This window comes from Streptomyces sp. NPDC059247 (genome assembly GCF_042754005.1).
Lineage (GTDB): Bacteria > Actinomycetota > Actinomycetes > Streptomycetales > Streptomycetaceae > Streptomyces.
Map to the genome: position 1 here is coordinate 276,337 of NZ_JBHYZW010000001.1, position 55,316 is coordinate 331,652.

General features: G+C 73.4%; 57 protein-coding genes and 2 tRNA genes (2 of these 59 only partly in view). 33 read left to right on the top strand and 26 right to left on the bottom strand.

What is annotated here, in order from left to right; all coding sequences use genetic code 11:
• Positions 1 to 885: the 3' portion of an MBL fold metallo-hydrolase gene (locus ACFXGN_RS01165; protein ID WP_384851722.1), read on the top strand. Its footprint begins 150 nt before the window's first position; 885 of the gene's 1,035 nt are visible here — the last part of the coding sequence; the start codon falls outside the window, past its left edge; its stop codon occupies positions 883 to 885.
• Here ACFXGN_RS01165 and ACFXGN_RS01170 read toward each other — a convergent pair.
• Together ACFXGN_RS01170 and ACFXGN_RS01175 are read right to left on the bottom strand one after the other, a co-directional pair.
• Positions 865 to 1,566: a DedA family protein gene (locus ACFXGN_RS01170; RefSeq protein WP_384851724.1), complete on the bottom strand. Its 702-nt coding sequence runs from the start codon at positions 1,564 to 1,566 to the stop codon at positions 865 to 867. The two genes, ACFXGN_RS01165 and ACFXGN_RS01170, sit on opposite strands and share 21 nt — an antisense overlap.
• Entirely contained in the window at positions 1,563 to 2,336 is a 774-nt protein-coding gene (locus tag ACFXGN_RS01175; RefSeq protein WP_384851726.1) for an MBL fold metallo-hydrolase, read from the bottom strand. The genes ACFXGN_RS01170 and ACFXGN_RS01175 overlap by 4 nt, the downstream gene beginning before the upstream one ends.
• Before the next feature lie 141 nt (positions 2,337 to 2,477).
• Here ACFXGN_RS01175 and ACFXGN_RS01180 point away from each other — a divergent pair, with 141 nt between their 5' ends.
• From ACFXGN_RS01180 to ACFXGN_RS01210, 7 genes are all read left to right on the top strand, one after another.
• The gene (locus ACFXGN_RS01180; RefSeq protein WP_384851727.1) at positions 2,478 to 2,882 is read left to right on the top strand and encodes a hypothetical protein; all 405 of its coding nucleotides are present in this window, start codon (positions 2,478 to 2,480) and stop codon (positions 2,880 to 2,882) included.
• A 109-nt stretch (positions 2,883 to 2,991) separates the two neighbouring features.
• Positions 2,992 to 5,133: a phage holin family protein gene (locus tag ACFXGN_RS01185; RefSeq protein WP_384851728.1), complete on the top strand. Its 2,142-nt coding sequence runs from the start codon at positions 2,992 to 2,994 to the stop codon at positions 5,131 to 5,133.
• Between the two features lie 65 nt (positions 5,134 to 5,198).
• On the top strand, positions 5,199 to 6,611 hold the full coding sequence (locus tag ACFXGN_RS01190) for an amino acid permease (protein ID WP_384851730.1): 1,413 nt from the start codon (positions 5,199 to 5,201) through the stop codon (positions 6,609 to 6,611).
• A 284-nt stretch (positions 6,612 to 6,895) separates the two neighbouring features.
• Positions 6,896 to 7,282: a hypothetical protein gene (locus tag ACFXGN_RS01195; RefSeq protein WP_384851732.1), complete on the top strand. Its 387-nt coding sequence runs from the start codon at positions 6,896 to 6,898 to the stop codon at positions 7,280 to 7,282.
• A 59-nt stretch (positions 7,283 to 7,341) separates the two neighbouring features.
• The gene (locus ACFXGN_RS01200) at positions 7,342 to 7,500 is read left to right on the top strand and encodes a hypothetical protein (protein ID WP_384851734.1); all 159 of its coding nucleotides are present in this window, start codon (positions 7,342 to 7,344) and stop codon (positions 7,498 to 7,500) included.
• A 131-nt stretch (positions 7,501 to 7,631) separates the two neighbouring features.
• Positions 7,632 to 9,458 carry an alpha/beta hydrolase gene (locus tag ACFXGN_RS01205; RefSeq protein ID WP_384851736.1) on the top strand — a complete coding sequence of 609 codons (1,827 nt, stop codon included), beginning with the start codon at positions 7,632 to 7,634 and terminating at the stop codon, positions 9,456 to 9,458.
• A 151-nt stretch (positions 9,459 to 9,609) separates the two neighbouring features.
• Entirely contained in the window at positions 9,610 to 10,032 is a 423-nt protein-coding gene (locus tag ACFXGN_RS01210) for a hypothetical protein (RefSeq protein ID WP_384851738.1), read from the top strand.
• Here ACFXGN_RS01210 and ACFXGN_RS01215 read toward each other — a convergent pair.
• A complete protein-coding gene (locus tag ACFXGN_RS01215; protein WP_384851740.1) occupies positions 10,029 to 10,892 on the bottom strand; it encodes a helix-turn-helix domain-containing protein in 864 nt (287 codons plus the stop codon). The genes ACFXGN_RS01210 and ACFXGN_RS01215 overlap by 4 nt on opposite strands.
• A gap of 91 nt (positions 10,893 to 10,983) precedes the next feature.
• On the opposite strand from ACFXGN_RS01215, the gene ACFXGN_RS01220 reads away from it, so the two are divergent.
• A complete protein-coding gene (locus ACFXGN_RS01220; RefSeq protein WP_384851742.1) occupies positions 10,984 to 11,289 on the top strand; it encodes a 4a-hydroxytetrahydrobiopterin dehydratase in 306 nt (101 codons plus the stop codon).
• Between the two features lie 541 nt (positions 11,290 to 11,830).
• On the opposite strand, the gene ACFXGN_RS01225 is transcribed toward ACFXGN_RS01220, so the two are convergent.
• Entirely contained in the window at positions 11,831 to 12,640 is an 810-nt protein-coding gene (locus tag ACFXGN_RS01225; RefSeq protein ID WP_384851743.1) for an NmrA family transcriptional regulator, read from the bottom strand.
• Positions 12,641 to 12,886: 246 nt separating this feature from the next.
• Here ACFXGN_RS01225 and ACFXGN_RS01230 point away from each other — a divergent pair, with 246 nt between their 5' ends.
• Together ACFXGN_RS01230 and ACFXGN_RS01235 are read left to right on the top strand one after the other, a co-directional pair.
• Positions 12,887 to 13,819: an AraC family transcriptional regulator gene (locus ACFXGN_RS01230; RefSeq protein ID WP_384851745.1), complete on the top strand. Its 933-nt coding sequence runs from the start codon at positions 12,887 to 12,889 to the stop codon at positions 13,817 to 13,819.
• A gap of 79 nt (positions 13,820 to 13,898) precedes the next feature.
• Complete coding sequence (locus tag ACFXGN_RS01235; protein ID WP_384851747.1) at positions 13,899 to 14,855, top strand: class I SAM-dependent methyltransferase; 957 nt, start codon at positions 13,899 to 13,901, stop codon at positions 14,853 to 14,855.
• 25 nt (positions 14,856 to 14,880) lie between these two features.
• Here the strand turns inward: ACFXGN_RS01235 and ACFXGN_RS01240 are convergent, their stop codons facing one another.
• The 4 genes from ACFXGN_RS01240 to ACFXGN_RS01255 form a co-directional block, all read right to left on the bottom strand.
• Positions 14,881 to 15,345, bottom strand: coding sequence for an RICIN domain-containing protein (locus ACFXGN_RS01240; RefSeq protein ID WP_384851749.1), 465 nt, complete (start codon positions 15,343 to 15,345; stop codon positions 14,881 to 14,883).
• A 144-nt stretch (positions 15,346 to 15,489) separates the two neighbouring features.
• Positions 15,490 to 16,284 (bottom strand): aldo/keto reductase, encoded by a 795-nt coding sequence (locus ACFXGN_RS01245; protein WP_384853079.1) that lies wholly within the window; start codon positions 16,282 to 16,284, stop codon positions 15,490 to 15,492.
• A 189-nt stretch (positions 16,285 to 16,473) separates the two neighbouring features.
• Positions 16,474 to 18,297, bottom strand: coding sequence for an AMP-dependent synthetase/ligase (locus ACFXGN_RS01250; protein WP_384851751.1), 1,824 nt, complete (start codon positions 18,295 to 18,297; stop codon positions 16,474 to 16,476).
• Between the two features lie 627 nt (positions 18,298 to 18,924).
• The gene (locus tag ACFXGN_RS01255; protein ID WP_384851752.1) at positions 18,925 to 19,791 is read right to left on the bottom strand and encodes a LysR substrate-binding domain-containing protein; all 867 of its coding nucleotides are present in this window, start codon (positions 19,789 to 19,791) and stop codon (positions 18,925 to 18,927) included.
• A gap of 446 nt (positions 19,792 to 20,237) precedes the next feature.
• Here ACFXGN_RS01255 and ACFXGN_RS01260 point away from each other — a divergent pair, with 446 nt between their 5' ends.
• From ACFXGN_RS01260 to ACFXGN_RS01295, 8 genes are all read left to right on the top strand, one after another.
• On the top strand, positions 20,238 to 21,371 hold the full coding sequence (locus ACFXGN_RS01260; protein ID WP_384851754.1) for a bile acid:sodium symporter family protein: 1,134 nt from the start codon (positions 20,238 to 20,240) through the stop codon (positions 21,369 to 21,371).
• A gap of 607 nt (positions 21,372 to 21,978) precedes the next feature.
• The gene (locus tag ACFXGN_RS01265; RefSeq protein WP_384851756.1) at positions 21,979 to 22,506 is read left to right on the top strand and encodes an isochorismatase family protein; all 528 of its coding nucleotides are present in this window, start codon (positions 21,979 to 21,981) and stop codon (positions 22,504 to 22,506) included.
• A complete protein-coding gene (locus ACFXGN_RS01270) occupies positions 22,503 to 22,886 on the top strand; it encodes a (2Fe-2S) ferredoxin domain-containing protein (protein ID WP_384851758.1) in 384 nt (127 codons plus the stop codon). Before ACFXGN_RS01265 ends, ACFXGN_RS01270 begins: the two co-directional genes overlap by 4 nt.
• A 164-nt stretch (positions 22,887 to 23,050) precedes the next feature.
• Positions 23,051 to 24,013 carry a beta-ketoacyl-ACP synthase III gene (locus ACFXGN_RS01275; protein WP_384851759.1) on the top strand — a complete coding sequence of 321 codons (963 nt, stop codon included), beginning with the start codon at positions 23,051 to 23,053 and terminating at the stop codon, positions 24,011 to 24,013.
• A 241-nt stretch (positions 24,014 to 24,254) separates the two neighbouring features.
• Entirely contained in the window at positions 24,255 to 24,881 is a 627-nt protein-coding gene (locus tag ACFXGN_RS01280) for a hypothetical protein (protein WP_384851761.1), read from the top strand.
• 207 nt (positions 24,882 to 25,088) lie between these two features.
• On the top strand, positions 25,089 to 25,763 hold the full coding sequence (locus ACFXGN_RS01285; RefSeq protein ID WP_384853081.1) for a class F sortase: 675 nt from the start codon (positions 25,089 to 25,091) through the stop codon (positions 25,761 to 25,763).
• A gap of 220 nt (positions 25,764 to 25,983) precedes the next feature.
• Positions 25,984 to 26,068 (top strand) — tRNA-Leu (locus ACFXGN_RS01290).
• Positions 26,069 to 26,215: 147 nt separating this feature from the next.
• Positions 26,216 to 26,303, top strand: a tRNA-Leu gene (locus tag ACFXGN_RS01295).
• A 99-nt stretch (positions 26,304 to 26,402) separates the two neighbouring features.
• Here ACFXGN_RS01295 and ACFXGN_RS01300 read toward each other — a convergent pair.
• From ACFXGN_RS01300 to ACFXGN_RS01345, 10 genes are all read right to left on the bottom strand, one after another.
• On the bottom strand, positions 26,403 to 27,257 hold the full coding sequence (locus ACFXGN_RS01300) for a hypothetical protein (RefSeq protein WP_384851762.1): 855 nt from the start codon (positions 27,255 to 27,257) through the stop codon (positions 26,403 to 26,405).
• Positions 27,238 to 28,143, bottom strand: coding sequence for an aldo/keto reductase (locus ACFXGN_RS01305; protein ID WP_384851764.1), 906 nt, complete (start codon positions 28,141 to 28,143; stop codon positions 27,238 to 27,240). The genes ACFXGN_RS01300 and ACFXGN_RS01305 overlap by 20 nt, the downstream gene beginning before the upstream one ends.
• Positions 28,140 to 29,327, bottom strand: coding sequence for a cupin domain-containing protein (locus tag ACFXGN_RS01310; protein ID WP_384851766.1), 1,188 nt, complete (start codon positions 29,325 to 29,327; stop codon positions 28,140 to 28,142). The genes ACFXGN_RS01305 and ACFXGN_RS01310 overlap by 4 nt, the downstream gene beginning before the upstream one ends.
• A gap of 14 nt (positions 29,328 to 29,341) precedes the next feature.
• A complete protein-coding gene (locus tag ACFXGN_RS01315) occupies positions 29,342 to 29,479 on the bottom strand; it encodes a hypothetical protein (RefSeq protein ID WP_384851768.1) in 138 nt (45 codons plus the stop codon).
• Between the two features lie 463 nt (positions 29,480 to 29,942).
• Positions 29,943 to 30,776, bottom strand: coding sequence for a helix-turn-helix domain-containing protein (locus tag ACFXGN_RS01320; RefSeq protein ID WP_384851770.1), 834 nt, complete (start codon positions 30,774 to 30,776; stop codon positions 29,943 to 29,945).
• Positions 30,773 to 31,285: a DUF6879 family protein gene (locus tag ACFXGN_RS01325; RefSeq protein ID WP_384851772.1), complete on the bottom strand. Its 513-nt coding sequence runs from the start codon at positions 31,283 to 31,285 to the stop codon at positions 30,773 to 30,775. Before ACFXGN_RS01325 ends, ACFXGN_RS01320 begins: the two co-directional genes overlap by 4 nt.
• Positions 31,269 to 31,478, bottom strand: a complete 210-nt coding sequence (locus tag ACFXGN_RS01330; protein ID WP_384851774.1) for a hypothetical protein — start codon at positions 31,476 to 31,478, stop codon at positions 31,269 to 31,271. Before ACFXGN_RS01330 ends, ACFXGN_RS01325 begins: the two co-directional genes overlap by 17 nt.
• A 219-nt stretch (positions 31,479 to 31,697) precedes the next feature.
• A complete protein-coding gene (locus ACFXGN_RS01335) occupies positions 31,698 to 32,408 on the bottom strand; it encodes a class I SAM-dependent methyltransferase (RefSeq protein WP_384851775.1) in 711 nt (236 codons plus the stop codon).
• Between the two features lie 34 nt (positions 32,409 to 32,442).
• Positions 32,443 to 32,931 (bottom strand): hypothetical protein, encoded by a 489-nt coding sequence (locus ACFXGN_RS01340; RefSeq protein ID WP_384851776.1) that lies wholly within the window; start codon positions 32,929 to 32,931, stop codon positions 32,443 to 32,445.
• A gap of 5 nt (positions 32,932 to 32,936) precedes the next feature.
• A complete protein-coding gene (locus ACFXGN_RS01345; protein WP_384853084.1) occupies positions 32,937 to 33,368 on the bottom strand; it encodes an ATP-binding protein in 432 nt (143 codons plus the stop codon).
• A 263-nt stretch (positions 33,369 to 33,631) separates the two neighbouring features.
• Here ACFXGN_RS01345 and ACFXGN_RS01350 point away from each other — a divergent pair, with 263 nt between their 5' ends.
• From ACFXGN_RS01350 to ACFXGN_RS01360, 3 genes are all read left to right on the top strand, one after another.
• Complete coding sequence (locus ACFXGN_RS01350) at positions 33,632 to 34,507, top strand: helix-turn-helix domain-containing protein (RefSeq protein ID WP_384851778.1); 876 nt, start codon at positions 33,632 to 33,634, stop codon at positions 34,505 to 34,507.
• Positions 34,508 to 34,744 (top strand): DUF397 domain-containing protein, encoded by a 237-nt coding sequence (locus tag ACFXGN_RS01355; protein ID WP_317875019.1) that lies wholly within the window; start codon positions 34,508 to 34,510, stop codon positions 34,742 to 34,744.
• A 74-nt stretch (positions 34,745 to 34,818) separates the two neighbouring features.
• Positions 34,819 to 35,625, top strand: coding sequence for an SAM-dependent methyltransferase (locus ACFXGN_RS01360; protein ID WP_384851779.1), 807 nt, complete (start codon positions 34,819 to 34,821; stop codon positions 35,623 to 35,625).
• A 155-nt stretch (positions 35,626 to 35,780) separates the two neighbouring features.
• Here ACFXGN_RS01360 and ACFXGN_RS01365 read toward each other — a convergent pair whose 3' ends face one another.
• Both ACFXGN_RS01365 and ACFXGN_RS01370 read right to left on the bottom strand, forming a co-directional pair.
• Positions 35,781 to 37,673, bottom strand: a complete 1,893-nt coding sequence (locus ACFXGN_RS01365) for a M64 family metallopeptidase (RefSeq protein ID WP_384851781.1) — start codon at positions 37,671 to 37,673, stop codon at positions 35,781 to 35,783.
• 109 nt (positions 37,674 to 37,782) lie between these two features.
• Positions 37,783 to 39,126: a 6-phospho-beta-glucosidase gene (locus tag ACFXGN_RS01370; RefSeq protein ID WP_384851783.1), complete on the bottom strand. Its 1,344-nt coding sequence runs from the start codon at positions 39,124 to 39,126 to the stop codon at positions 37,783 to 37,785.
• A 113-nt stretch (positions 39,127 to 39,239) separates the two neighbouring features.
• Between ACFXGN_RS01370 and ACFXGN_RS01375 the strand changes: the two genes are divergently transcribed.
• A complete protein-coding gene (locus ACFXGN_RS01375) occupies positions 39,240 to 39,698 on the top strand; it encodes a YchJ family protein (RefSeq protein WP_384851785.1) in 459 nt (152 codons plus the stop codon).
• An 83-nt stretch (positions 39,699 to 39,781) separates the two neighbouring features.
• Here ACFXGN_RS01375 and ACFXGN_RS01380 read toward each other — a convergent pair whose 3' ends face one another.
• From ACFXGN_RS01380 to ACFXGN_RS01390, 3 genes are all read right to left on the bottom strand, one after another.
• Positions 39,782 to 41,875 carry an MDR family MFS transporter gene (locus tag ACFXGN_RS01380; RefSeq protein ID WP_384851787.1) on the bottom strand — a complete coding sequence of 698 codons (2,094 nt, stop codon included), beginning with the start codon at positions 41,873 to 41,875 and terminating at the stop codon, positions 39,782 to 39,784.
• 72 nt (positions 41,876 to 41,947) lie between these two features.
• Entirely contained in the window at positions 41,948 to 42,199 is a 252-nt protein-coding gene (locus ACFXGN_RS01385; RefSeq protein ID WP_384851788.1) for a hypothetical protein, read from the bottom strand.
• A 464-nt stretch (positions 42,200 to 42,663) separates the two neighbouring features.
• Complete coding sequence (locus ACFXGN_RS01390) at positions 42,664 to 43,749, bottom strand: ATP-dependent DNA ligase (protein ID WP_384851790.1); 1,086 nt, start codon at positions 43,747 to 43,749, stop codon at positions 42,664 to 42,666.
• Between the two features lie 52 nt (positions 43,750 to 43,801).
• Between ACFXGN_RS01390 and ligD the strand changes: the two genes are divergently transcribed.
• A complete protein-coding gene (gene ligD / locus ACFXGN_RS01395) occupies positions 43,802 to 44,833 on the top strand; it encodes a non-homologous end-joining DNA ligase (RefSeq protein WP_384851792.1) in 1,032 nt (343 codons plus the stop codon).
• A gap of 139 nt (positions 44,834 to 44,972) precedes the next feature.
• Positions 44,973 to 45,860, top strand: a complete 888-nt coding sequence (locus tag ACFXGN_RS01400) for an alpha/beta fold hydrolase (protein ID WP_384851793.1) — start codon at positions 44,973 to 44,975, stop codon at positions 45,858 to 45,860.
• Between the two features lie 101 nt (positions 45,861 to 45,961).
• Here the strand turns inward: ACFXGN_RS01400 and ACFXGN_RS01405 are convergent, their stop codons facing one another.
• Both ACFXGN_RS01405 and ACFXGN_RS01410 read right to left on the bottom strand, forming a co-directional pair.
• Complete coding sequence (locus tag ACFXGN_RS01405; protein ID WP_384851795.1) at positions 45,962 to 46,648, bottom strand: TetR/AcrR family transcriptional regulator; 687 nt, start codon at positions 46,646 to 46,648, stop codon at positions 45,962 to 45,964.
• A gap of 59 nt (positions 46,649 to 46,707) precedes the next feature.
• The gene (locus ACFXGN_RS01410; protein ID WP_384851797.1) at positions 46,708 to 47,502 is read right to left on the bottom strand and encodes an IclR family transcriptional regulator; all 795 of its coding nucleotides are present in this window, start codon (positions 47,500 to 47,502) and stop codon (positions 46,708 to 46,710) included.
• 199 nt (positions 47,503 to 47,701) lie between these two features.
• Here ACFXGN_RS01410 and ACFXGN_RS01415 point away from each other — a divergent pair, with 199 nt between their 5' ends.
• The 8 genes from ACFXGN_RS01415 to ACFXGN_RS01450 all read left to right on the top strand — a co-directional run bounded on the left by ACFXGN_RS01415 (position 47,702) and on the right by ACFXGN_RS01450 (position 54,882).
• Positions 47,702 to 47,815, top strand: coding sequence for a putative leader peptide (locus ACFXGN_RS01415; protein ID WP_366442853.1), 114 nt, complete (start codon positions 47,702 to 47,704; stop codon positions 47,813 to 47,815).
• 541 nt (positions 47,816 to 48,356) lie between these two features.
• On the top strand, positions 48,357 to 49,385 hold the full coding sequence (locus ACFXGN_RS01420) for an ABC transporter substrate-binding protein (protein WP_384851799.1): 1,029 nt from the start codon (positions 48,357 to 48,359) through the stop codon (positions 49,383 to 49,385).
• A 159-nt stretch (positions 49,386 to 49,544) separates the two neighbouring features.
• On the top strand, positions 49,545 to 50,570 hold the full coding sequence (locus tag ACFXGN_RS01425) for an ABC transporter substrate-binding protein (protein WP_384851801.1): 1,026 nt from the start codon (positions 49,545 to 49,547) through the stop codon (positions 50,568 to 50,570).
• A gap of 428 nt (positions 50,571 to 50,998) precedes the next feature.
• Positions 50,999 to 51,805, top strand: coding sequence for an ABC transporter permease (locus ACFXGN_RS01430; RefSeq protein ID WP_384853087.1), 807 nt, complete (start codon positions 50,999 to 51,001; stop codon positions 51,803 to 51,805).
• Positions 51,802 to 52,632 (top strand): ABC transporter ATP-binding protein, encoded by an 831-nt coding sequence (locus tag ACFXGN_RS01435; RefSeq protein WP_384851803.1) that lies wholly within the window; start codon positions 51,802 to 51,804, stop codon positions 52,630 to 52,632. The genes ACFXGN_RS01430 and ACFXGN_RS01435 overlap by 4 nt, the downstream gene beginning before the upstream one ends.
• The gene (locus ACFXGN_RS01440; RefSeq protein ID WP_384851805.1) at positions 52,629 to 53,492 is read left to right on the top strand and encodes an ABC transporter substrate-binding protein; all 864 of its coding nucleotides are present in this window, start codon (positions 52,629 to 52,631) and stop codon (positions 53,490 to 53,492) included. Before ACFXGN_RS01435 ends, ACFXGN_RS01440 begins: the two co-directional genes overlap by 4 nt.
• Positions 53,493 to 53,495: 3 nt before the next feature.
• Positions 53,496 to 54,578 (top strand): LLM class flavin-dependent oxidoreductase, encoded by a 1,083-nt coding sequence (locus tag ACFXGN_RS01445; RefSeq protein WP_384851807.1) that lies wholly within the window; start codon positions 53,496 to 53,498, stop codon positions 54,576 to 54,578.
• A gap of 46 nt (positions 54,579 to 54,624) precedes the next feature.
• Positions 54,625 to 54,882, top strand: a complete 258-nt coding sequence (locus tag ACFXGN_RS01450; RefSeq protein ID WP_384851810.1) for a WhiB family transcriptional regulator — start codon at positions 54,625 to 54,627, stop codon at positions 54,880 to 54,882.
• 31 nt (positions 54,883 to 54,913) lie between these two features.
• Here the strand turns inward: ACFXGN_RS01450 and ACFXGN_RS01455 are convergent, their stop codons facing one another.
• Positions 54,914 to 55,316: the 3' end of an acyl-ACP desaturase gene (locus ACFXGN_RS01455; RefSeq protein WP_384851813.1), read on the bottom strand. It continues 572 nt past the right edge of the window; the window shows 403 of its 975 coding nt (coding positions 573-975); its start codon lies off the right edge, out of view; the stop codon is at positions 54,914 to 54,916.

A 55,316-nucleotide genomic window follows, 5' to 3' on the forward strand; every position in this document is an offset into this window, starting at 1 on the left:
GTCCGGGCCCTGGCCCGGCTGGCCAGGGAGGGCGCCGTGCGGCCCCGCGCGGAAGGGCTCAGGGACATCCCCCTGCTCCCCTTCGAACCGGGCCCGCTGCCGCCCGCCGGTCCCGACACCCTCGCCGTCACCTGGGCGGGCCACGCGAGCTGGGTGCTGCGCGTCGGCGGACTCACCGTCCTCACCGACCCCGTCTGGTCCCGCCGCATCTTCGGCACCCCCGCCCGGCTCACCCCGGTCGGCGTCCGCTGGGAGGACCTGCCGCCCGTCGACGCCGTGGTCATCAGCCACAACCACTTCGACCACCTCGATGCGCCGACCCTGAAACGGCTGCCCCGCGACACCCCGCTGTTCGTCCCCGCCGGGCTCGGCCGCTGGTTCGTCCGCCGCCGGTTCACCCGGGTCACCGAACTCGACTGGTGGGAGGCGGCCGAACTCGACGGCGTCCGCTTCGACTTCGTCCCCGCCCACCACTGGTCCAAGCGCACCCTCCTGGACACCTGCCGCTCCCTGTGGGGCGGCTGGGTGCTCACCGACGGGGCGGGCCGCCGGGTCCACTTCGCCGGGGACACCGGCTACGGCCACTGGTTCACCGAGATCGGCGGGCGCTACCCCGGCATCGAGCTGGCGCTGCTCCCGATCGGGGCCTACGACCCCCGCTGGTGGCTCAGCGACGTCCACACCGACCCCGAGGAGGCGGTCCGCGCCCATCAGGACCTGGGCGCCCGCCGGATGGCCCCGATGCACTGGGCCACCTTCGTGCTGTCGTCCGAACCCGTCCTCGAACCGCTCGCCCGGGTCAGGGCCGCCTGGGAGAGGGCCGGGCTGCCCCGCGAGGACCTGTGGGACCTGCCGGTCGGCGGCTCACGGGTGCTCGCCCCCTGAAGCCCCCGCCCCCGCCCCGGGCGCCCCGCCCGCGTCCCCGCCCGCCCCGCCCTTCGGCCGCCGCACCCGCCGCCACAGCGCGGGCCCGGTGCTGATCAGCAGCGTCAGGCCCACCGCCGCGACGACCCCCTGCCACGGCTCGGGGAAGAGCGAACCGCCCAGGACGCCGATCAGCTGGTACGTCGCCGCCCACGCCAGGCACGCGGCCACGTCCCCGCGCACGAAGCGCCGCAGCGGCATCTCCGACAGCAGACAGGCCAGCATGACGGGGATGCGCCCGGCCGGTACGAGCCGGGACAGGACCAGGACGGACACCTGACGGGTTTCGAGCCGCTCCCGCGCGTGGGCGAGCCGCTCGGGCGTCACCCGGCCGCGCAGGGCCTCCAGCCAGCGCGAGCCGTTGCGGGAGCGGACCCCGCGCTGCCCGAGCCAGTACAGGGCCGTGTCGCCGAGGCAGGCGGCGACCGCGGACACGAGGAAGACGAAGAGCAGGGAGAACGGCGAACTCTGGTGGAAGGCCACCACCGCCGCCGAACTGACCAGGGCGCCCGTCGGCACGACCGGGACCAGCGCGCCGAGCGCCACCAGCAGGAACAGCGAGGGGTACCCCACCGCCTGCTGGGTCGACTCCGGCGGCAGCTCCCGTACGACCGCCGCGATCCGGGTGAACCCGTCGATCACCGGGCGACCTCCGGCCGTACCCGCTCGCCGTGGCCGAGCAGATGGACCGCCACCCCGGGCGCGAGCCGCGCCGCGTGCCGGACGAACTCGTCGCCCGGCGAGTGGAACTCGTGCGGCCGCACCCCTTCCAGACCGATCGGCCAGTACGTGCCGTAGTGCACCGGCACCGCCGCCGCCGGGGACAGCGCCGCCAGCGCCTGCGCGGCACGGCCCGCGTCCAGGTGCCCGTGACCCAGGTACGGGCCCCAGCCGCCGACCGGAAGCAGGGCCACGTCCACCGGTCCGACCGCCTCGGCCATGCCGTCGAAGAGCCCGGTGTCCCCGGCGAAGTACGTCCGCGCCTCGCCCTCGACGACGTATCCGAGCGCGGGCGTGCGGTGCGGTCCCACCGGCAGCCGCCGTCCGTCGTGGCGCGCGGGCACCGCCCGTACCGTCACCCCCTCCACCGTCACGGTGTCGCCCGGCCCCACCTCGGCGAGCCGCAGCCCGTGCCCGTCGAGCCTGCGCAGTCCCGGCACGGCGTCCGGGGCGCCGCGCGGCACGATCAGCAGGGTGCCGGGCGCGAGCCGCGCTAGCGACGGCAGGTGCAGGTGGTCGGCGTGCAGGTGCGAGACGAGGACGGCCTCGGCGCGGACCGCCTCGGGCGGTGGCGCGGCCCCGCGCCGCCGCCGCAGATGGGCGAGCCGCCGCGCGAACAGCGGATCGGTGAGGAAACGGACCCCGGAGTCCTCGACCGTGCAGGTCGCGTGACCCCACCAGGTGACCTCCACCGGCGTGCCGCCTTCCGTCCTCGGGGGCCGGGTCGCCGTTCACGATGTCCGGCGCCGTTCCGTACCTCCGTAACGAGGGTAAATGTCCGGGGAGGGCGCCGGAGGATGTTCGACGGTCCCGGACCGCAGTAGGGTCGGGCCATGGACGACGTTCGGGTGGCGGCGATCGCCAGTCTCACCCCGCTCGAAGAACTGGACAGCGAGCCCTTCCTTGTCGACACGCGCGGCCAGCACGCGGTGTGTGCCCGCTGGGCGCGCGACAAGGGGTACGTGGTCGCCCGCCAGTTGCTGTTCTACGGCATCCGGCCCGACCACGCGGAGCTGTGGGCGGACGTGGAGGCGGGGGCGGTCGACCTCTTCGTCGCCGCCAGCGAGCGGGTCCTCGCCCGCGCGGTGACCTCCGTGCCCGGATTCCGTGCCGAGTGCGCGCGCAGGGGCGTACGCGTGGAGACCGTCTCGCTCGACGAACCGGCCTACGACGCGGCGGCGAAGGCCGGGGTGCACCGGCGGCTCTCCATGCCGACGGCCGGGTACGACGGCGTCTGACCGGGCCCGACCTGACACACCAGACGCCCCGCCCGCGCTCTCTTTCCGCCGCCGCCCGTGGGCGTTGTGCCACGCTTGGGGCAGGTAACGGGCGAAAGGCGAGGCCGGCGTGGGTGACGGGCGATGGGGCGGCGCCGACCGCTGGCGGACCGCGGGCCGCGCGCTGGTACGGGTGGTCGTCGTCTGGGCGGTGTCCACGCTCACGATGCTCGTGCTCGCCGGGGTCCTCCCGGACTTCCAGCTCCAGTCCGCCGACGGCGACAGCCTCACCCGGACGGCGCTCACCGCCGCCGCGGCGGCCGGCGCGTTCGGTCTGCTGGGCGCGCTCGTGTGGCCGCTGCTCGTCCGGGCGCTGCTGCTCGTCCCGGCGCTCGTCCTCGGCCTCCTCGTCTTCTTCCTGAACGGTTCGCTGCTACTCGTCGCGCTCTGGCTGATCCCCGACGGGCGCGGTGCCGCCAACCCGGAGACGGCCGTCGTGGTCGCCGCCGCCATGTCCGCCGTGGCCTCCGCCACCTCCACCGCCCTCGCCGTCCGGGACGACGACGCCTACCGCCGCCGCCTCTACCGGCTGACCGGCCGCACCCGGCCCCGCGCGCCGGGGGACGTGCCGGAACACACCCCCGGCACGGTCTTCCTCCAGCTCGACGGCGTCGGCCACCGCGTCCTGCGCCGGGCCGTCGCCGACGGCCTGATGCCGACCGTCGCGGGCCTCCTCGACACCGGACACCGGCTCACCCCCTGGCGCACCGACTGGTCGAGCCAGACCGGTGCAAGCCAGCTCGGCATCCTGCACGGCTCCAACGAGGACGTGCCCGCCTTCCGCTGGTACGAGAAGGACACAGGCCGCCTGATGGTGTCGAACCGGCCCTCCTCCGCCGTCGAGCTCCAGCGCCGGGCCGTGCGCCGCACCGGGGACGGCGGGCTCCTCACCTTCGACGGGGCGTCCCGGGGCAACCTGTTCAGCGGCGGGGCCGACCAGCTCGCGCTCGTCCTGTCGATGGCGGGGCGGCGCGGGCCCCGCAACCGTTCGCGCGCGGGCTACTTCGCGTACTTCTCCGACCCCGCGAACGCCGTCCGCACGGCCGGGTCGTTCGTCACCGAATGCCTGCGCGAGACGGTCCAGTCGACCCGGGCGCTGCTGCGCCGCGACACCCCGAGGGTCTCGCGCGGCGGCACGTACCCCTTCGTGCGCGCCTTCGCGACGGTCCTGGAACGGGACGTGGTGGTCTCCGCGGTGATGGGGGACATGCTCGCCGGGCGGACCGCCGTCTACGCGGACCTGGTGGCCTACGACGAGGTGGCGCACCACTCGGGTCCGCACGGCCGGGACACCGACCAGGTGCTCCGGCGCCTCGACCGCTCGGTCGGGCTGATCGTCACGGTCGCCGAGCACGCCCCGCGCCCGTACCGGATCGTGCTCCTCTCCGACCACGGGCAGAGCCCGGGGGAGACCTTCGAGGGGGCGTACGGGCTGACGCTGAAGGACCTGGTGCGCGCCGGGTGCGGGCTGCCCGTGCCGCGCCGGGTGCGCCGGACCCGCAGCGGCTCGGAGGCGCGGGACGCGGCCAGGGACGCGCTGCGGCTCGCGCTGCACCGGCCGGTGGACGAGACGGGGGAGTCGGCGCGGGAGCTGCCCGCCCGGTCCTCGGAGCCGGTGGTCCTGGCCTCGGGGAACCTCGGGCTGATCTCCTTCCCCGACGTGCCGCACCGGATGACCCGGGAGGAGATCGAGCGGCGCCACCCGGCGCTGCTGCGGACCCTCGCGCACCATCCGGGCATCGGTTTCGTGCTGGTGGCGAGCGCCGAGCACGGTTCGGTGGTGCTGGCGGGGGACGGCACGGAGGTGCCGGTCGCGGAGCTCGACGACACCGGGCCGCTGGCCGTCTTCGGGCCGGGCGCGGCGGACGCGGTGCGGCGCACCGACGGCTTCCCGCACGTCGCGGACGTGATGGTGAACTCGATGTACGACCCGGTGACGGGGGCGGTGCACGCCTTCGAGGAGCAGATCGGTTCGCACGGCGGGCTCGGCGGCGAGCAGACGCGGCCGTTCCTCCTGTCGCCGCCGGAGCTGTCGGCGCCGGTCGGCCCGGGGGAGGAGCTGGCCGGTGCCGAGCAGGTGCACCGGGTGCTGCGGCGCTGGCTGAGGGAGTGCGAGGGCCCGCAGGTGCCGGTGGAGGATCCGCCGTCCACGGACGGATCGGAATCACTTCTTCCGGTCGAGGGGCCGGTCGTACAGGACAAAAAGCATTGATTTGGATGCCTGTTCGCCGCTACCGGACGATGGTCCGGAATGTACGACGGAAGGCGCACCACCCGATGAGCACGGCCACCACGCCACCCCGGAGCGGACCGGCGGACCCCACGGCAGCCGGGGCCCCCGGCACCGACGAAGGCGACTCCCGGCACGCCCGGCGCTTCGGACTCCCCGTCGCCACCGCCCTGGTCATGGGCAACATCATCGGCGGCGGCATCTTCCTGCTGCCCGCCTCCGTCGCCCGCTACGGCACGATCAGCCTCGTCGCCTTCGGCGTCCTCACCCTCGGCGCCATCGCCCTCGCCCTGGTCTTCGGCCGCCTCGCCCACCGCCACCCGAAGACCGGCGGACCCTACGTGTACGCCCGCGAGGCCTTCGGCGACTTCGCCGGATTCCTCACCGCCTGGTCGTACTGGATCACCACCTGGGTCTCCAACGCGGCCCTCGCCGTCGCCGCCGTCGGCTACCTCGACGTGCTGCTGCCCGTGCACGGCTCGACCACCGCCACCATCGCCGCCGCGCTGCTCATCCAGTGGCTCCCCGCCCTCGCCAACCTGGCGGGCACCCGCTACGTCGGCGCCGTGCAGGTCGTCGCCACGGTCCTCAAGTTCGTCCCGCTGCTCCTCGTCGCCGTCGGCGGCCTCTTCGCCTTCGACAGCGCCAACCTCGGCCCCTTCCACGCGGAGGGCGGCAGCGCCCTCGGTGCGGTCTCTGCCTCCGCCGCGATCCTGCTCTTCAGCTACCTCGGCGTGGAGTCCGCCGCCGTCAGCGCGGGCGAGGTCCGCGACCCGCGCCGGAACGTCGGCCGCGCCACCGTCCTCGGCACGCTCGCCGCCGCGCTGCTCTACCTCCTCACCACCCTGTCCGTCTTCGGCACCGTCCCGCACGAGCGGCTCGTCTCCTCCACCGCCCCCTTCACGGACTCGGTCAACCTGATGTTCGGCGGCTCCTGGGGTGGTACGGCCGTCGCCTGCATGGCCCTGGTCTCCATGCTCGGCGCGCTCAACGGCTGGACCCTGCTCAGCGCCCAGACCCCCTACGCGGCGGCCCGCGACGGACTCTTCCCGAAGGCCTTCACCCGCAAGCGGCGCGGAGTGCCCACGGTCGGCGTCGCCGTCACCGTCGTCCTCGCCTCGCTGCTGACCGTCTACAACTACACCTCGGGCAACCCGCGCGTCTTCGAGACCCTCGTCCTCGTCACCACCTTCACCGCGACCGTCCCGTATCTGCTCTCCGCCGCCGCGCAGCTCTACTTCCTGCTCTCCGGCCGCCCCGACCGGGTCAACCGCGCCCGCCTCGTCCGCGACACCCTCCTCGCCCTCACCGCCTTCGGCTTCTCCCTCTGGCTGGTCGCGGGCTCCGGCCACGCCGCCGTCTACCAGGGCGTCCTGTTCCTCTTCGCGGGCGTGCCGGTGTACGCCTGGATGTCGGCCCGCAGGCACCGGGCGGCGGCGTCCTCGGCGGACCGCGACTGAGACCGGGGACACGGCCCCGGCGGAGGCGTCCGACCGGCGTCACCCGGCCCCGGCGGTGCGGCCTCCGGTCGGGGAGGGGAGGTGCTGGACGGACTCGGCGGTGCGGCCCCCGGTCCGGGAGGGGAGGCGCTGGACGGGCATCCGACCGGCGTCGCCCGGCCACACGGGTTGGACCCCTCGGATCACTGGATCGGGTGAATTTGACGCCCCTGGTGTAGCCCGACCGGGCGGATCTGCGGTCCCGGACGTCGGCCCGCCGCCGCCACGGGGCAATACGCATCTCCATGAGCCCCACGTCCGGACCGCCCGCCGCGCCCGCCACCCCGGCGGGCCTCCGGACACGTCCGGCGCACCGCGGCGGGCACCGCTGGATCGCCCTGCTCCTCGTCCTCGCCGCGCTCCTCGGCGCCGGAGCCGCCACGTCCACCGGCGGCGCCGAGGCCCGCTCCGCGACCGCCGCACCGGCGCCCGACCCGGGGACCGAGACCTACGAGCCCACCGCCCCGGTGACCGGGCTGCCCCCGCGCCCCCGACGGCACGCCACCGGCCTGTACTCCGGCCGGCCCCCGCTCCCGCACCACGGCGGACGGCGGCCCCCGCGGACCCCGGCCCCCGCCCCCGTACCCGGCCCGCGCGGCGAAGCGCCCCGGTGCGTGGTGATGCGCTGCTGAGAGACCCGGTCTCCAGCGGCAACCCCATCACCCCCCCCCGCACCACGAGGAGCCCCGTCATGCCCGTCGACCCCTTCGCCGTCCTCCAGGCCCTGCTCCGCGCCGAGGCCTCCCGCTCCCAGCGCGCCGACCGCCTGGCGTCCGAGCCCGCCACCCCGGCCCCGGAGCCCGCCCCCGCGCCCGAGCCGTCCACACACCGGGACGATCCCACCCGCTGACCCGCTGACCCGCTGACCCGCTGACCCGCTGACCCGCTGACCCGCGGGCACCTGACCGCCCCCGCACCGACCGACGCGGGCCCGGTGAATCCGATTTGCGTACCGGTGGACGGACGTACGAGGCTGTTCCGATGACCTCGACCGACCGGAACACCAGCCCCGATCGGTCCGCCGGACCCGCCTCCGGCCCGCCCGGCACCCCACCGGACGGGCCCCGCCCCGCGCTCCCGCGCCGCGCCGCCGACCGGCTCCTCGCCTTCGCCCGCCACCCCTACCTGGACCGCCCCGACCCCTCGTACCGCGTCCGCCGCTGGCCCGACCTGATCGCGCTCTGCTTCGCCACGGTCTTCCTCTGGTCGAGCCTCACCCCCTCCCTGGTGCCCCGCCCCTGGTACCTCCAGGGCCTCGTCGGCGGCATCACCGCCACCATCGGATACGCCCTGGGCTCCGCCCTCGCCTGGCTCGTCCGGGCCCTGGTGTCCCGACGGCCGCCCGAACGGTTCCGCGCCCGCTGCTGGCAGGCGTACTGGCTGCTCACCCCCCTGCTCACGGTCTGGCTCATCTCCGAGAGCGCCCGGATGCAGCGCCAGCTCCGGGCCCTCCAGGGCCTTCCGCCCGCCCTCACCTGGCACACCCCGATGATCGCGCTCATCGCGCTCGGCCTGCTGCTCCTCGGGCTCCTCGTCGCCCGCTCCGTCCGGCTCGCCGCCGCCACCCTCATACGGCAGCTCGGCAGGCTCCTGCCCCGGCCCGTGGCCTTCGGCGTCGGCGCGGTCCTCTCCACCCTCCTGGTCCTCGTCGGCGTCCGCGACGTCGTCTTCGACCGGGGGGTCGTCGACATCGCCGACCGCGTCTCCGCCGCCGCCAACGGCGACACCAAGGACGGCATCCACCACCCCCGCTCCCGCCACGTGTCCGGCGGGCCGGGCTCCCTCCTCCGCTGGGCGGACCTCGGCTACCAGGGCCGCAACTTCACCGGCTCCGCCCCCACCCGGGACGATCTCACCGCCTGGACCGGACGGCCCGCCCGCGACCCGGTCCGGGTCTACGTGCCCTCCGCGCTGCCCGCCGCCTTCGAGGACGACCGCCCGTTCGCGGCGCAGGCACGCCTCGCCGTCCGGGAACTCGAACGCACCGGAGCCTTCGACCGCGCGGTCCTCGCCGTCGCGGGCACCACCGGCACCGGCTGGGTCGACCCGAACGTCGCCGAATCCCTGGAGTACATGTACGGCGGCGACACCGCGATCGTCGCCGTCCAGTACTCGTACCTGCCCAGCTGGGTCTCCTTCCTCGTCGACAAGGAGAAGGCGGGCCAGGCCACCCGCGCCCTCCTCGACGCCGTGCGCGCCCGGCTCGACACGCTCCCCGCCGACCACCGGCCCCGCCTCGTCGTCACCGGCGAGAGCCTCGGCGCCTACGCCGTCGAAGCCTCCTTCGACAGCGCCGACGACCTCCTCGCCTCCACCGACGGAGCCCTCCTCCTGGGCACCCCGAACTTCTCCCCGATCTCCCGGGAGATCCGCCGCGACCGCGACCCGGGCAGCCCCGTCTGGCGCCCCCAGTACCGGGACGGGCGCCACATCCGCTTCGCGCAGTTCCCCGAGACCGACCTCGCCCGCCCCGACGCCCGCTGGGAACAGCCCCGGGCCGTCTACCTCCAGAACGCCTCCGACCCCGTCGTCTGGTGGTCGCCCGACCTCCTCCTGAGCCGCCCCGACTGGCTCCGGCGGCCCCTCGGCCCCGACATCACCCCCGAGATCCGCTGGTTCCCCTTCGTCACCTTCTGGCAGACCTCCGTCGACATGGCCGTCTCGTACGGCGTCGACGCCCCGCACGGACACCGCTACGGCGCGGGCTCCGTCGACGGCTGGGCCGCCGTCCTCCCGCCCCCCGGCTGGACCGCCGCCGACACCGCCCGGCTCCGCACCCACATCGGCCACCGCCCGGCCGCGTACTGAACGACCCCGGCCACCCCGCATTACCTCGCGCGTAATCGACCCGCCCCGCGCCGCCCGGCATCCTCAGGGACACCGGAACCCGGGCGGCGCACTCCGCTCGGGCTCCGGGACCACCACCAGCACGAACGTCCCCCATGGAGGGTGATCCGCCATGTCCCAGGCCCTGCTCGCCGGTCTCGCCCGCACCGACCGCCCCCAGACCGCGGTGCGCCGTTTCCTCGCCCTCGACGCCGTCGTCACCGGCGCCAACGGCATCGCCTACGCCGTCGCCTCCGGCCCCCTCGGGGAACTGCTCGGGGTCGACCCGGGGCTCCTCCTCGGGCTCGGGCTCTTCCTCACCGCGTTCGCCGCCGTGGTCGCCCTGCTCGCCACCCGCCCGGAGCCCCCGGCGACAGCCGTGAAGCTGGTCGTCGACGCCAACGCCCTCTGGGCCGTCCTGAGCGTCGTCGCCCTCTTCGCCTGGCTGGAGCCGACCACCGCCGGCCTCTTCTGGACCCCCGTGCAGGCGCTCACCGTCGCCGGATTCGCCGCACTCCAGTGGACCGCCCTGCGAGCCGTCGCCGCCGGACGCTAGGCCGTCCCCTCCCGGACTCCGTCGACGTCCTCGAACGGAGGCAGCGACCGCAGATACGCGACCGTCGCCGGGTCGGCCGGGAGGAACGTCTCGATGGCCAGCTCGGCGACCGTCACGTCCAGCGGGGTGTTGAACGTCGAGATCGACGACACGAACGACAGCACCCGCCCGTCGTGCTCGACGCGCAACGGCAGCGCGAAGTACGGATACGCGTCCCCGTCCGCCGCGCCCCCGTCCCCCGCCGCGCCGTCGTCCGCACCCGAGGGCACGGGATACGCCGCCACCTCCGCGTACAGCGCGCGCAGCGACTCCGAACGCGCCAGCCCGATCTGACGCTCCATCTGGGCCAGCAGATGACCCCGCCACTCCGGCAGGTTCCTGATCCGGGGCGCCAGCCCCTCCGGGTGCAGGGTGATCCGCATCGCGTTCAGCGGCGGGGTGAGGAGATGCTCCGGCAGCCCGTCGAGCAGCATCCCGATGCCCCGGTTGGCCGCCACCACCGTGTACGAACCGTCCACCACCAGCGCCGGATACGGCTCGTACCCCCGCAGCAGCCGCTCGATGCCCTCCCGGAGCGTCTCCAGACGCGGGGCGTCGAGCGGCGACTGCGTGTACCGGGGCGCGTAACCGGCGGCGAGCAGCAGCGCGTTCCGGTCCCGCACCGGCACCTCCAGGTGCTCGGCGAGCCGCAGCACCATCTCCTCGCTCGGCCGCGACCTGCCCGTCTCCACGAACGAGATGTGCCGCGCCGAGGAGTCCGCGCGCAGCGCCAGCTCCAGCTGGCTCAGCCGCCGCTGCTCCCGCCACCCCCGCAGGAGCGGTCCCACCCCCGCCACCGTGTCGCTCACGACCGTCGTCATGGCCAGACGGTATCCCAGAGGCACGCCCGGGTACGTTCCCCCGGGGACCCCCGTCCTTCACCCGTACCGCCCGACCGGAGGGAGCACCGCCGTGCCCACACAGCCGCTGTCGCAGAAGGAGATCGAGGACCGTCTGCGCGAGCTCCCCGGCTGGTCCGCCGGAGACGACCGCCTCACCCGCTCCTACCGTCTCGCCGACCACTTCGCGGCCACCGCGCTGGTCGTCCACGTGGCCCAGATCCAGCAGGAACTGGGCCACCACTCCGACCTGACCCTCGGCTACGACACCGTCCTCCTCTCCGTGAGCACCCACTCCGCGGGCGGCCTCGTCACCGAGAAGGACTTCGCCCTCGCCGAACGCGTCGAACGGATCGCCCCCGGCCACGGCGCCCACTGACCCGGCGGCCCGCCCCGGCCGCGCCAGGACGGCCGCACGGGAAGACCGCGCCCGGCCACGAGGCCGGACCGCGCACGACGACCGGACCCGGGGCGGGGAGCCCCGGACCGCCGCGACCCCGCACCGTCCCCCGGCCCGTACCGGCCCCGGCGCCCGCACCCTGACCGGCCCGGCCCGCACCCTGACCGGCCCGGCCCGCACCCTGACCGGCCCGGCCCGCACCCTGACCGGCCCGGCCCGCACCCTGCGGCCCTGACCGGCCCCCGGCACCGGGCGACCCGCCACGACCGGACCGCGCGTGTACGGGGCCGACCCCGACCGCGCCACGGCGTCGTCCGCCCCCGGACGGCGTGCTCCGGCCGTCGCCCCCGGACGGGACGGCCGACCCGTGGGGGAGCGCCGCGCGTCTCCGGCGGCCGAACGGCCCCGGCGGCGCCAGCCGCTCCGGACGTCGAGCCGTCCACCACGCCCGGACCTGACGTTCCCCCGCGCCCCGGTGGCCCCGACCGCCTCCTGGGCCCCGGGGCTCCCCTCCCGACGCTCAGGCGCCGCTCCCGCCCCACACCCCGTCCGCGTACCGCGTGAACGAGCGCGGCTCGCGGCCGAGGACCCGCTTCACCCCGTCCGTCACCGAGGCGTTGTGGCCGTCGAGCAGCGACGCGAACAGGGCGGCCACCCACTCCGCCTCCGGCGCGGGAAGCCCGAAGCCCGTCAGCAGCTCCGCGTACGCCTCCCCGGACACCGGCTCGTAGACCACCGGACGGCCCGAGGCGCGGGAGATCTCCGCCGCCACCTCGGTGAAGTCCACCGCCCGGGGCCCCGTCAGGTCATGCGCCCGCCCCGCGTGGGCGTCGTCCGTCAGGGTCTCCACGACGACGTCCGCGAGGTCGTCCGCGTCGATGAACGGCTCGCCCGTGTCCCCCGCGGGGAAGACGAGCGTGCCCGCCGCCACCCCCTCCGCGAGCAGCCCCTCGGAGAAGTTCTGCGCGAAGAACGCGGCCCGTACGACGGCCAGTTCCACCCCCTCGGTGGCGTTCCGCAGGGCCTCCTCGGCCACCGCCGCCTCCGGCTCCCCGCGCCCGGACAGCAGGGTGATCCGCCGGACCCCGCCCTCCACGGCCAGCCGCCCGAAGGTCTCCATGGCCTCCGCCGCGCCCGGCGCGGCCAGATCCGGGTAGTAGGCCACGTACGCGGAGTCCGCGCCCCGCAGCGCCGCCGCCCAGGTCTCCGGGTCCTCCCAGTCGAAGGGGGTGGGACCGCGCCGGGCCCCGGCCCGGACGGTGAGCCCGCGCGCCGCGAGCCGCTCGGCGACCCGCCGCCCCGTCTTGCCGGTGGCGCTCGTCACGAGCACGGTCTGAGTGCCCTGAGTGCCCTGAGTGCCCTGCGGGTCTTGAGAGTCCTGAGAGTCCTGGGACGCACCCGCGCTCTGTGCGTGAAGCGTGCCCTCCGTGTCCTGTGTGCCCTGCGTGTTCCGCGTGTCGTCCGTCTGCTTCGTCATGGTTCAAGACTCCCGCCCACGGCCCGTACCGCCCATGCTCCGCCGTCTCTCCCCCCTGCGTCTGCGTCTCACCGGTCCGCCCGCCTACCCTTGCGACCCATGGACGCACTCGCCGGACTCCTCGACGGACCCCGTGCCAGGGGCGCCTTCCTGCTCCGCATGGTCATGGAGCCGCCGTGGTCCGTGCGCGTCGAGGACGGCGCGCCGATCTGTCTGATGTGCGTCACCGAGGGCGAGGCGTGGATCGTCCCCCGCACCGGCGCCCCCGTCCTGCTGCGGCCCGGCGACCTCGCCGTCGTCCGGGGACCGGAGCCGTACACCGTCGCCGACGCCCCGGACGCGACGCCCCGCGCCCTCATCGGCCCCGACGGGGCCTGCACCACCCTCACCGGGGAGCCGCTCGCCGAGTCCATGCGGCTCGGCGTCCGGACCTGGGGCAACGCCCCCGACGGGCGGACCACCGTCCTCGTCGGCACCTACCGGATGGACGGCGAGGTCGGCCGTCGTCTCCTCGACGCCCTGCCGGACCTCGCGCACCTGCCCGCCGAAGGGTGGCGGTGCCCCCTGATGCCCTTCCTCGACGAGGAGATCGCCCGCGACGAACCCGGCCAGAGCGTCGTCCTCGACCGGGTCCTCGACCTGCTGCTCATCGCCGGGGTCAGGGCCTGGTTCTCCCGGCCCGGCGCCGAGGCGCCCGCCTGGTACCGGGCGATGGGCGACCCGCTGGTCGGCCGGGCGCTGCGGCTGCTCCAGGACGACCCGGCCCACCCGTGGACCGTGGCCTCGCTCGCCGCGAAGGCGGGCGTGTCCCGGGCGGCGCTCGCCCGTCGCTTCACGGCCCTCGTCGGCGAGCCCCCGATGGCGTACCTCACCGGCTGGCGGCTCGCGCTCGCCGCCGATCTGCTGCGCGAGACGGACGCGACCGTCGAGTCCGTGGCCCGGCAGGTCGGCTACAGCGGCGCCTTCGCCCTCAGCGCCGCCTTCAAACGGGTCCGGGGGATCAGCCCCCAGGAGCACCGCACCGGCCCGTGACCTCCCGGAACCCCGGGAACGATTTGCCGTACCGGCAACATTTCTCGCGGATACGGCCGGTCCGGCGCACCCTGGTCCCATGAGTCAGCAGAGCGCGTCCCATCACGACCACCAGCCCGGCCAGGGACATCACCAGGACCACCAGCCCGGCCAGGGACACCAGCACGGTCACGGGCACGGCCCCCACGACAGCACCCACCTGGACTGGAACGAACTGGCGCCCACCCTGGAGCGCCAGGCCGAGCTCGCGGGCCCCGCCTACACGGAGGCCGCCGCCTGGCTGGGCACTCTCGCCCCGGTGTCCGGCGTCCGCCGCGTCCTCGACGTCGGCAGCGGCCCCGGCGTCGTCACCGCCCTGCTCGCGGAGGCCTTCCCGCTGGCCGAGACGGTCGCCGTCGACGGAGCCCCGGAACTCCTCGCCCGCGCCCTGCGGCACGCCGGGGCGCGCGGTCTCGGCGGCCGGGTCTCCACCCTGCACGCCGAACTCCCCGAGGGCATCGCCGGTCTCGGGCGGGCCGACCTGATCTGGGCCGGCAACTCCCTGCACCACCTCGGCGACCAGCGGGCCGCGCTCGCCGAGTTCGCCGGGCTGCTCAACCCGGGCGGTCTGATGGTCCTCGTCGAGGGCGGTCTGCCGACCCGTCACCTGCCCTGGCACATCGGCATCGGCCGCCCCGGTCTCGAAGCGCGTCTCGACGCCGTCCACGCCGACTGGTTCGGCGAGATGCGCGCCGGACTCCCCGACAGCAAGGACGAGCCGGACGACTGGCGCGCCCTCCTCGCCGGCGCCGGGCTCACCCCTTCGGGCACCCGTACGTTCCTCACCGACGTCCCGGCGCCGGTCGCCCCGGTCGTACGGGACCTGGCCGTCATGCACTACGAGCGGCTCAGGGAAGGGGTCGGCACCCGTCTCGACGCCGACGACCTCGCGACCCTGGACCGGCTCCTCGACCCCGCCGACGCGCTCTCCCTCCACCGGCGCCCGGACCTCTTCCACCTGACGGCCCGTACGGTCCACACGGCACGCAAGGGCTGACGGACCGGCCCTCCGGCCCCACGGGTCAGGACACCGGCTCCAGCCGCCACCACTGGAACGGGGAGTCGGTGTCCTCCCACTGGCGCACATCGCCGCCCGGCTCCGTGGAACCGTCGGCGACCTCCAGGAACAGCCCGCTGACGAAACTCACCAGGGCCACCGTGCCGGGCGACTGGAGGTCCTGCTCGATGATCCACTCCTGGGCGCCGAAGTTGTTCGCCCGCCACTGCTGTACGCGGGCGCCGTTCTCCGTGGACGCGTTCGCCACGTCGAGGCGCTTGCCGCCCGCCGCGTTGACCAGATGGTGGAGCCCGCCTCCGCCCGGCACCGGCAGGATGTGCCACCGCTGCCCGGCCGTCCCGTCGTCGGCGGCCTGCCGCACCCTGGCCCCGCTGCGCGTCGAGCCCTCGAACACCTCCAGGAGCAGACCACTGCCCACGTTCCGCACCCGGTAGAGACCCTCCGCCACGGGCTCCGGCGTACCGCTCACCGTTCCGACTCCTCACGCTCTCTGTTCCGTACGCCGTCAGCGGGCGGCGGCGCGATCGTCGCCCGGCGCGTACGGCTACCGGCCCCGGACGCGCCGCAGGCGCCGCACCACGGAGACGGCGCGGCGCCGCAGGGGGCGACTCCTTCAGGCGCCGACGTTGAACTCGGCCGGGTCCGGGCCCAGCCGACGGGCCTCGTCGAGCGCGGAGATCGCGGCCAGGTCCTCGGCGTCCAGCTCGAAGCCGAAGACGTCGATGTTCTCCCGGATGCGCGCAGGGGTGACCGACTTCGGGATCACCACGTTCCCCAGCTGGAGGTGCCAGCGCAGCACCACCTGCGCCGGGGAACGGCCGTGCTTGCGGCCGATCGCGACGATCGCCGGAACCTCCAGGAGGCCCTTGCCCGAGCCGAGCGGCGACCACGCCTCGGTCGCGATGCCGTGCCGGGCGTGCGCCTCGCGCGACGCGGCCTGCGGAAGCTGCGGGTGCAGCTCGATCTGGTTGACGGCGGGCACCACCGACGTCTCGCCGATCAGCCGCTCCAGGTGCTCGGGGAGGAAGTTCGAGACGCCGATCGCCCGGGCGCGCCCGTCCGCGTAGATCTTCTCGAACGCGCGGTACGTGTCGACGTACGCGTCCTTCGCGGGCGTCGGCCAGTGGATCAGGTACAGGTCGACGTGGTCGAGCCCGAGCTTGTCCAGGGAGGCGTCGAAGGCCTTCAGGGTCGCGTCGTAGCCCTGGTCGCTGTTCCACACCTTCGTGGTGACGAACAGGTCCTCGCGGGCGATCCCGGAGGCGGCGACGGCCCGGCCGGTGCCCTCCTCGTTCCCGTAGACGGCGGCGGTGTCGATCGAACGGTAACCGGCCTCCAGGGCGGTCGCGACGGCCGTCTCGGCCTCGTCGTCCGGCACCTGCCAGACACCGAAGCCCAGCTGCGGCATCCGGACGCCGTTGTTCAGGGTGACCGGGGGAACCTTGCTGTCCGTGCTCACGTGGGAGGGGTCCTTACGTTGTCGCTGGCCGTGGCGGGCGTACGTCCGCCACGGCGGGTACGGGTACTCCCCACGACAACGATCACGGGCCGCCCCGCATTCCGGACCCGCCGGAAACCGTCTCCGCCGGGCGGGGGCTCAGCCGTACAGCGCCTCGACCTCGGCCGCGTACGCCCGCTCGATCGCCTTCCGCCTCAGCTTCAGGGACGGGGTGAGCAGCCCGTGCTCCTCGCTGAACGGGTGAGCGAGGATGCGGAAGGTGCGGATCGACTCCGCCCGCGGGACCAGTGCGTTCGCGGCCACCACCCCCCGCCGGATCTCGCTCTCCAGGGACGGGTCGCGGACCAGCTCGGCCGGTCCGAGGGAGGCCCGTCCCCGCATCGCCAGCCAGTGCTCCACCGCTTCCCGGTCGAGCGTCACCAGGGCGGCGACATAGGGCCGGTCGTCGCCGACCACGAGGCACTGGGCGATCAGCGGATGGGCCCGCACCCGCTCTTCGAGCCCTGCCGGGGCGACGCTCCTGCCGTCGGACGTCACCAGGACCTCCTTCTTCCGCCCGGTGAGCGTCAGATACCCCTCCTCGTCGAGGGAGCCCAGATCGCCGGTGGCCAGCCAGCCGTCGCTGAGGACGGCGGCCGTCTCCTCCGGGGCGTTCAGATAGCCGGAGAAGACCTGCCCGCCGTGCACCCACACCTCACCGTCCTCCGCGATGTGCACCGTCGTCCCCGGCACCGGCGGCCCGACCGTGCCGTACCTGACGCGCCCCGGCGGGTTCGCGGTGGAGGCGGCCGACGACTCGGTCAGCCCGTACCCCTCGTACACCGTGATCCCCGCCCCCGCGAAGAAGAGCCCCTGACCCCGGTCCATCGCGGAACCGCCCGACAGGGCGTGCCGGAGCCGCCCGCCGAACGCCGCGCGGACCTTCCCGTACACCGTCCTCTCGAAGAACTGGTGCTGTACGCGCAACGCCGCCGAAGGGCCGGGGCCGGTCCCGAAGGCCCGCTGCTCCAGCGCCTCCGCGTAGCCGACCGCCACCTCGACGGCCTTGTCGAACGGGCCCAGCCTGCCCTCCCGCTCCGCCTTGCGCCGCGCCGCGTGGAAGACCCTCTCGAAGACGTACGGCACGGCGAGGACGAAACTCGGCCGGAACGCCGCCAGGTCCGGCAGCAGCGCGTCCGCCGTCATCACCGGCTGGTGCCCCAGCTTCACCCCGCCCCGGACCGCCGCCACCTCCACCGTCCGCCCGAAGACGTGCGCGAGCGGCAGGAACAGCAGCGTCGACGCGGGCTCGCCCGGCCGGGACCGGAACACCGGCTCCCACCGGCCCACCAGCATGTCCGTCTCGAACATGAGGTTGGCGTGGGTGAGGACACAGCCCTTGGGGCGGCCGGTCGTCCCCGAGGTGTAGACGACCGTGGCCACCGTCTCCGGGGTCACCGCCCGCCGGTGCCGGTGCACCACGTCCTCGTCGATGTCCGCGCCCGCCGCCGTCAGCTCGCCCACCGCGTCCGCGTCCAACTGCCACAGCCGCCGGAGCAGGGGCAGCCGGTCGATCACCGAACCGACCGTCATCGCGTGGTCCTCGTGCTCCACCACGCACGCCGTGGCCCCGGAGTCGTACAGCGTCCAGAGGACCTGCTCGGCGGAGGACGTCGGGTACACCGGCACGGGCTGCGCGCCCACGGTCCACAGCGCGAAGTCGAACAGCGTCCACTCGTAGCGGGTACGGGCCATCACCCCGACCCGGTCGCCGAACCGCACGCCCTCCGCGAGCAGCCCCTTCGCCAGCCCCAGGACCTCGTCCCGGAACCGCGCGGCCGTCACGTCGTACCAGGCACCGTCCGGGCCCTTCCGGCCCAGCACGACCCGGCCGGGTTCGTCGTCGCCCCGCGCGAACACGGGGTCCGCCAGACCACCGGCCCGGGGCGCCGCCTCGACGGGCGGCACGGTGAACTCGCGCACTGCTCCTCCTCGACGGCTCCATGGCTGGCTCGGTGGCTGGAAACGGCCTGTTGACGCGCTCCGTACGGCGGGGTGACCGTATCCCACCCGACTGCCCGGCGGGAGGGCCTTCACCAAGCCGGGACATTCCATGTTCGTACAGGTCAGAATGGGTGGGGGAGGGAAACCGCAAGGATGGAGGGGCCGTCGCGTACCGGACGGTACGGGCCCCGGCCGGGAATCTCCACGGAATCTGTACGGACCGCGCACGCGACCCGGTGCAGGCCGATGATCGCCCCTCCGGGGGGAGCGGCGCGGCCCACGACCCGCGCACCGGTCGCGGGTCCCGGCCGATCCGGCGCCGGGCCCGGTCCGGCAGATCGGCGTCACCCCCTCCGGGCGGGCCGCCGGGCCCCACGGGCTCCGGCATCGCGCCCGCCTCACGTGATCCGCCGCCTCCGCCTCACGGGGTACGACATCGGCCACGACGTACGGGGTACGGCACACGGGGGCGCGACCTGGCCGACCGCTCACTCGGGCCCACCCGTCCCGGCCCTGGCCCGCCCCGGCCCCGGCTGCCCGCCCGGCCCCATCGGCCCCCGGCCCCGGCTGCCCGCCCGGTCCTCCCGTTCGCCACCGGCCGCCCGTTCACCCCGGTCGGTGCAGTCGGTCGCCGCCCGCCAGGATCGCTTCCGCCAGGGCGTCCGCCGCCTCCCGTCCCGGCCCGTCCCGGCCGCCCCCGCGCAGTACGAAGCCCACCTCGCCGAGGTCCGGCAGCCCCGCGCGGGCCGGGACCGGCACCAGACCCGGCGGCACCATGCCCCGCGTGTGCACCATCACGCCGAGCCCCGCGCGGGCCGCCGCCACGTTCGCGCTCAGGCTGGAACTCGTACACGCGATCCGCCACGCCCGGCCCCCCGCCTCCAGCGCCTCCAGAGCCCGCGCCCGGGTGATCCCCGGCGGCGGATACAGGATCAGCGGCACCGGGCGGTCCGGGTCGAGCCGCAGCCCCGGCGCCCCGATCCAGATCAGCGCGTCCTCCCACACCAGCAGCCCGCCGCTCTCCGCACCGCGCCGCTTCGCCAGGATGAGATCGAGCCGCCCCGCCGCGAGCCGCGCCTGGAGCGTCCCGGACAGCTCGACCGTCAGCTCCAGGTCGACCTCGGGGTGCTCGCGCCGGAACGACTCCAGGATCTCCGGCAGCCGGGTCGTCACGAAGTCCTCGGAGGCCCCGAACCGCAGCCGCCCGCGCAGCCGGGTCCCGCCGAAGAACGCCGCCGCCCGCTCGTGCGCCTGGAGGATCGTCCGCGCGAAGCCGAGCATCGCCTCGCCGTCCTCGGTCAGCGCCACCCGGTGCGTGTCCCGGACGAACAGGGGCCGCCCGGTCGCCGCTTCGAGGCGCCGCACGTGCTGGCTGACGGTCGACTGGCGCAGCCCGAGACGGCCCGCGGCCCGGGTGAAGCTCAGCGTCTGGGCCACGGCGAGGAAGGTGCGCAGCTGAGTGGGCTCGTACACGGGGATGACCGTACCGCGCTCATCGCGCACCATGATGACAGTCAGAGTGCTGTACGGGATTCCCGATCACCGCCGGATGGAGCAGGATGGGGGGCCTGCCCCCGTCCCCGGAGGCCGGGGGCACGCGCGGGTCCCCGGAGGCGAGGCGCGGGGCCCTTCGCACCGGGCACGCGCGCGTCCCGTGGGACGAGGGCGGCCATGAGCACCTGCCGGAGCCGGGGCACGTACCACCCCGGCCGTGGCGCGAGGGCGGGAGTCCGCCCCGCAAGGACCACGGGCGCCGCACCGCCCGCCCCGTGGAACAGGGACACCGGTCCCGCCGCAGCACGACGCACCACCGCGCAGCACAGGACATGACGCACCACCGCGCAGCACAAGGCACGATGCACTACCGCGCAGCACAAGAACACGACGCACCACCGCGCAGCACAAGAGCAGAGGAGCCCATGACCGACCGCACGCCCGGCCCGACCTCCCGCCGTGTCCCGTCGCTCCGGCTGCCGTCCTGGCTGCCCGTCGACGGATACGTCCTCGCGCTGCTCGGCACGGTCGGCCTCGCCGCGCTCCTGCCCGCCTCGGGCACCACCGCCGATGTCGTCGGGGGCACCGCGACCGGTGCGGTGGCCCTCCTGTTCTTCCTGTACGGCGCCCGGCTCTCCACCCGCGAGGCCCTCGACGGACTGCGGCACTGGCGGCTCCACCTCACCGTCCTCGGCGCCACCTTCGTCCTCTTCCCGCTGCTCGGACTCGCCGCGCGGGGCCTCGTCCCCGGCGTCCTCACGCCCCAGCTCTACGGGGGTTTCCTCTTCCTCTGCCTGGTGCCGTCCACCATCCAGTCCTCCATCGCCTTCACGTCGATCGCCCGGGGCAACGTGCCCGCCGCGATCTGCGCGGGCTCCTTCTCCTCCCTCGCGGGCATCGCCCTGACCCCGCTGCTCGCGGCGGCGCTCCTCGGCGGCGGCATGGGCGGCCTCTCCGCCGACGGGCTGCTGAGGATCGTGCTCCAGCTGCTCGTCCCCTTCCTGGCGGGCCAGGTCCTGCGCCGCTGGGTCGGCGGCTTCCTCGTCCGGAACAAGAAGGTCCTGGGGCTGGTGGACCGGGGCTCGATACTGCTCGTCGTCTACACCGCGTTCAGCCAGGGCATGGTCGCCGGGATCTGGCACCTGGTGACCCCGGCGCGGCTCGGTCTGCTGCTCGTCGCCGAGGCCGTCCTGCTGGCGGTGATGCTGACGGTGACCTGGTACGGGTCCGGCCGCCTCGGTTTCGGCCGGGCCGACCGGATCGCGATCCAGTTCGCGGGCTCGAAGAAGAGCCTGGCGGCCGGGCTGCCGATGGCCAGCGTCCTCTTCGGCGCGCAGGCGTCGCTCGCGGTGCTTCCGCTGATGCTCTTCCACCAGATGCAGCTGATGGTCTGCGCGGTCATCGCCCGCCGCCGCTCCGGAGACCCGGACGAGGCGGGAACGGGGTCGCCGGACACCGACGCCACGGACACCGGAACAGCCGTCTCCGCCGCCGCGAGCGCGGACACCTCGACAGACATGGACACGGACGCGCCCGCGACGGGGGCACCGGCACGGTGAGCGCGGTTCGCGGGGACGACGGCGGACGTCCCCGCGAACACGGCGCGGGCACCCGGAGCCCCTCCCACGGGCTCCGGGTGGCCGCACCCCCTCGCGTACGAGCCCCAGGAAGCTCGCCCGCGCGCACGAGGCCCCGGCGCGTGACGTCCCCGAGGTATCCCGGGCTCGCGGCAGGACATCCCCCGAGAGACCTCGGGGAACCCCGCGAGAGACGGACCCGGAGCCACCCGCGCCGACGCCCCGGGGCCTGACGACCCGGGGACCCGGCCCCGCCGCGAGACGGCCCCGGACGCCCCCGGCCCCTCCGCCCGGAAAGACGGCCCGGCGGCCCGTTCGGAAGACGTCATGGAAGGCTCCTGCCCCTTCCCTCAGGCAAGACGGCCCAGGAAGCCCCCAACCCCCTCCCTCCGGCAAGACGCCCCGGACGCCCCGGCCCCCTTCCCCGGAAGACGTCCCGGAACGCCCCACCCGCCCGACCGAGTCCCACCCGCCCGCCTGAGCCCCGCCCGCCCGAGCGCGACCCGCTCTCCCTCCTCCGCCGCCGCCGTAGGCCGGATCACACCCACGACCGCCCCGGAACGATCAACACGGCCGCTACGGTGCTCCCATGCCCGCACTCGATCCCGCCCGTACCGCGCTCGTCCTGGTCGACCTGATGGAGCGCATCGTCGCGCTGCCGCTGGCCCCCCGCCCCGGCACCGACGTCCTCGCCGCCGCCACCCGGCTCGCCGACGCCTTCCGCGCGGCGGGCGCCCCCGTCGTCCACATCCGGGTCGAGCGCCCGAACGCGGACGCCGCCGCCCAGCCGCCCGGCAGCGAACTGGTCCCCGATCTCGTCCACGACGGCGAGCCCGTCGTCGTCAAGCGCACCCTCGGCGGCTTCCACGCCACCGGACTCCACGAACTGCTCACCGGACTCGGGTCCACCACCCTCGTCCTCGGCGGCATCGCCACCAACCTGGGCGTCGAGTCCACCGCCCGCGCCGCCGCCGACCTCGGCTACGACCTGGTCTTCGCCGAGGACGCCATGTCCGCGCTCACCGCCGACGAGCACCGGGCGTCCGTGGACCTCGACTTCCCCCGCCTCGGCACGGTCGCCGCCGTCTCCGCGATCAGCCTGGACGGCCCCCGGTGACCCCGGTCCCGATACGGTACGGGGCCCGCCCCTGCTCCCTCGTCGTCTGCCGCGGCTGCTGCTGCGGCGACGCCCGCAAGAACCCCGGCACCGACCACACGGGGCAACTGGCCCGTCTGCGGGAGGCCGCCGCGGCCTCCGACGGCCGTCTGATCGTCCGTACGAGCGACTGCCTCGGCCCCTGCGCCCAGGCCAACATCGTCGTCGTGCAGCCCTCCACCGAGGGCAGGCGACGCGGTGGACGGGCCGCCTGGATCGCCTTCGCGCTGGACGACGACGCCCTCGACGACATCCTCGCCTGGACGGCGGCGGGCGGCCCCGGACTCGCGCCGCCCCCGGAGACCCTCGCCCTCCAGATGATCGACCCGCCGAAGAACTGACCCGCCGGCGACCGTCCGGGCGACCGGGCCCCACCGGGGCCCTTGTCACGGTCGGCCAAGCGTTACGGGGGAATCTTGGTGGTTTACGTCACCCGTTACCCATGAGTCTCTGGCAAGACTGGAGAATCCTGCCGGACGATCGAAACACCGAGGGGGTCCCGGGTATGACGGGCACTCGCATTGCCGCGCTCGGGCACTACCAGCCCGCCAAGGTGCTCACCAACCACGACCTCGCGGAGTTGGTCGACACCGACGACGCGTGGATCACGAGCCGGGTCGGCATCCGCACCCGGCACATGGCCGGTCCCGACGAACCCGTCGACGAACTCGCCGCGCACGCGGCGGGCAAGGCCCTGGCCACGGCCGGGCTCACCCCGGACGACATCGACCTGGTCCTCGTGGCCACGTCCACGGCGATCGACCGCTCGCCGAACACGGCGGCCCGGGTCGCCGCCCGCCTGGGCATGACCTCGCCCGCGACCATGGACCTGAACGTGGTCTGCGCCGGGTTCACCCACGCCCTGGCCACCGCCGACCACGCCGTGCGGGCCGGTGGCGCCCGGCGCGTGCTGGTGATCGGCGCCGACAAGATGACCGACGTGACCGACTGGACGGACCGCACCACCTGCGTCCTCGTCGGCGACGGCGCGGGCGCCGCGATCGTCGAGGCGACCGAGGACACCGGCGACCCGGCCGGGGGCGTCGCGGGCATCGGCCCCGTCCTGTGGGGCTCCGTCCCCGAGATGGGCCACGCCGTCCGGATCGAGGGCACGCCGCCGCGCTTCGCCCAGGAGGGCCAGAGCGTCTACCGCTGGGCCACCCAGCAGCTCCCGGCGCTGGCCCGGCGGGCCTGCGAGCGGTCGGGTGTCGCGCCGGAGGACCTCGCGGGGGTGGTCCTGCACCAGGCCAACCTGCGGATCATCGAGCCGCTCGCGGCGAAGATCGGCGCGGTGAACGCGATCGTCGCCCGGGACGTCGTCGACTCCGGCAACACCTCGGCCGCCTCGATCCCGCTGGCCCTGTCCAAGCTCGTCGAGCGCGGCGAACTTCCCTCCGGGGCGCCGGTCCTCCTCTTCGGCTTCGGCGGAAACCTCTCGTACGCGGGCCAGGTCGTCCGGATTCCCTGACGACCCGGCGGCGCGGGGCCGCACACGGACCGTACGGAGGCCGTACGGCGGGGAAGCCCGTCGTACGGCCTCCGACGCGTCCCCTCCCGCCTCCGTCCCGCCGCCCGCGCCGCCTGCTCCGTTCGGCGGCGCCCGGTGGCGGGCGGCCGGGGGCGGACCTAGCTTCGGTCGCGGTGAGGGTCGTCGTTCCGGCCGGGGAATCGCTCTCCGGTCCAGGCCCTCCCGCGATCTGGAGGACGCCATGCGCGCGATACGTGCCGCTTCCGCCGCCCTGCTGGGCGCCGCCGTGGTGGCCGTGACGGCGCCGACCGCCCTGGCGGACGAGGGCGACCACGGCATCACGTCGTTCGGCTTCTCGGCGACCCCCGCGACGGTCGCCCCGGGCGGCACCGTCACCCTCACGTCCGACGGCTGCGAGGTCCCCTCGGTGACCGTCACGTCCGGCATCTTCGAGACCGTGACCCTCACCGAGGGCCGTACGGGCACCGCGACCGTCGACGTCGACGCCACGGCGGGCACCGAGTACGAGATCACCTTCGACTGCAAGGGCGAGCGCGGCACCACCAAAATCACCGTCGCGCACGGAGACACCGGCGGCCACGGAGACACCGGCGGGTACCGGCCGGAGCACGACAGCGGGATGCGGCCGGAGCACGACAACGGGACGCGGCCCGAGCACGACAACGGGTACCGGCCCGAGCACGACAACGGGATGCGGCCGGGTGCCCACAAGGGTGTGAAGGCCGGTTACGGCACCGCCACCGCCACCGCCTCGGAGGGACTGGGCACCACCGAGATCGTCATCGGGGTCCTGCTCATCGCCGGTGCGCTCGGCGCCGCGATCACCCTCACCCGCCGTCGCGTCTGACGACCGGGACCCGGGGGCCGCACACGGCCCCTCCGTCCCGGTGCGACGAGGTCCGGGACGGAGGGGCGCCACACACGGACACACCGACGACCAGGCGCCAGGAGGAGGACGCACGTGGGCTGGTGGGACGGCACGGGGCACACGGACCGCCCGCCGGACACGGCCGGGGACCACCCGGAAGCCCCGGGCCGTTGGACGCTCCCGGTCCTGCCGGGACCGGCGGGCGGACACGGCGCCTGGGGCCTCGTCGCGGTGGTCCTCCTGGTCGGCGTCCATCTGGTGCGCGGCGGTACGGAGGAACTCCGGGCCGACGGCCCCCCGCAGCCGGTCGCGGTGGCGGCGCCCGAGGGCCCCGGGACGACGGCCCTGGCCGCGCGGGTCTCCGCACCGGGCCCGCTGCCCGCGTCGCCGCCCGTCAGGGTCCGGGTGCCGGCCGTGGGCGTGGACGCGCCGGTCACCGGGGTGGGCCTGGACGCGGACGGCTGGATCGAGGCCCCGCCGCCCGAGGACGACCGGCTCGCCGGATGGTTCACCGGGGCGGTCACGCCGGGGGAGCGGGGCACGGCCGTCGTCGTCGGCCACGTGGACACCCCGAACGGCCGGGCCGTCTTCTACGACCTCGGCGCCCTCCGGAAGGGCCACCAAGTGGAGATCACCCGCCGCGACGGCCGGACGGCGGTCTTCACGGTGTACGGGGCGGAGGTCGTCCCGAAGGACGCCTTCCCCGCGGCACGGGTCTACGGCGACACGGGCACTCCGGAGCTACGCCTGATCACCTGCGGCGGCCGGTTCACCGAGGGGACCGGTTACGCGGGCAACGTCGTGGTCTCGGCCCGCCTCACCGACCTCCGCCGACCCGCCCACCGGCCTCCGCCGACCTGACGGACTCCGCGCCGCGAGTGGCCGCCCGCCCGCCCCCTCGCCAGGGTGACCCCAGGGGGACCGGCGTCGGGGGGCGCCGGACTCTCCCCCTCTCCACCCACAGCCGGACAAAGAGGGCGACCCACCGCCTGACCACGGGAAACGCAGGTGAAAGTCACCGCGAACCCCTGATACGGTTGCGTTGTCGCCGAGGGGGAAGCCCCGGTGCGGCAGACACCTTGTCCGGGTGGCGGAATGGCAGACGCGCTAGCTTGAGGTGCTAGTGCCCTTTATCGGGCGTGGGGGTTCAAGTCCCCCCTCGGACACCGAAGGAAAAGTGCCGGTCGATCTCGAATCGACCGGCACTTCTCGTATGCCCGGATATGCGCCAGGACGCGGGGCATCCACCGTGAAAACCCCTGGTAGAGTTATGTGTGTCGCCGAGGGGGAAACCCTGGTGCGGCAGACACCTTGTCCGGGTGGCGGAATGGCAGACGCGCTAGCTTGAGGTGCTAGTGCCCTTTATCGGGCGTGGGGGTTCAAGTCCCCCCTCGGACACCAGCACGAACCCCACTTCGGTGGGGTTCTTCTGCGTTTCCGGGCTGTGGCACGACCAACGCCGTGACCAACGGTCTGAAGATCTCTTGCGGGCTGATCCCTTCAGGCTGTGACCTCCGAGTGCACCGGGACCGGAGGCCGAACACCCGTGAGCGACTCCGCGCGAGCGAGTAGGCGCGGGCTCAGCTCCGGATACCAGCCCCGGGCCACGGCTTGCAGCATCTCCGCCAGCGCGGAGAGTTCCCCGATTCGACCAGCCGGAGTGTCGAGTATCGGCGCGAACTCCTTACGGATGCGGGCGGCTACGTCGGGCACGAGCAAGCTGTTCGCGTGGAGGAGCCCCGCGTCGTAGCCGAAGGGCACCAGGCCCCAGCGCTCCCAGTCCAGCAGGCACAGGGGGGCGGCCGTGAGGTTGCCCCAGTGCAGGTCACCGTGACCGGTCACCCGTTCCATCTTGACGGGGGCCGGGACGCCGAGGAACTGTGGGAAGGCCCGTTCGACCCAGCCGTCCCGGACGGTGACCTTTACCCCTTCCACTCCAGCGAGCAGGGCAAGGGCTCGGCGAAGGTCCGCCCACCACTCGTCAGGCAACCCAGGGTCGTGGTCGATGTCGGCCCGGTCCGGGGACACGATGGGTTGCGTGAGGTAGTCCAGGACTTCCGACTCGAAGGCCCACTCGCCGTCAGTCCAGTCATGCACCGCGTACAGGTGGGGGCGGGACACGCCGTCAGGGACCAACTCCGAGGCGCCGACGATGCCTTCCCCCGCCTTCCTGCGCGCGTTGCGTTTCGCCGTCCGGCTGACCCGTAGCCACCGGTCCTCCGCTCGGCGTCCGAGAGTGACACCGAGGAAGCCCCACACCAGCGGCCCCGTACAGGTGAGGCCAAGTGCCTTGGCCGCCCGGTCGCGGGCGGCCTCCATCAGGGTCTGCACCTCCTCACTCACCGGCGAGTTCATCCGTCACCCTCCTGAGTTCCTGGGCCGTCAGCGGCGCAGCCAGAGCCTTGGCCACATCGTCCCAGTGCTCGCGGGTGCTCGCGGAGGTGAGGACGACATCGAGGCCAGGGCACGAGCCAGCGGCCAGCAGGGCAGCGGCTGCGGCCGACAGGCCGGGGCGGATGAGGTTCACCAGTTCGGGTGTCATGGCATCGAGGAGTTCACCGCCGTGCAGGGGAGCGGAGCCGAACGTGATCAGCCCGGCGTCCTTCGCCTGCACGAGCGGCCCACCGCCGTTCAGGGACTGTGTGATCGGGCCGTCCATGACCAGGCTCACGGGCATCTGCAAGCCCGTGAAGTGATGCTCGGCGGAACCCGCCGCCTGCCGGGCGAGTGCGAGTAGCTCGGGAACACCGAACACTCCGGAGGTCAGGCCCGACCATGTGGCGACGCCGTACCCGCCGATCCTGCCCGCGTGGGCGAACTCCTCCAGCGCGGCGAAGGCTTCCCGCACACGCCCGTGCGGAGCGGCGCGGTCGAGGCCGTATCCGTGGTGCTCGGGGTTGTGCACGAACACCAGGTCCGCGTGCCCGAGCGCGGCCGACGACCGCTCCGTCTGCCAGCGGACGAAGTCCCGCTCAAGGCTGTGCCCACCGGCCGCCCCTTCCCGGGTGAGCACGCCCTCAGCCAGGGCGGTACGGCCCTGCTCCTCCGTGAAGAACCCCGTCTTCGCGGCTACCCGCACGGTCGGGTACTCCCCGAGAACCGGGCGCAGTTCCTCATGTGCCCGACCATGGGCGTAGTTGGGTGCCGTGTCCACCCAGGGGCTACCGGCGGCCAGGGCTGTGCGTGCCGCCTGGCTGACGGCACGCACGCGGTATGTCCCCAGGGAGAGCGCGGCGGTCACAGCGCCGTACCCACGACTGCGACGGCATGACCGTCGATGAGGACGGAGACCAGTTCGGCCACCTTCTCGATCTCCAGTCCGGCGGAGTCGGCGAGTTCACCGAGCGTGGTCGGCCGGTTGGTCAGCAGCGTGCCGAGCGCGGGCGCTGCGGACTCGGCGAAGTCCCACGCCGTACCGGCCGCCGAGAAGGTGACCGTGCCCTGTTCGCGGTTCGCCGTCAGACGACCCCTCGGAGTGGTGAGCTTGACCGTGATGGCCGACCGTGCGGGGAGTTCGCCCACGTAGGGCAGAGACGGAATCGCGTGGCCCAGGTCAGTCGTGTCGATCGACTCCGCCCACCGCTCCACGAGGCGGGGGTCCGTCATCATGTCGGCCACCTCACGGCGTACGGCGTCGATGAAGTCCGACTGCTCCCCCAGCGAGCCGAAGCGTGGAATGTCCCCGCGTAGCGCGAGGGACGCCCGAAGCTGATCGACGACCCAGAGCATCAGGTCAGCGCCCGTGTGCGGAACCATGCCGAAGGTGAGGTGAAGGGATTCCGTCCCCTGGTCAGCGGTGACCGAGTGCCACCAGCCACGCGGCAGGTAGAGCACGTCACCCGGGGACAGAACGAGATCCGCCATCGGTTCACCCTCCGGCTCCTCCGGCGACTCCACGTCCCGGAATGTGGGCGCCTCACGGGTCGTTCCCCACAGGCGCCACCGCTTCGAGCCGTGCAACTGAACGACGACGACATCATGGTCGTCCCAGTGGCGGCCGAAGCCCTCCCGCCCGGTCCATGAGGCGTACACGTTGGCCTGCACGGAAGTCCCCAGGAAGCGTTCCAGCCCCTCAGCAGCCGTCCCCACGGCGGGGTGGATCTTCTCGACCGCATCGAGGACGAGCGACGCCCCGTCCCTGAGCTGCGCGTGGAAGTCGGACGGCTGGATACGGGACCACGTGACCGCACGGCGGTTCGTGGTCGGGATGGCGTAGCGGTGAAGGGGGACCATCTCGCCGTCGACCGACAGGCGCAGCCGGGGCGGCTCCAGTCGTTGCGTGGCGATGATCCGGTTCAGGTCGTCCCAGGAGAACAGGCCCGCCGTGCCGGCAATCCTGGGGAAGTGCGCGTAGGAGCGGTGGTACGTCCGGGCGAGGAACGTGTCCCCGCCCAGACGCCCCGCCCACGAGGCTGCGTCAAGCACCGTGGGCGCTCCCGTCAGTCGTTGCCGTCGGAACGGCCACTGCTGACGTCAGACTCCTGCTCGGCGCGGGTGCGCGCGGCCATGATCTTCCGCTTCGCGACGAGCAGGCCACCCCCCTCGGGGGTCACCGAATCGGTGTTCTCTTCCATCATCGGACTACCTCTCTCTCGGGAACTCCCACCGGAAATCCGGCAGGAAGCACAAGGGGAAGCGGCGAGGACGGCGGTTACTGGAGAGCCAGGGTTCCGACGAGAACCAGGGCAAGGGTCTCCGAGGATCATCGCCAGGCAGAGCAGACCTGGGTACCGGCCGAAGCAGCGCGGTACCCACCGCCCCGAGCCGGACATCAGGCCGACCCCGGCGACAGGTGAGCCGCGCACCGAGGGCACCCGCACGGCGGGTACGTGGTCGACGAACCCAAGATCACCGCGTTGCGCGGGCTCACCTTCACCGTGCGCACCGGGCCGTACGTCCTACCGCCGTCGTACGACACTCGCAGAGTCATGCCCCCGCTGTCGCGGTTTCTCGTTTCGTCTCGCTCGGTCGCCGCCATGGGGGAAATCATTGCCCCGGAAAGCGGCGGCTGTGTGGTTCTTTCCCGTCATGGACTAAAGATCATGAACGGCAAGCGGCGGACCACTTCGCCAACAAGGCTCGCACTTCGTCTCCGAACAACGCATAACCCTCCAGCGTGGAGAACAGTTCCAGGTGCATTTCGATGTCCCTTGGATCTCTCAGGATCACGACACCGGTCGTGTTCTCCACAGTGGCCAGAGTGTTGTCATATACGGTGAAGGTGTCCATCGGAGCCATGGGCTTGTGCCCCGCGATCGGGATGACGCCGAGCCTCACGTTCACAAGGTGGGTCAGTGAGGCCAGCCGGTCGATCTGCATAGCCATCGCAGCCGGGGGCAGGAGCGGCCACCTCACAGCCTGCTCAGTCAAGATGAAGGTAAACCGCTTCTTCGTTTCATAAAGAACCTCTTGCCGCTCCAGCTTCCTCGCGATCGTCTTGGTGGCATCGGTCGGGGAATGGGCAAGGCTGGCCCGGATGTACTCGGGGGTGGACAGCAGTCCTGTAATCATCGAGAGCAGGAAGAAGCGGAACTCCGTACACGAGGATTCAAGAGCCGCAAGTTCGGTCTGCTTCTTCTCCAGGCCCCTGCGTCGCAGCGAGCGCAAGTCTTGCCATTCAGTGTTGGCCAGCCTGGCGAGGGCGATGACCTCTTCGATGACTTCGGGCGGAGCGGCCACGGCCCGGAGGATTCTTTCCAAGTCCAGCAGGCTGGGTTGGGCTTTCCCGTTCTCGATCCGACTGATTTTCGATGGGGACATGTTGCAACGCCGAGCGAGCCGGTCCCCAGTGAGGCCGGCTCGCTTGCGTAGTTCTTTTAGTAGGGTCGCCAGTTCATGCTTCGGCTGACCCAGCTGTTCAGGGTCGAACGTCACCCGCTCACGTACTCCAGGAATGGAACCGACTCGGCAACGGCAATCCGCTTCCACTGTCTATACGGCTCAGGATCACCCTCGTACAGTTCCCGGTTTATCTGCGTCCCGTCCGCCCGGTAGTTCATCAGGACCACCTTGGACTCATCGAACATCCAGAAGTCCTGACCCGGAAGCCCCGGGTTCTCTCGGTCGGAGAGGTCGAGAATGCGGATATCCTCGCCCGCCTTCACGTGGTGCCGGTAGTAATGCTCGAACTCGAACCGGAGGTAGTCCGAGAGCGGGCGGGTCACGACGTGCACCCTGCCTACGCTCTTCCCTTCCGAGGCCCATTGTCGAACCTCGTCCATCCAGGCCGACGTGTAATCGTCCGGGGACTTCTCCCCGGCGAGGAAGCGCTTCAGCTTCTCCGCCTCTTGGGGCATGGTGTAGACGGGCAGCGTCTCCAGCCGCCACGCCTCACGCTCCATGGAATCGAAGCAGTCATTCCACGCGTCACCATCCAAGTGCACGGATTGCCTCCCTGAGAACCGCTTCCGGGATTTCCACGAGCCCTTCCCCGGCGGGTGGGGTGAAGGCGTCGGACACGTCGCCCTGGACGACGAACGATCCCGTGGCCGTGCGGTACACGTTCGGGCAGTCCTTCTCTCCGCACTCACCGTTGCCGGTGCCCGTGAGCCGGGTGAGTGCCGAACGTTCGGACATATCAAACCCCCTTGCTCTGACCCCGTTCGGGCCGCCTGCCCACCGACAGTAGAGGGGGTGGCACTACGCGTCCATGCGTGAACGCGACTATGCGTGTCCTTGCATAAAAAGGTCCCCGACCGCCCCAGCCCTCTCGAATCGACCGGCACTTCTCGTATCCCCGTGAGGAAAGGGCCTCGGTGCGGGGGTTCCTCCGGGGCGAGGCGGGGTGCTGTCCCGTCAGGGTTTCCTCGCCACCACCAGTCGGCAGCGGGGGGTGCCGTCGTCGCGGCGGCCCAGGGGTTCCAGGGGGAGGAGGGTGGCCTCGAAGCCCGTTTCCCTCAGGTGGGTGCGGACGTCCGCGAGGCGGAAGGTGCGGTAGTACATGACGAACGGTGGGCGGCGGACCGTGTTGCGCAGGCGCATCGCCGTGTCGAAGGCCCACAGGGTCCAGTAGGGGCGGGAGCCGACCCGGGGCGGGGCCGGGAGCGGGAAGGCGAAGGTGCCGCCGGGCCGCAGCGAGGCGTGGACCTGGGCGAACAGGGTGCGCTGGGCGTCCGGCAGGAAGTGGCCGAAGGCGCCGAAGCTGACCGCCAGGTCGAAGGCGGGGGCGAACGGCAGGGCCAGGGCGTCGGCGCGGACCAGGGTGGCGTCCGGGTGCGCGAGGCGGGCCCGCTCCAGCATCCCCGTACTGAAGTCGGCCCCCGTGATCCGGCCCGCGCAGACCGAGCGGAGGACGTCGAGGCCCGCACCGGTGCCGCAGCAGACGTCGAGCCCCGTACCGAAGGGGCCGAGGGGCTCCAGGGCGTCGGCGACGGCGCTCAGCACCCGGTCGGAGGTGCGGAACGGGGTCGCGTCGAACTTCTCCGCGAGGAGGTCGTAGCCGTGCTCGACCGACGAGAGGGCCTGCACGGCCAGTTCGCGGAGGCTGGGTCCCTGCGGGGTGAACATGACCCCGACCCTATGCCGTCACGGTCCGCGCGCGTCAGAGCGCGCTGCGCACCGCGGGCGCCGTCCAGGACGGTGCGGTGCCCGTCAGCTGGCAGACCAGCAGGTAGAGCGGGATCGGCGGGGTGTAGGGCGAGGTGCCGTCGGGGTGGTGGACCAGGCGCGGTCCCCGGTCGGGGATCTCGGCGCCGGGGGCGTAGCAGGCGGGCAGCGGCCAGGCCAGGTCCAGGTCCGAGCCGGACGGCACGAGCCACCACCACCAGTCGGAGTCCGCGTAGACGCAGCCCTTGGCGGGGAGCCGGGAGAGGATCTTGAAGCCGAAGCGGGCGGGGACGCCGACGGCGTCGCGGCCCAGACCGGTGCTGAGCCCGGTGGGAACGGTGAGGCGGGTGGCGCCCACTTCGCGGGGCAGGGCGGCGGGGGAGCGGCGGGGCTCCGGCACGCGGTGGGCGGGCGACCTGAAGGACACGCGGTCGGCGGGGGACCTGAAGGATCCGGGGAGCAGCGGCATCATGCGGGTGGCCATGGACCTCAGCACGGTTCCCCCATGCCGTGGGCGAGCTCCGCCCAGACGACCTGTGCGGTGCCGTGTCCGGTGCGCTCGGCGCCCCAGGCGGTACACAGGGCGTCCACGATGAGGAGGCCGCGTCCGCGTTCGTCCTCGCCGCAGTCGCGCATCCGGGGGCCCGCCGGGCCGCCCTCGTCGCGCACGGCTATCCGGAGCGTCTCCTCGCCCTCGCGGAGTTCGCAGATCACCCGGTCGCTCGCGGTGTGCACCACGGCGTTGGTGATGAGTTCGGAGACGACCAGGGCGACCGTGTCGCGTATGCCGGGGCCGCAGCCCCAGAGGATCAGCCGTTCCTCGGCGAGTCTGCGGGCCCGTGCGACGGAGGCGGTGAGGGCCGGGAGCTCGAAGGCGAAGCGTCGGACGGTATCGGCCTGCTGCTGCGGGCGCTGGGCCATGACTCGGGGACTCATGAGACCTGAAGGCTGCGCGTTACCAGAGGCCACGACCGGTTCCTCACGACAGTGGGCAGGACTTGCCGTACGGCGCGGTCGCGGTGACGCGGGGGCGTACGACGACAGCGTGTACTGGTTCACCGGATCACTGTCCTCCTGACTCGGACACTTGGCAAGTGGCACTCTGGAAATTGCAGAGTGCCGTGTTCTCTCTGGCCCTGCTTCGTGGCACACTCGTCGAAACAGTGCGTCGGGGAGGTCTGAGAGTGAGCGAGCCGCGGTCCGCCCCCACAGTGGGACAGGTCGTTCTCGGCAAGCGCCTGCAGGATCTGCGGGAGCGTGCCGGCCTGAAGAGGGAAGAGGCCGCGAAGGTCCTCCGGGTCGCCCCGGCCACCGTCCGGCGGATGGAGACCGCCGAGGTCGCACTGAAGATCCCGTACGTGCAGCTCCTCCTGAAGGAGTACGGGATCGCGGACTCCGAGGCGGAGGGCTTCATCGCCCTCGCGGAGGAGGCCAACCTCCCCGGCTGGTGGCAGCGGTTCCACGACGTGCTGCCCGGCTGGTTCTCCATGTACGTCAGCCTGGAGGGGGCCGCCAGCCTCATCCGGGCCTACGAACCCCAGTTCGTCCCCGGTCTGCTCCAGACCGACGACTACGCCCGCGCCATCCTGCGCAGCGGAGCGGTCGGCGGCGGCAGCGATGCCGACAGGGAAGAGGACACCGAACGGCACGTGGCCCTGCGGATGGAACGTCAGTCCCTGCTGACCAGGGAGGACGCCCCGAAGTTCTGGGTCATCATGGACGAGACGGTGTTCCGCCGACCGGTCGGCGCCGGGCCCGAGGTGATGCGCGACCAGCTCGACCGGCTGCTCGAAGCGTCCGAGCTGCCGAACGTCACCCTGCAGATCGCGGAGTTCGCGTCCGGACACCATCCCGGTACGTACGGACCGTTCGTCCTCTTCCGCTTCGCCATGCCGGAGCTCCCGGACATGGTCTACAGCGAGTACCTGACCGGCGCCGTCTACCTCGACGCGCGCCCCGAGGTGGCATCCCACCTGGAGGTCATGGACCGCATGGCGGCGCAGGCCGCGACTGCACAACGCACGAAGGAGATCCTCCGGGACCTCCGCAAGGAGCTGTGAATGGATCGCGTATACAACGGGATGCCCGCCGCCGAGCTGGGTGCCGAGGGCTGGCACAAGCCCTGGAGCGGCGGGAACGGGGGCAACTGCGTCGAAGCCATGAAACTGGCCGACGGCAGGGTCGCCGTGCGACAGTCCGCAGACCCTGAAGGACCCGCGCTCATCTACACCCATGGGGAGATCGCCGCATTCATCCAGGGGGCCAAATCAGGTCAGGCTGACTTTCTCCTCACCTGAGCCCTTCCGTCCCGCCCGCTTCGTCACGTAACTCTTTCTGTAGCGCCACCCGATCGTCCCGACCAGGAGAGCCGATGACCCAGGACCCCGCATCCGTACGGATCGACACCAGTACGCCGCATCCGGCACGCATGTACGACTGGTTCCTGGGCGGCAAGGACAACTACCCGGTCGACGAGGCGATGGCCCGCCAGCTCCTCACCGTCGACGCCCGGGGCCGGGACATGGCCCGGGTCAACCGGGCCTTCATGCACCGCGCCATACGCTGGCTCAGCGCCCACGGCGTCCGGCAGTACCTGGACATCGGCACGGGCATCCCCACCGAGCCGAACCTGCACCAGATCGCGCAGCGGGCGGCGCGGGACTCCCGCATCGTGTACTGCGACAACGACCCGATCGTGCTCGCGCACGCCGCCGCACTGCTGCGCTCGACCCCGGAAGGGGCCACCGAGTACATCCAGGCGGACGCCCGCGACCCGGAGATCATCCTCGAAAGGGCCGGAAAGGTCCTTGACTTCGATCAGCCCATCGCACTTTCGATGCTGGCCCTGCTGCACTTCGTCGGGGACGAGGACGGCGCGTACGACCTGGTCCGCAAGCTGGTCGACCAGCTCGCGCCGGGCAGCTATCTGGTGCTCTCGCACGTCACCGGGGACTTCAACCCCGAGGGCGCGGCGAAGGCCGCCGCCATGTACAAGGCGCGCGGGCTGACCCTGCGGCCCCGCTCGCGCGACGAGCTGGCCGCGTTCTTCGACGGCCTGGAGTTCGTCGAGCCCGGGGTCTCGCTCACCGCCGAATGGCACCCGGAGCTGGGCGAGCCCATTCCGGTCCCGGGCGACGAGCCGATCCCCGGATGGGCCGGAGTGGCCCGCAAGCCCTGACCCGCGGGCCTCGACCCGGGGACCCTGACCCATGGACCTCGACAGACGGACCCCGCCGCACGGGGGTCCCGGCCGGAGGTCCGGTCACAGGAACAGCGCGCACGGGGGCCCGTGGACCGGTCGAGGTCCACGGGCCCTCGCGCGTCACGGGCCCGTCAGCCGCGCGGCGGCACCAGGGTCACCAGGAAACTCCGCGCCCCGCTCACGTTCCCGGCGGCGTCGATCGCCCGGTACTCGATCGTGTGCGTGCCGTAGTCCGGGGTGGCGTCGTCCCACGGGACCGCCCGGCTCCGGCCCAGCTTCCCGTACACGAGATCGTCGATGACCGTCCCGCCGGGCGTGAACCGGAAGGGCGCGTCCGCGTCCGTCGGCCAGCCGTAGTACGTGTACCAGCCGTCGCCGTCCACCCGGAACTGGCTCACCACCGCGCCCTCCCGGTCGTCCCGCGCGGTCAGCCGCATGGTGAACGGGCCGTCGTGGACGTACTCCACGGGCCGTCCGGGCCGCCGGACCGTCCGCAGGGGTTCCGACAGCTCGTACGCGACGGAGGCGGGCCGGGCGTCCACCGTCCAGGTCAGCACCTCGCCGGTGCCCGCGATCCGGGCCGTCAGGGTGTGCGTGCCGGCGGAGACCCGGAGCGCGCCCAGGTCCAGGTCGCGGTCGCCGCCGCCGGTCGTGACGGGACGGCCGTCGAGCCGCCAGCGGACCACGGGGGCGCGGTCCACCGGATGGGTGGTGTCCGCGTGGACGACGGCACGGGCCCCCACCGGGGCGTCGGTCGGGGTGTGACCGGTGAACCGGGGCGCGGTGCCGTCCCGCCCGGTGGTGACGGCGGGGTCCACCGTCCAGCCGACCGTCCGGGTCAGCGCGGCGGAGGCGCGGACGGCCGGGTCGCGGACGAACGGCGTCGGATCGGTGACCGTCGCCGTGAGGGCGTGCGGGCCGGGCGAGAGCCGCAGTGCCCGCAGGTCCACGGTGCGGGCGCCGCGCGTGGGCAGGACGCGGCCGTCGAGGCGCCAGGTGACGGAGAGCGCGCCGCCGACGGGGTGCAGGGTGTCGACCCAGACGGTCCGGTCCGCGCCGACCGGCGCCGTGTTCGGCGTGTGGTCCTGGACCAGGTCCACCTTCGCGGAGATCGCTTGGACCATCACCTCCCGCTCCACCTGGTCGAAGGCGTAGCCGAGGGTCTTCATCAGGGAGTGCCTGCTCGGCCGCCAGACGCCCCCGGTGCTGTAGAGACCGCCCTCGTGGCGGCCGATGACCCCGCCGGACTCGCTCTCCTCGCCGAGCCACCGCCACCACTTGGCGCGCCGCTCCCGCATCTCCCGCTCGGTCAGCAGGGTGTGGTGGGCGGAGCCGGGCTCGGGCCCTGTGTACGTCCCGCCGGGCACCCCGCGCCCGTAGTAGTCGTACTCGTCCTGGAGCCCGCCGAGCGAATGCCCGATCTCGTGCGGGGTGATGAGGGAGGAGAGCGCGTTGCCGCCGGACGCGGTGGCGTAGCCGCCGCCCGCGCCGCCGTAGGTGGAGCTGTTCGCGAGGGCCACGATCTGCCGGTTGGCGCTCCGCGTCCCGGTGACGAGGTCGGCGAGGGCGCCCGCCCGGCGCCCGTCGACGGTGAGCAGCCGCTGCACGCTGCCGGGGTCGCAGCCGCCCCAGAAGCCCATGCCGAGGACGGTGTCGCGGGCGGGGGCGTCCAGACCCGGATCGCAGTCCACTCCCGACTCGGCCGAAGGGGACTCCACCGCCCACACGTTGATGTACGAACGGTAGGAGGCGAACGGCTCGACGGACCAGAGGGTGTTGAGGTGCCGCTCCAGGTCCGCCCGGAACCGGGGCATCTCGGCGGCGGTGTAACCGTCGCCCAGGAACACCAGGTTGAACCGGCGGTCGGTCGGTCCGGTGGTCTGCACGGGCACGACGACCGGCCCGTCTCCCGCCGTCGGCGTCCGCGCCGCCGCGGGCACGGTTCCCACCAGACCGGCGGCCAGCAGGCAGACCGACAGCAGCCGGGCCACCTCCCGGCGTACTCCACTGCGCTGTGAGGTCATGGGGCGCGAGCCTAGGCCGCACCCCCCGGCTCGTAAAGACGTCCTTCGCCCCGGGCGCGTCCTTCGGTCGTACGACTCCGCGACGCGCCCGGGAGGAACCGGAGACGTCTCAGCGGCGCAGGTACCCCAGGCCTTCGTGGGCCGCCGTGTAGCCGTCGACGAGGCGGCGGGCCACGGTGACCGAGTCGACCAGCGGATGCAGTGCGAACGCCTTCACCGCCGTCGTCCGCGAACCGCTCTCCGCCGCCGCGAGCACCTCCCGCTCCACCGCCTTCACCGCCGTCACCAGCCCGACCGCGTGGTACGGCAGCGGGGACACCGACACCGGGTGCGCGCCGTTCGCGTCGACGAAGCAGGGCACCTCGATCACGGCGTCCGCGTCGAGCGCGGCGAGCGTCGGGCCGTTGCGCACGTTGAGGATCAGGGTGGCCCGCTCGCCCCGGGCGATGGCCCGCATGAGGGCGAGCGCCACCTTCTCGTAGCCGCCCGACTCCAGCTCCTCCTCGTCGCGTTCGCCGATCCCTGCGGACTCCCGGTTGGCCGCCATGTAGGTGGCCTCCCGGTCGGCGAGCGTACGGTGCCAGGCGGCCAGGGCCGGAGTGTCCGGCTTCTCCATCTCGGCGTAGAAACCGGCCTGTTGGTCGCGGAGGTAGGCGCCCCGGGTGCGCTCGGCGGTCCGGTAGGCCCGTACGGCCTCCCGGTTGAAGTAGTAGTAGTGCAGGTACTCGTTGGGCACGGCGCCGAGCGAGCGCAGCCACTCCGGTCCGAACAGCCTGCCCTCCTCGAAGGAGCCGAGCGCCTCCTCGTCGGCGAGGAGCCTCGGCAGCTCGTCCCGGCCGTCGATCCGCAGACCCCGCAGCCAGCCCAGGTGGTTGAGGCCCACGTAGTCGATCGACGCCCGGTCCGGGTCGGCGCCGAGGACCCGGGCGACCCGGCGGCCCAGACCCACCGGGGAGTCGCAGATGCCGACGACCCGGTCGCCGAGGACCCGCGACATCGCCTCCGTCACCAGACCGGCCGGATTGGTGAAGTTGATGACCCAGGCGTCGGGGGCCAGCGCCGCGATCCGGTGGGCGATCCGCACGGCCACCGGGACCGTCCGCAGCCCGTACGCGATCCCGCCCGCACCGACCGTCTCCTGCCCGAGCACGCCCTCGGCGAGCGCGATCCGCTCGTCGGCCGCCCGGCCCTCCAGACCGCCCACCCGGATCGCGGAGAACACGAAGTCGGCCCCGCGCAGGGCCTCGTCGAGATCCGTCGTCGCCGTGACCACCGGCGCGTCCGGCACCCCCTCGCCCTGCTCCGCGAGGACCCGGGCGACGGCGGAGAGCCGCCCCCCGTCCAGGTCGTACAGGGTGACCCGGGTGACCCGCCCCTCGGCGTGGTCGCCGAGCAGGGCGCCGTACACCAGCGGCACCCGGAATCCGCCGCCTCCGAGAATCGTCAGTTTCATGCCCGTACGCTACTCGGACGGGCCCCGCGAGCAGCGGGAGGAGAGCCCGGCGTCCACACCGCCGTCCACATGCCGGGCAGCCGTCGGGGCGACCGGTGGGCGACAATGGCGGCATGTCCCGACGCAAGACCCGCCCCCGCACCTCCCCGGCCCGCGCCCCCCGGGCCGCCGTGCCCGCCGTGACGGCGGACTCGCCCTGCCCCTGCGGCCTCGACGCCGTCTACGGCACCTGCTGCGGTCGTTTCCACACCGGTACGGCCGGTACGGCGCCCACCGCCGAACTGCTGATGCGCTCCCGCTACAGCGCCTTCGTCGTGCGCGACGCGCCCTATCTCCTCCGCACCTGGGCGCCCGGGACCAGGCCCGACGGGGTGGACTTCGACCCGGGGCTCCGCTGGATGGGCCTGGAGGTCGAGTCCGTCGCCCACGGCACGCCCTTCCACCAGGAGGGCACCGTCACCTTCACGGCGCGGTACGTCCACGGGGGCGAGCCGGGCGAGATGCGGGAGCGGAGCCGTTTCGCCCGGCACGAGGGTGCCTGGGTGTACGTGGACGGTGACGTCACGGAGTAGGCCCGGGAAGCGCGCCGGGCCTCCCGGTGCGCCGTCCGGCGGCCCCGTGCTCAGGCGGCCCCGATGCTCAGCCGCCCGGATGCTCAGCGGACGGCCGCCGGTGCCGACGAGCGGGCGCCCGGGAGGCCGTTCGCCAGGTCCTGGGCGATGACCTTCTTGGCGATGGCGTCCGTGGCCGTCCGCAGCTCGGGCCCGCTGGGCCGGCCGCTCTCCCGCTCCACCAGAGCGGCGAGCCAGTCGCCCCAGGCACGGGTGATGACGTCCGCCTCCCGCCGTCCCGCCGGGGTGTGCGAGAGCAGATTGCCGTCGCGGGTGAGGAACCCCTCGTCGACCATCCGGTCGAAGACCGGGAGCAGCACCTCGGGCGGCACCCGCCGCCCCGCCGAGATCAGGCCGAGGCTGGCGTGTCCGACGGTCCGGGTGAACAGCTCGACCTGCATGACCGCCCAGGCGCCCGCCGTGTCCAGGCGCGTGTCGGAGGTGGTGACGATCCGCCGGGCCGTGTCGAGGTCGGTGCGGCGCAGGATGCGGCCGACGGTCAGTTCGAGGAGCTTCGCCGAGTCGCCGGAGGTGGTGGGGGAGGCGAAGCCCTCGCCCATGTCGGGCGCGGAGGCCCGCGCCGAGTCGCGGAGCTTCACCTGCTTGAGGAAGAGCGCGACCACGAAGCCGAGGGCGGCGACCGGCACGGTCCAGAGGAAGACGGTGTGCAGGGTGTCGGCGTAGGCGCGCACGATCGGTTCCGCGACCTGCGGGGGCAGCGCGTGGAGCCCCGCCGGGCTCTGGGCGGCGCGGGCCACGTCGGCCGGGTTCGTCCCCAGGGTTCCGGCGACCGCCGAGGCCTCGCCGACCCCGGCCGCCAGGTTGGGTTTGAGGGAGTTGGTGTAGATCGTGCCGAAGACGGCGGTGCCGAAGCAGCTGCCGAGGGTGCGGAAGAAGGTGACGCCGGAGGTGGCGGTGCCGAGGTCGGCGTAGTCGACGGTGTTCTGCACGGCGATCGTGAGGACCTGCATACACAGGCCGATGCCGATGCCGAGGACGAACATGTAGAGCGACGCCAGCCAGGTGCTGGTGCCCGGGTTCATGAGGGAGAGCAGATAGAGCCCGACGCCCATCACCAGCGAGCCGACGATGGGGAAGATCCGGTAGTGGCCGGTCTTGCTGACCACGTTGCCGCTGAAGACAGAGGCGATGAGCAGACCGAGGACCATGGGCAGGGTGCGGATGCCGGAGACGGTCGCCGAGTCCCCGTCCACGTACTGGAGATAGGTCGGCAGGAAGGTCATCGCGCCGAGCATGGCGAAGCCGACGATGAAGCTGAGCACGGAGCAGACCGTGAAGACCGGGTTCCCGAACAGCCGCATGGGCAGCATGGGTTCGGCCGCCCGGGTCTCCACCCAGCAGAACAGGGCGAGCGCGACGAGACCGCCCGCGAAGAGGCCGATGATGACCGCGGAGCCCCAGGCGTACTCGTTCCCGCCCCAACTGGTCGCCAGGATCAGGGCGCTGGCGCCCGCGGCGACCAGCGCGATGCCCGGGTAGTCGATGACGGGTCTGCTCGCGGAGCGCACCGACGGGATGGTCCGGGCGGCGGCGATGACCACGAGGATCGCGATGGGCACGTTGACGTAGAAGGCCCAGCGCCAGGTGAGGTGGTCGGTGAACAGGCCGCCGAGGAGCGGTCCGATGACGGTGGAGATGCCGAACACGGCGCCGATCGCACCCTGGTACTTGCCGCGTTCGCGCAGCGGGATGACATCGGCGATCAGCGCCATCGACGTGACCATCAGACCGCCCGCGCCGACGCCCTGGAGCCCGCGCCAGACGATCAGCAGCGTCATGTTCGTGGCGAGTCCGCAGAGGAACGAACCGGTGATGAAGACGATCGCCGAGATCTGGAAGATCACCTTGCGGCCGAAGAGGTCGCCGAACTTGCCGACCAGGACGGTGGCGACGGTCTCGGCCAGCAGGTACGCGGTGACCACCCACGACATGTGGGCGGCGCCGCCGAGATCGGAGACGATCGTCGGCAGGGCGGTGCCGACGATCGTCTGGTCGAGGGCCGCGAGGAACACGCCCAGCATGATCGTGCCGAAGACGATGTTCCGGCGGCGGCCGTCGAGCACGGGTGGCTCGGTGGCTACCGGGGGCGCGGGTGCTGCGTCGCTGGTGGTGGTCACCTTCGCAGCGTCACACCGGCTCCGGGCGCGTGCCTCCGGGGGACGGCCGAACGGGCGGATCCCGCCGGGCCGTCAGGGGGTGACCGGGAGCTGCGGATGGTGTTTCGCGAGGATCTTGTTGGCACGGGCGAGCACGGACAGGGCGTGCTCGCGGTCGGCCATGTCCTCGGCGCACAGCGGCGCCCGGAACCGGTACGCCTCACGGGCCGCGCAGTCCGCGTCGACCTCCGCCTGAAGGACGTGCAGCGGCAGGCAGGAGCCGATCAGGGCGGCCACGCGGTCGGGGATCGGAACGGGAACGAGGCGCGAGGGCGAGGTGATCACGGGTCAGTCCTAGTCGGTCCGGGGAGGGTACGGAAGGGGTCTGCCCTCCATACGTACCGGATCGCCGTACGGGTTCCGGCACGGCGGGGTCCCGGGGCGGTGACGGGCCGGGGGCCCTTCGGCGGACCGTCCCGGCGAAGGACCGGCGGACCCGGCTCCGGCGGACCGCGCGGGAGCCGGGGTTCCCGCAGGTGCGGGGGCGGACGGCGGGGACCGGATTGCGCACGGTCCCTGCGTATCGAGCGTGCGTTCGTCGAACGGGCTGCCGGAAAGGGCTGATTGGGCCCGGCTTGCCACAAACGGAATGTGAAGCATCTCACGCACCGGATTTGTGTCTTCCGGGTGTGGAGGGATAGAGGAGGGGTCGACGTCCTCAGGACACCCGACCGCCCGGCGTCCTCACGGCACGGGGCCGCACGGGGCCGGTTCGACGTCCCGGGGGCACGGCCACCCGTCCGGCGCCCTCAGGAAGCCGGGCCCGCCCCGTCGTCCTGTCCCAGGATCTCCGCCAGGTCGTACGACAGCGGTTCCTCCAACTGGCCGTAGCCGCAGGACTCCGGGGCGCGGTCCGGGCGCCAGCGCTTGAACTGGACGGTGTGCCGGAAGCGGTCGCCCTCCATGTGGTCGTACCCCACCTCGCAGACCCGCTCCGGCCGCAGCGCCACCCACGACAGGTCCTTCTTCCCCGACCAGCGGCTCGGCGCACCCGGCAGCCGCGCCCCCTCGTGCGCCGCCCCGTCCGCCCACGCCGCCCACGGATGCCCGTCCGGCGGGTCCATCCGCAGCGGCTCAAGCTCCTCGACCAGCTCGGCGCGCCGGGCCGCGGTGAAGGCCGCGCACACGCCGACGTGCTGGAGGACGCCCCGGTCGTCGTGGAGGCCGAGCAGGAGCGAGCCGACCACGGGGCCGCTCTTGTGGAAGCGGTAGCCCGCCACCACGACATCGGCCGTCCGCTCGTGCTTGATCTTGTACATCACCCGGGCGTCCGGCCGGTACGGCAGGTCCAGCGGCTTGGCGATCACGCCGTCCAGACCCGCGCCCTCGTACCGTTCGAACCAGCGCGCGGCCAGCCCGGCGTCCAGGGTCGCGGGGGCGAGGTGCACGGGCGCGGCGACCCCGGCGAGCGCCGCTTCGAGCGCGGCCCTCCGCTCCACCAGCGGGGCGTCTAGCAGCGAGGAGTTCCCGAGGGCCAGCAGGTCGAAGGCGACGAAGCGGGCGGGGATGCTCGCCGCCAGCGCCCGGACCCGGGAATCGGCCGGATGGATGCGCTCGCTCAGCCGCTCGAAGTCCAGCCGTCCGTCGTGGTCCACGACGATCTCGCCGTCGACCACGCACCGCTCCGGCAGCCGGGTCGCGAACGCCTCGACCAGCTCCGGGAAGTAGCGGGTCAGCGGCTTGCCCGTACGGCTGCCGATGACGATCTCGGGGCCGTCCCGGTGCACGATCGCGCGGAAGCCGTCCCACTTCGCCTCGTACTGCATCCCCGGCGGAACGCGTTTCACGGACTTCGCGAGCATCGGTTTCACGGGCGGCATCACCGGAAGATCCATAGGTCGATTGTCCGGTATGCGGGACTTGTCGGCGAGCCCTAGGCTGGCGTCCATGGCAGGTCAGGCGGCAGCGGTGGAACTGGAAGTCGGCGGCAGGACCGTACGCGTGTCCCATCCGGACAAGGTGTACTTCCCCGAACCCGGCTACACCAAGCTGGACATGGCCGCCTACTACCTGGCCGTGGGCGACGGCATCACCCGCGCCCTGCGCGACCGCCCCACCACCCTGGAGCGCTACCCCGACGGGGTGACCGGCGAGTCCTTCTTCCAGAAGCGCGCCCCGAAGTACCTACCCGACTGGATCCCGACCGCCCACATCGCCTTCCCCAGCGGCCGGTCCGCCGACGAGATGTGTCCCACCGAGCCCGCCGCCGTGCTCTGGGCCGCCAACCTCGGCGCGGTCACCTTCCACCCCTGGCCGGTACGGCGGGACGACGTCGACCACCCGGACGAACTCCGCATCGACCTGGACCCGCAGCCCGGCACCGACTACGCCGACGCCGTCCTGGCCGCCCACGAACTGCGCGCGGTCCTCGACGAGCACGGGCTGCGCGGCTGGCCGAAGACCTCCGGCGGCCGGGGGCTGCACGTCTTCGTGCCGATCCTGCCCCGCTGGACCTTCACCCAGGTCCGGCGCGCGGCCATCGCCTGCGGACGGGAACTGGAGCGGCGGATGCCGGACCGGGTGACCACCAAGTGGTGGAAGGAGGAGCGCGGCGAGCGGATCTTCGTCGACTACAACCAGACGGCCCGGGACCGCACGATCGCCTCCGCCTACTCCGTACGCCCCCGCCCGCACGCCCCGGTGTCGGCGCCGCTGCGCTGGGAGGAGATCGACGACGCCGTGCCGAGGGACTTCGACATCAGGACGATGCCGGTGCGCTACGCCGAACTGGGTGATGTGCACGCCGACATGGACGACGAGCGGTTCACCCTGGACTCCCTGCTCGAACTGGCCCGCCGGGACGAGGCCGAGCACGGGCTCGGCGATCTGCCGTACCCGCCGGAGTACCCGAAGATGCCGGGCGAACCGAAGCGGGTGCAGCCCAGCCGGGCGAAGAAGGAGCCTCCGGGGGAGGGGTGAGGGCTCCGGTCCGCCGGGGGAGGAGTGAGGGCTCCGGTCCGCCGGGGAACGGCCTCGGAAGGCGCCCGGGAGCGACCATGAAACAACACGAACGGTCGTGCTAATGTTTTTCCTTCCAGGCCGACCGAGGAGATCCGGCATGTACCCGATGGCCCCGCTCATCCGTCCCGTCCTCCACGCCACGGCCCGGATCGCCCCCGGTCCCGCCGGGCGGCTCGCCTTCCACCTCTTCGTCCGCCCCCTCGGCCGGGCGAAGCTCCGCCCGGCCGAACGGGCGCTCCACACCGCCGCCCGCACCGAACGGCTCCGGGTACGCGGCCGGGAAGTCGTCACCTACGCCTGGGGCGACGGCCGACGGCCCGTCCTGCTGGTCCACGGCTGGTCCTCGCGCGCCTCAAGCCTGGCCCCCTTCGCCGAGGCGCTGCTCGCGCGCGGCTACAGCCCGGTCGCCTTCGACGCGCCCGGCCACGGCGAGTCCCCCGGACGCGCGAGCAACATCGTCGAATACCGCGCGGTCATCCGTGAACTCCACGCACGGCACGGTGACTTCCACGCCGTCGTCGCCCACTCCTTCGGTGTCCTCGCCGCCCTCTTCGCCCTGCGCGACGGCGTCCGCACCGGCCGGTTCGTCGGGCTCGGCGGCGTCGGTTCCTTCGAGCTGCTCCTCGCGGGCTTCCGGACCGGCCTCGGACTGGACGACCGGGTCGTCCGGTGCATGAGGGAGTACGTCGAACAGCGACTCGTTCCCGAGGAACCCGGGGTCTGGGACCGCTTCGGCGCCGACCACGACCCCGGTGCGCTCGGCGCGCCCGTGCTGCTCTTCCACGACGAGGACGACGACATGGTGCCCCTGGTCCAGGCCCGGGGCCTCGCGCGCTCCCACGGCGACCGGGCGCGGCTCGTCGTCACCCGGGGACTCGGCCACCGTCGCATCCTGACGGACCCGGACGTCCTGGCCGAGGCGATGGACTTCCTCACGGCCGCCCCCGCCGGGGAACCGTCGGAAGAACGCGTGACGACGGGGTGAAGGCCCCGAGGCCCCGAGGCGTCCCGAGGCCCTGAGTCCCTGAGGCTCTGGGGTTCTGAGGCGAGTGGTGCCGCCCGGGTCCGCGCACCGGGCGGGCGGCGCTATTCCCCGGACGCGGGCCGGTCGGCGGCGAGGGCCTCCCGGCCCCGTGGCGTGGCCTCGGCGCGCAGACGGGCCGCGATCCCCCGTTCGGCGCGGGCGTACGCGAGGGGATCGCCAAGCAGGACGGACCGCGCGTTGGCCGCCTCCATCAGGGCGATCACCTCGAAGGCCAGCTGCTCCACGTCCAGCCCGGCCGTGAAGTCCCCCGCCGCGCGCGCCTCGGACAGGGCCGTCTCCACATAGGCGTTCCAGTCGCCGCGCGCGCGGGCCACCGCGTCGTGCACCGGGCCCGTACGGGCGTCGAACTCGGCCGACACCGCGTAGAAGAAGCAGCCGCCCGCGAAGACCCGCTCCGAGGAGTACGTCAGCCAGTTCCCGCACAGTCCGCGCACCCGGCCCGCACCCGGCGGCACGTCCCGCAGGGGGGCGACGACCCGGTCGGCGAAGACGGCGACGGCCGCGCGGACCGTCGCGAGCTGGAGCTCCTCCTTGGAGCCGAAGAGGGCGAAGACACCGCTCTTGCTGAGCGCGAGTTCGGTCGCGATCCGCCCCAGGGACAGCCCTTCGAGCCCCTCGACCGAGGCGATGTCCATGGTCCGGCCCAGCACCAGGCGCCGGGTCTGGTTCCCGCGCTCGACGCGCCCGTCGGTCCTGGTCCCGGTGCCGTTCCCGGTGCTGCCGCTCATCCGCCCATGGTACTGAACGCACGACCGTGCGGACATGTCGGCGGGATACGGGCGCCCCGCTATCCGGCCCGTTCCCCCGGGTCGCGCCGCTCCGCCGGGGTCAGCAGCAGCACCTCGAGGGCGCGGGCGCACGACCGTGCCTGGGCCAGGTACCAGTCGAGCCGCGCGTCGGTGATCAGCTCCGGTGTCGCCCGCACCGCGAGCGCGAACCGGGCCTGTCCGGTCCGCTCCAGGACCGGCACGGCCACCGTCCGCACCCCGAGGGCCGACTCTCCGTCGTTGAGCGCGTACCCCGCCTCCCGTACGCGGGCCAACTCGGCCGCGAGCGCGGGGGGTTCGACGATGGTCCGCTCGGTGAAGGCGTGCAGCGGCGGCAGCGAACGCGGCCCGGCCTCACCCGCCCTGGGCCAGGCCAGCAGCACCTTCCCCAGCGCCGTCGAGTGCAGCGGCCTGCGCAGCCCCACCTTGGGGGTCACCGAACCGCCCGCGACGATGATCACGTGCGGCCCGCTGCGCAGCGCCAAGTCGGCCGTGGCGCCGGTCCGTTCGGCCAGGTCGGACAGCTCGGGCGCGGCCAGGTGGAGCCCCCGCTGGTGATAGGCGAGCCGCCCCAGCTCCGTCATCGCGGGCCCGAGCCGGTACCGGGCCGTGCGGGCGTCCTGCTCCAGGAAGCCCGCGCCCAGCAGGGTCCGGGCGAGCCGGTGTGCCGTGGAGGTGGAGAGCCCGAGCCGCCGCGCGAGGTCGGAGGCGCTCAGGTCGGGCCCGTTGTCGTGGAAACAGTGCAGCACGTCCAGTGCGCGGCGGACCGCCTGGGCGCCCGCCGGGGGTCGGGCGATGCCGGCCTCGGTCGTCATAGGGTTCGCTCCCCGTGGGTGATCGGGTCCCCACGCTCCCACATGGCGGGAGCCGAATCAGGGGCCCCGCGAGGTCGGAAACACTCCGTTCATACGCAATCCCACATCGTGGGAGCCGAGTTGTCGTGGGCGGAGCATCCGTGGCAAGGTTCCGGCCAAGCCACCACAGCGACACCGAGCCGGAGGGAGCAGGCCAGCCATGAACGGACACCGCACCGCGCACCGCGCGTCCACCGTCTCTCCCGCGCCGCTCGGGCTCACCCGCCGCCGCCACATAGACCTGGCGCGCGTCGCGGGGGCCGGCTGTCGCTGACAGCCGCTTCACCGGGCCGCCGGTCGTCGGCGAGGTTCCCCCGGGCGTGATCCGCGCCCGGACCGCCCTCCTCCGCCGGAACGTCCTTCGGTGCCGGACCGTCCTTCTGCGCCGGACCGTCCTTCGGTGCCGTGCCACCCGTCGAGACCTCGGTACCCACCGGGACCTCGGCACCCGCTGACCCGGCACGTCACCGGAGCCCCGCGCGCCGCCCCGGCCCACCCGCCCCGCCGCCCTTCCCTCACCCGTCACCGCCTCCGCCGCGCGCTCCCGGACCGATCGCCCTCCGGGACCGTTCCCGACCGGGTGCCGGGTGCCGGGTGCCGGGTGCCGGGTGCCGGGTGCCGGGTGTGCGGAGTCCGTCGAGTCGGGGCTGTCGCGCCGGGGCCCGTACAACGGCCCCCGCGCAACGGTCCCGCACCACCCGTCTCCTTCCCGAACACCGCCCCTTCCCAAGCCACTTCGCCCCGGCGTGCCGCCACCCCCGCCCGACGCCCGTCGCGCGCGGTCGCCGCCGTTCCGTCCCCTCTGGGAGCCCGCCATGCCGCACACCTCCGTTCCCGACACGCTCTGGTTCACCCGCTGCCCCGTCCCCACCGCCACCGGTGTCGCCGCCGACCGGGGCTGGCTGGCCGGGGAGTTCGCCCCCGACGGCATCGCGGTGCGCTCGCTCCAGGACACCGACCCCGGCGCCGACCGGGCCGCCCACTTCACCCACGCCCTGCCCGGACTCTTCCGCGAGGGCGGCAACGTGCCCGCGCTGTGGGCCCGTTCGCGCGGCGAACGCACCCGGCTGGTCGGCCTCACCTGGATCGAGGAGCGTCAGGTGGTGCTCGTCGCCCCGGGCTCCCCGGTGCGCGGCGCGGCCGCCCTGCGCGGTCTCCGGCTCGCCCTGCCCCGGCACCCCGTCCCCATCGACTTCTGGCGGGCCATGGCCCTGCGCGGCTTCGAGGGCGTGCTCGCCTCCGCCGGATACGGACTCGACGACGCCGTCCTGGTCGACGTACCCGCCGAAGGGCACCGGGGCCAGTGGGCCGCGGAACTCGACGCGCTGCGCCGGGGCGAGGTCGACGCCGTCTACGTGAAGGGCGCCCTCGCCGTCGAGGCGGCCCGCCGCGCCGGGGCGGAGGTCGCCGTGGAACTGGACGAACTGCCCGACCCGGCCCACCGCGTCAACAACGGCACCCCGCGCCCCCTCACCGTGCACCAGGACCTCCTGGACGAGCACCCCGACCTGGTGGCCCGTTTCCTCGCCGTCCTGCTCCGCGCCGCCGACTGGGCCGCGGGCGAACCCGCCGAGGTCGCCCGCATCCTGGGCGCCGAGACCGGCGCGGGGGCCGAGGGCGTCGCGGGAGCCTACCGGCCCGGCACCCACCGCACCCTCCACCCGGACCTGTCCGCCGCCCGGCTCGATCTGCTCGCCCGCCAGGAGGAGGCCCTGCGCGCCCACGGCTTCCTGGCCGGACCGGTGGACGTACGGGCCTGGGCCGACCCGGAGCCGCTGCGCCGCGCCCGGCTGCTCGCGCCCACCACACCGCCCGCCGCACCGGACCCGCAGCCGGTGTCGTGACGTCCGGGGGCACGGCCGACCGGCGATCTGGAACGGTCCCGGACCCGTCCAGCCCCGCCGAGGCTCCGCCCTCCCCGTAACCCCCGTGACCGCCCCCCCGTAACCGCCCACCGCCCCCGCCCCTCCCCGCCCCTCCCCGATCACCGAAGGACGACCGTCATGCGCCCACTCGCCCCGCCGCTCGCCGCGCTCGCGGCCCTCGTCGCCCTCTCCACCCTCACCGCCTGCGGCGGGGACTCCGCCACGGACCGGGCCTCGGGCCCGGGCGGCGGGGCGAAGGGAGGGAAGGCGACGATCACCGTCCGCATCCCCGACCCCGGCAACGCGGGCGTCCTCGCCCTGGGCAAGAAGGACGGCAGCCTCGACAGGGCACTCGCCGCCGTCGGCGCCGAGGTCGCGTGGACCGGCAGCGCCGGACCCTTCGCCCCCGCCGCCCAGGCGATGAACGCCGACCAGCTCGACATCGCCACCGGCTCCATCACCTCCGGCGTCACCTCGCTCTCCCAGAGCCCCGGCTTCGCCTTCTTCACCGCCACGGACCCCGACCCCGTCGGCGAGGGCATCCTCGTCCGCTCCGGCTCGGACATCACCTCCGTCCGTGACCTGGTCGGCCGGAAGGTCGCCGTCAACAAGGGCGGCACCGGCGAGTACCTGCTGCTCAAGGCCCTCGCGAAGGCGGGCGTCCCCGCCGACCGGGTCGAGCGGGTGTACCTCCGCCCCGACCAGACGGCGGCCGTCTTCAACGCGGGCCAGGTCGACGCCTGGGCCGTCTGGTCGACCTACGCCGTCGCCGAACTCGGCACGGGCAAGGCCAGGTTCGTCGCGGACGGAACCGCCATCGGCTCCGACAACTACAGCCTCAACGCGGTCCGTTCGGGCTTCGCCAAGGACCACCCCGAGGTCGTCGAGGCGCTCTACGCCTATCTGCACGAGAACAGCGCCAAGGAGAAGAAGGACCCGGCCGCGTACCTCAACGTCTTCACCGACGCCGGGCCCACCGCCGTCAACGGCAAGGCCAAGGAGATCCAGATCGACTTCACTGCCAAGGGCGGCACGGTCGACCCGATCGGCCCCGAGGACATCGAGCGCTTCGAGACCGTCGCCCGGTTCTACGCCGACCAGAAGGTGACGCCGAACAAGGTCGACATCGCCTCCCACCTGCTCGACATCGAGAAGCTGTCATGACCGCCGTGACCGGCCCCCGTCCCGCCGGGGCGGCGAAGGCCCCCGCCCCGCCCGGGGAGGCCGCCCCCTCCCAGGTGCCCGCCCCGCCCCGGGAGACACCCGTCTCCCACGGGCCCGCCGCCCGGACCGAGCGGCGCCCCGGTCCCGGGCCCGCCCCCGAGCGGCACCCCGGGCCCGACCTGGAGCCCGATTCCGAGCAGCGGACCAGCCCCGAGCCCCAGTCCGGTCTCAAGCCCGACCCGGAACCGCGGCTCAACCCCGACCCCGAGCCGCAGCCCGGTCTCAAGCCCGACCGGGAGCCGGAGCCCAACCGGGAGCCGGAGCCGGACCCGCAGCCAGAACCCGCCCCACAGCCCGACCCGGAGTCGCGGCCCGAACCCCCCACCCGGACCGGGCCCCCGCCCGCCGTCGACCCCACCGCCGGGCTCGTGGTGCCCCGCCCCCAGATCCACCGCCCCCGTTCCCGTACGTACGCGCTCGTCGTCCGCGCCCTCGGCCCGGTCGCCCTGCTCGGGCTCTGGTGGGGCGCCTCCGCCGCCGGTCTCCTCACCCCCGACGTCCTCGCCTCGCCCGCCCAGGTCCTCGACGCGGTGGGGGAGTTGTGGGGCAACGGACAGCTGACCGACGCCCTGTCCACCTCCCTCACCCGCTCCGGCCTCGGACTCCTCATCGGACTGACCGCCGGACTCACCCTCGGCATCACCACCGGTTTCACCCGGCTCGGCGACGAGCTCCTCGACTCCTCCCTCCAGACCCTCCGCACCATCCCCTTCCTCTCCCTCGTCCCGCTCTTCATGGTCTGGTTCGGCATCAACGAGACCGCGAAGATCCTGCTGATCGCGGTCGCCACCACCTTCCCGATGTACGTCTCCGCCAGCGGCGGCGTCCGCGGCACCGACCGCAAACTCGTCGAGGCCATGCGGAGCTTCGGACTCGGCCGCCTCGCGATCGTCCGGCAGGTCGTGCTGCCCGGGGCGCTGCCCTCGCTCCTCGCCGGACTGCGGCTGTCGATGACGCTCAGCGTCATCGCGCTCATCGCCGCCGAGGAGATCAACGCCACCGAGGGCATCGGCTATCTGATGTCCCAGGCCCAGAGCTACGCCCGCACCGACATCCTCGCCGTCTGCATCCTCGTCTACGGTCTGCTCGGCCTGATCGCCGACGTCCTCGTCCGTGGCCTGGAGCGGGTCCTCATGCCCTGGCGCACGGCGGGCCCCGGAGGAGGAACCCGATGACCACGACCACGACCACGACCCCGCCCGCGACCGGGACCACCGCCGTACGGGTGAGCGGACTGCGCCGGGTCTTCGGCACCCGGCCGGTCCTCGACGGCCTCGATCTGACCCTGGAACGCGGCGAGTTCGTCGCCCTGCTGGGGGCCAGCGGCAGCGGCAAGACCACGCTGCTGCGCATCCTCGGCGCCCTCGACGGCGCCGACGGAGGAGAGGCCCTCGTCCCCGCCGCCCGCACCATCGTCTTCCAGGAACCCCGGCTCATCCCCTCCAAGAAGGTCCTCGCCAATGTGACCGTCGGTCTGCCGCGCGGGGCCGCCACCCGGGCGACCGGTCTGCGGGCCCTCGCCGAGGTCGGCCTCGAACCGCACGCCGACGCCTGGCCCGCCACCCTCTCCGGCGGTGAGGCCCAGCGGGTCGCCCTGGCCCGCGCCCTCGTCCGCGAACCCGAACTCCTCCTCCTGGACGAGCCGTTCGCCGCGCTCGACGCGCTGACCCGGCTCCGTATGCAGGACCTGGTGGAGGAGCTCCGCCGGATCCACCGGCCCGCCGTGCTGCTCGTCACCCACGACGTCGACGAGGCCGTCCGGCTCGCCGACCGGGTCGCCGTCCTGCGCGACGGACGGCTCGTCACCGACGAGCGGGTGACCGTGGCCCGCCCCCGCGACCCCGGCGACCCGGCCTTCGTCGCCCTGCGCCGCCGCCTCCTCGCCGACCTCGGCGTGCACCTCTCCGAGAACCCCCGGCCCCGGGCCGACACCGGCGTGCCCCCGTCCGCCACCCCCCGTCCCCTCCCCGTCCCCGTCTCTCCCGAAGGAGCGTCCGCATGACCGTCGTCATCGGTGTCCACCGCAGCAACCCGTCCCTCTACCACCTGTCCCGGCTCGGCTACGCCGAGGAAGAACTGGCCGCCCTCGGCGAGACCGTGACCTGGCACCCGTACACCGACGGCGTCCGCACCGGCGCCCATCTCGCCGACGGGACCATCGACTTCGGCGGCACCGGCTCGACCCCGCCGGTCACCGCGCAGGCCGCCGGACACGACATCGTCTACACCGCCGTCTCCGCGCCCCGCCCCGACCACGGCGCGCTGCTCGTCACCGAGGACAGCCCGGTCCGTGCCGTCGCCGACCTCAGGGGCGGCACCGTCCACCTCGCCGTCGGCTCCTGGCAGACGCACCTCGTGGCCAAGGCACTGGACGACGAGGGCCTCTCGTACGCCACCGACATCACCCCGGTGCGCGGCGGCGCCGACAGCGAGGAGTTGCTGCGCACCGGGGCGATCACCGCCTGGGTGGCGCAGGGCGCCGAGCTGGCCGCGGCCCGCCGCCGGGGCGGGCTGCGCACCCTCGTCCGTACCGGCGAGGTCATCAGCGACCGGTCGGTGTTCTTCACCCGGCGCGACCTGGCCGAGGGGCGGCCCGAGGTGGTGGAGGCGCTCACCCGGGCGCTGCGGCGGGCCGACGCGTGGGCCGCCGCGCATCCGCGCGAGGCCGCCGAGATCGCCGCCGCCGACCAGGGCGGCTCGGCCGACGACTGGGAGACCGCGCTGCGGGCGCTGCCCTGGACGATCGAGGAGGTCACCGAGGAGTTCGTCGCCGAGCAGCAGCGGGCGGCGGACGTCTTCCACCGCACCGGATTCATCGACCGCGCCGTCACCGTCGCCGACGCCCTGCCCCGGAAGGCCTGACCCATGGCCTCCCCGGCACCCGAAGTCCTCTGGTACGTCATCCCGCGCGAAGGCGCCTACCCGTGGGAACCGGCGGGCCGCCGCCCCGTCGACCTCCGCTATCTCCAGCAGCTCGCCGGAACCGTGGAACGCCTCGGCTACACGGGCGCCCTGCTCGCCACCGACCTGTACGACGTGTGGCCGCTCGGCTCGGCGCTCGCGGCCTCCACCAGCACCCGGTTCAAGCCGCTGCTGGCGGTCCACCCCGGACTGATCTCACCGACGCTGCTCGCCAAGATGGCGCTGAGCTTCGACAACCTCTTCGGGGGGCGGCTGCGGTTCAACGTGGTCAACGGGTCGACCTCGGCCCTGCGCGAGTACGGGCTGCACGTCGAGCACGACGAGCGGTACGCGCTGAGCGCCGAGTACTGGTCGATCGTGAAGCGGCTCACGGCGGGCGAGGTCTTCGACCACAAGGGCCGCTTCTACGACCTCCGGGGCGCGGGCGCCTCCTTCCGCGACCTGCGGCCCGTCCAGGAGTCGCACGTGCCGCTCTGGTTCGGCGGTTCCTCGGAGGCGGGCATCGAGATGGCCGCCGAGCACGTCGACGTCTACCTCACCTGGGGCGAGCCGCCGCACCTGCTCAAGGAGAAGCTCGACCACGTACGGGCCAGGGCCGCCGCGCACGGGCGCACCCTCCGCGTCGGGCTGCGGCTCCACCTCATCGTCCGGGACACCGAGGACGCGGCCTGGGCCGCCGCCGACCGGCTCCTGGACGTCACCAGCGAGGAGACGTACGCCCGGCAGCTCGGCGGGCACCCGGGCGAGGACGGGGTGGGCTGGCAGCGTCAGTTCCGCCAGCACGGCGGGAAGGTGCCCGCGCGGGCACGGGAACTGGAGACCCATCCGAACCTGTGGCCCGGGATGAGCCTCTTCCGGCCCGGCCCCGGAACGGCGGTCGTGGGCTCCACGGCCCAGGTCGTGGAACGCCTCAAGGAGTACCAGGAGCTGGGGGTGGACACGTTCATCCTGTCGGGCAACCCGCTCCTGGAGGAGGCGTACCGGGTCGCCGAGACGGTTCTCCCGGCGTTGGGTATCCGCCATTGATCGAACGTTGATGGCGTGTTTACGGCCTTGGGGCAGCCTGTCGGTCATGCAGATGGATACCGACGTGCTGACCGTCCCCGCCCCCGACCTCTCGTGGCGTGAGAACGCCCTGTGCGCCCAGGCGGGACCGGAGTTCTTCTTCCCGGCCCCCGGTTCGTCGACGCGCGAGGCGAAGCAGCTGTGCGGGGCGTGCGAGGGCCGGATCGCGTGCCTGGAGTACGCCCTGACCCACGACGAGCGGTTCGGGGTGTGGGGCGGACTGTCCGAGAAGGAGCGCGGACGGCTCAAGCGGCTGAGCCGCTGAAGCCGTCCGCGTCCCGTGGTCCCCGAGGGGGTCAGCCGGCCGCGCGGGCGGTCATCCGGGCCTTGCGGGCCGCGAGCTTCGCGTCGAACTTGCTGGCTTCGGCGTCCAGACCGTCCATGTAGAGGCCCAGTTCCTCCTGGGCGCGCAGCCCGTCGGGGCCGAGGCCCTCGATCTGGAGGACCTTGAGGAAGCGCAGGACGGGCTGGAGGACGTCGTCGTGGTGGATGCGGGTGTTGTAGATCTCGCCGATCGCCATCTGCGCCGCCGCCCGCTCGAAGCCCGGGATGCCGTGTCCGGGCATCCGGAAGTCGACCACGACGTCCCGTACGGCCTGCATCGTCAGGTCGGGGGCGATCTCGAAGGCCGCGCCCAGCAGGTTGCGGTAGAAGACCATGTGCAGGTTCTCGTCGGTGGCGATGCGGGCCAGCATCCGG

Bases quoted from the DNA above. Each gene is read 5' to 3' on its own strand.
- ACFXGN_RS01360 (WP_384851779.1), top strand. From the start codon at position 34,819: ATGACCCAGGACCCCGCATCCGTACGGATCGACACCAGTACGCCGCAT.
- ACFXGN_RS01425 (WP_384851801.1), top strand. From the start codon at position 49,545: ATGCGCCCACTCGCCCCGCCGCTCGCCGCGCTCGCGGCCCTCGTCGCC.
- ACFXGN_RS01335 (WP_384851775.1), bottom strand. From the start codon at position 32,408: ATGTTCACCCCGCAGGGACCCAGCCTCCGCGAACTGGCCGTGCAGGCC.
- ACFXGN_RS01450 (WP_384851810.1), top strand. From the start codon at position 54,625: ATGCAGATGGATACCGACGTGCTGACCGTCCCCGCCCCCGACCTCTCG.
- ACFXGN_RS01230 (WP_384851745.1), top strand. From the start codon at position 12,887: ATGGACGCACTCGCCGGACTCCTCGACGGACCCCGTGCCAGGGGCGCC.
- ACFXGN_RS01260 (WP_384851754.1), top strand. From the start codon at position 20,238: ATGACCGACCGCACGCCCGGCCCGACCTCCCGCCGTGTCCCGTCGCTC.
- ACFXGN_RS01400 (WP_384851793.1), top strand. From the start codon at position 44,973: ATGTACCCGATGGCCCCGCTCATCCGTCCCGTCCTCCACGCCACGGCC.
- ACFXGN_RS01275 (WP_384851759.1), top strand. From the start codon at position 23,051: ATGACGGGCACTCGCATTGCCGCGCTCGGGCACTACCAGCCCGCCAAG.
- ACFXGN_RS01390 (WP_384851790.1), bottom strand. From the start codon at position 43,749: ATGGATCTTCCGGTGATGCCGCCCGTGAAACCGATGCTCGCGAAGTCC.
- ACFXGN_RS01440 (WP_384851805.1), top strand. From the start codon at position 52,629: ATGACCGTCGTCATCGGTGTCCACCGCAGCAACCCGTCCCTCTACCAC.
- ACFXGN_RS01200 (WP_384851734.1), top strand. From the start codon at position 7,342: ATGCCCGTCGACCCCTTCGCCGTCCTCCAGGCCCTGCTCCGCGCCGAG.
- ACFXGN_RS01445 (WP_384851807.1), top strand. From the start codon at position 53,496: ATGGCCTCCCCGGCACCCGAAGTCCTCTGGTACGTCATCCCGCGCGAA.
- ACFXGN_RS01330 (WP_384851774.1), bottom strand. From the start codon at position 31,478: ATGTCCGAACGTTCGGCACTCACCCGGCTCACGGGCACCGGCAACGGT.
- ACFXGN_RS01435 (WP_384851803.1), top strand. From the start codon at position 51,802: ATGACCACGACCACGACCACGACCCCGCCCGCGACCGGGACCACCGCC.
- ACFXGN_RS01405 (WP_384851795.1), bottom strand. From the start codon at position 46,648: ATGAGCGGCAGCACCGGGAACGGCACCGGGACCAGGACCGACGGGCGC.
- ACFXGN_RS01355 (WP_317875019.1), top strand. From the start codon at position 34,508: ATGGATCGCGTATACAACGGGATGCCCGCCGCCGAGCTGGGTGCCGAG.
- ACFXGN_RS01420 (WP_384851799.1), top strand. From the start codon at position 48,357: ATGCCGCACACCTCCGTTCCCGACACGCTCTGGTTCACCCGCTGCCCC.
- ACFXGN_RS01415 (WP_366442853.1), top strand. From the start codon at position 47,702: ATGAACGGACACCGCACCGCGCACCGCGCGTCCACCGTCTCTCCCGCG.
- ACFXGN_RS01245 (WP_384853079.1), bottom strand. From the start codon at position 16,284: ATGCCGCAGCTGGGCTTCGGTGTCTGGCAGGTGCCGGACGACGAGGCC.
- ACFXGN_RS01300 (WP_384851762.1), bottom strand. From the start codon at position 27,257: ATGAACTCGCCGGTGAGTGAGGAGGTGCAGACCCTGATGGAGGCCGCC.
- ACFXGN_RS01280 (WP_384851761.1), top strand. From the start codon at position 24,255: ATGCGCGCGATACGTGCCGCTTCCGCCGCCCTGCTGGGCGCCGCCGTG.
- ACFXGN_RS01205 (WP_384851736.1), top strand. From the start codon at position 7,632: ATGACCTCGACCGACCGGAACACCAGCCCCGATCGGTCCGCCGGACCC.
- ACFXGN_RS01410 (WP_384851797.1), bottom strand. From the start codon at position 47,502: ATGACGACCGAGGCCGGCATCGCCCGACCCCCGGCGGGCGCCCAGGCG.
- ACFXGN_RS01315 (WP_384851768.1), bottom strand. From the start codon at position 29,479: ATGATGGAAGAGAACACCGATTCGGTGACCCCCGAGGGGGGTGGCCTG.
- ACFXGN_RS01365 (WP_384851781.1), bottom strand. From the start codon at position 37,673: ATGACCTCACAGCGCAGTGGAGTACGCCGGGAGGTGGCCCGGCTGCTG.
- ACFXGN_RS01235 (WP_384851747.1), top strand. From the start codon at position 13,899: ATGAGTCAGCAGAGCGCGTCCCATCACGACCACCAGCCCGGCCAGGGA.
- ACFXGN_RS01210 (WP_384851738.1), top strand. From the start codon at position 9,610: ATGTCCCAGGCCCTGCTCGCCGGTCTCGCCCGCACCGACCGCCCCCAG.
- ACFXGN_RS01190 (WP_384851730.1), top strand. From the start codon at position 5,199: ATGAGCACGGCCACCACGCCACCCCGGAGCGGACCGGCGGACCCCACG.
- ACFXGN_RS01215 (WP_384851740.1), bottom strand. From the start codon at position 10,892: ATGACGACGGTCGTGAGCGACACGGTGGCGGGGGTGGGACCGCTCCTG.
- ACFXGN_RS01265 (WP_384851756.1), top strand. From the start codon at position 21,979: ATGCCCGCACTCGATCCCGCCCGTACCGCGCTCGTCCTGGTCGACCTG.
- ACFXGN_RS01180 (WP_384851727.1), top strand. From the start codon at position 2,478: ATGGACGACGTTCGGGTGGCGGCGATCGCCAGTCTCACCCCGCTCGAA.
- ligD (WP_384851792.1), top strand. From the start codon at position 43,802: ATGGCAGGTCAGGCGGCAGCGGTGGAACTGGAAGTCGGCGGCAGGACC.
- ACFXGN_RS01375 (WP_384851785.1), top strand. From the start codon at position 39,240: ATGTCCCGACGCAAGACCCGCCCCCGCACCTCCCCGGCCCGCGCCCCC.
- ACFXGN_RS01195 (WP_384851732.1), top strand. From the start codon at position 6,896: ATGAGCCCCACGTCCGGACCGCCCGCCGCGCCCGCCACCCCGGCGGGC.
- ACFXGN_RS01345 (WP_384853084.1), bottom strand. From the start codon at position 33,368: ATGGCCCAGCGCCCGCAGCAGCAGGCCGATACCGTCCGACGCTTCGCC.
- ACFXGN_RS01340 (WP_384851776.1), bottom strand. From the start codon at position 32,931: ATGGCCACCCGCATGATGCCGCTGCTCCCCGGATCCTTCAGGTCCCCC.
- ACFXGN_RS01370 (WP_384851783.1), bottom strand. From the start codon at position 39,126: ATGAAACTGACGATTCTCGGAGGCGGCGGATTCCGGGTGCCGCTGGTG.